42 protein-coding genes and 5 tRNA genes (1 of these 47 cut by a window edge) are annotated in these 51,111 nt (G+C 56.8%); 24 read left to right on the forward strand and 23 right to left on the reverse strand.

Annotated features, from left to right (window positions below; all coding sequences use genetic code 11):
- Positions 1-75, reverse strand: partial view of an L-threonylcarbamoyladenylate synthase gene (locus ACSSVV_RS16925; RefSeq protein ID WP_286895813.1) — the 5' end (the start) only. Its footprint begins 549 nt before the window's first position; only the first 75 of its 624 coding nucleotides appear in the window; its start codon is at positions 73-75; the stop codon falls past the left edge of the window.
- Complete coding sequence (locus ACSSVV_RS16930) at positions 72-428, reverse strand: BolA family protein (protein WP_014421985.1); 357 nt, start codon at positions 426-428, stop codon at positions 72-74. The genes ACSSVV_RS16925 and ACSSVV_RS16930 overlap by 4 nt, the downstream gene beginning before the upstream one ends.
- A gap of 146 nt (positions 429-574) precedes the next feature.
- Between ACSSVV_RS16930 and ACSSVV_RS16935 the strand changes: the two genes are divergently transcribed.
- The 4 genes from ACSSVV_RS16935 to ACSSVV_RS16950 all read left to right on the forward strand — a co-directional run bounded on the left by ACSSVV_RS16935 (position 575) and on the right by ACSSVV_RS16950 (position 7,797).
- Positions 575-2,743, forward strand: coding sequence for a DNA topoisomerase III (locus ACSSVV_RS16935; RefSeq protein ID WP_454106614.1), 2,169 nt, complete (start codon positions 575-577; stop codon positions 2,741-2,743).
- Positions 2,744-2,855: 112 nt separating this feature from the next.
- Positions 2,856-3,584: a response regulator transcription factor gene (locus ACSSVV_RS16940; RefSeq protein WP_369611821.1), complete on the forward strand. Its 729-nt coding sequence runs from the start codon at positions 2,856-2,858 to the stop codon at positions 3,582-3,584.
- A complete protein-coding gene (locus tag ACSSVV_RS16945; protein WP_454106615.1) occupies positions 3,577-5,211 on the forward strand; it encodes a FecR domain-containing protein in 1,635 nt (544 codons plus the stop codon). Before ACSSVV_RS16940 ends, ACSSVV_RS16945 begins: the two co-directional genes overlap by 8 nt.
- A gap of 21 nt (positions 5,212-5,232) precedes the next feature.
- Positions 5,233-7,797 carry a CHASE2 domain-containing protein gene (locus ACSSVV_RS16950; RefSeq protein ID WP_454106616.1) on the forward strand — a complete coding sequence of 855 codons (2,565 nt, stop codon included), beginning with the start codon at positions 5,233-5,235 and terminating at the stop codon, positions 7,795-7,797.
- 14 nt (positions 7,798-7,811) lie between these two features.
- Here the strand turns inward: ACSSVV_RS16950 and ACSSVV_RS16955 are convergent, their stop codons facing one another.
- The 3 genes from ACSSVV_RS16955 to ACSSVV_RS16965 form a co-directional block, all read right to left on the reverse strand.
- Complete coding sequence (locus ACSSVV_RS16955; protein ID WP_454106617.1) at positions 7,812-8,255, reverse strand: fibronectin type III domain-containing protein; 444 nt, start codon at positions 8,253-8,255, stop codon at positions 7,812-7,814.
- Positions 8,256-8,538: 283 nt separating this feature from the next.
- Positions 8,539-8,615: transfer RNA gene (locus tag ACSSVV_RS16960), tRNA-Met, on the reverse strand.
- A 108-nt stretch (positions 8,616-8,723) separates the two neighbouring features.
- A complete protein-coding gene (locus ACSSVV_RS16965; RefSeq protein WP_023009846.1) occupies positions 8,724-10,040 on the reverse strand; it encodes an acetyl-CoA C-acetyltransferase in 1,317 nt (438 codons plus the stop codon).
- A gap of 191 nt (positions 10,041-10,231) precedes the next feature.
- Between ACSSVV_RS16965 and ACSSVV_RS16970 the strand changes: the two genes are divergently transcribed.
- Entirely contained in the window at positions 10,232-11,638 is a 1,407-nt protein-coding gene (locus ACSSVV_RS16970) for a 3-oxoacyl-ACP reductase (RefSeq protein ID WP_022991640.1), read from the forward strand.
- A gap of 131 nt (positions 11,639-11,769) precedes the next feature.
- Here ACSSVV_RS16970 and ACSSVV_RS16975 read toward each other — a convergent pair.
- From ACSSVV_RS16975 to ACSSVV_RS17000, 6 genes are all read right to left on the reverse strand, one after another.
- Positions 11,770-11,845 (reverse strand) — tRNA-Val (locus ACSSVV_RS16975).
- 9 nt (positions 11,846-11,854) lie between these two features.
- Positions 11,855-11,931, reverse strand: a tRNA-Asp gene (locus ACSSVV_RS16980).
- A 42-nt stretch (positions 11,932-11,973) separates the two neighbouring features.
- Positions 11,974-12,049 (reverse strand) — tRNA-Val (locus ACSSVV_RS16985).
- Positions 12,050-12,228: 179 nt separating this feature from the next.
- Entirely contained in the window at positions 12,229-12,498 is a 270-nt protein-coding gene (locus ACSSVV_RS16990; protein ID WP_454106618.1) for a hypothetical protein, read from the reverse strand.
- 44 nt (positions 12,499-12,542) lie between these two features.
- On the reverse strand, positions 12,543-13,400 hold the full coding sequence (locus ACSSVV_RS16995) for a DUF2846 domain-containing protein (RefSeq protein ID WP_454106619.1): 858 nt from the start codon (positions 13,398-13,400) through the stop codon (positions 12,543-12,545).
- Between the two features lie 117 nt (positions 13,401-13,517).
- On the reverse strand, positions 13,518-14,477 hold the full coding sequence (locus tag ACSSVV_RS17000; protein ID WP_454106620.1) for a hypothetical protein: 960 nt from the start codon (positions 14,475-14,477) through the stop codon (positions 13,518-13,520).
- A 186-nt stretch (positions 14,478-14,663) separates the two neighbouring features.
- Between ACSSVV_RS17000 and purE the strand changes: the two genes are divergently transcribed.
- From purE to ACSSVV_RS17030, 6 genes are all read left to right on the forward strand, one after another.
- On the forward strand, positions 14,664-15,155 hold the full coding sequence (gene purE, locus ACSSVV_RS17005) for a 5-(carboxyamino)imidazole ribonucleotide mutase (protein ID WP_454106621.1): 492 nt from the start codon (positions 14,664-14,666) through the stop codon (positions 15,153-15,155).
- A gap of 167 nt (positions 15,156-15,322) precedes the next feature.
- Entirely contained in the window at positions 15,323-16,441 is a 1,119-nt protein-coding gene (locus ACSSVV_RS17010; RefSeq protein WP_454106622.1) for a 5-(carboxyamino)imidazole ribonucleotide synthase, read from the forward strand.
- Positions 16,442-16,514: 73 nt separating this feature from the next.
- A complete protein-coding gene (gene sodB / locus ACSSVV_RS17015) occupies positions 16,515-17,093 on the forward strand; it encodes a superoxide dismutase [Fe] (protein WP_011785497.1) in 579 nt (192 codons plus the stop codon).
- 256 nt (positions 17,094-17,349) lie between these two features.
- Entirely contained in the window at positions 17,350-19,410 is a 2,061-nt protein-coding gene (locus tag ACSSVV_RS17020) for a putative bifunctional diguanylate cyclase/phosphodiesterase (protein ID WP_454106623.1), read from the forward strand.
- A 23-nt stretch (positions 19,411-19,433) separates the two neighbouring features.
- A complete protein-coding gene (locus ACSSVV_RS17025) occupies positions 19,434-20,021 on the forward strand; it encodes a LemA family protein (RefSeq protein WP_226597131.1) in 588 nt (195 codons plus the stop codon).
- Positions 20,022-20,031: 10 nt separating this feature from the next.
- Positions 20,032-22,011, forward strand: coding sequence for a M48 family metallopeptidase (locus tag ACSSVV_RS17030; protein WP_454106624.1), 1,980 nt, complete (start codon positions 20,032-20,034; stop codon positions 22,009-22,011).
- A gap of 87 nt (positions 22,012-22,098) precedes the next feature.
- Here the strand turns inward: ACSSVV_RS17030 and gspD are convergent, their stop codons facing one another.
- From gspD to ACSSVV_RS17060, 6 genes are all read right to left on the reverse strand, one after another.
- The gene (gspD, locus tag ACSSVV_RS17035) at positions 22,099-24,048 is read right to left on the reverse strand and encodes a type II secretion system secretin GspD (RefSeq protein ID WP_454106625.1); all 1,950 of its coding nucleotides are present in this window, start codon (positions 24,046-24,048) and stop codon (positions 22,099-22,101) included.
- Between the two features lie 34 nt (positions 24,049-24,082).
- The gene (locus ACSSVV_RS17040) at positions 24,083-24,931 is read right to left on the reverse strand and encodes a type II secretion system protein N (RefSeq protein WP_454106626.1); all 849 of its coding nucleotides are present in this window, start codon (positions 24,929-24,931) and stop codon (positions 24,083-24,085) included.
- 1 nt (position 24,932) lies between these two features.
- The gene (gspN, locus tag ACSSVV_RS17045; RefSeq protein ID WP_114433394.1) at positions 24,933-25,724 is read right to left on the reverse strand and encodes a type II secretion system protein N; all 792 of its coding nucleotides are present in this window, start codon (positions 25,722-25,724) and stop codon (positions 24,933-24,935) included.
- A 167-nt stretch (positions 25,725-25,891) separates the two neighbouring features.
- A complete protein-coding gene (groL, locus tag ACSSVV_RS17050; RefSeq protein ID WP_014421008.1) occupies positions 25,892-27,544 on the reverse strand; it encodes a chaperonin GroEL in 1,653 nt (550 codons plus the stop codon).
- A gap of 76 nt (positions 27,545-27,620) precedes the next feature.
- On the reverse strand, positions 27,621-27,908 hold the full coding sequence (gene groES / locus ACSSVV_RS17055) for a co-chaperone GroES (RefSeq protein ID WP_011785505.1): 288 nt from the start codon (positions 27,906-27,908) through the stop codon (positions 27,621-27,623).
- A gap of 196 nt (positions 27,909-28,104) precedes the next feature.
- The gene (locus ACSSVV_RS17060; RefSeq protein WP_022991653.1) at positions 28,105-28,662 is read right to left on the reverse strand and encodes an FxsA family protein; all 558 of its coding nucleotides are present in this window, start codon (positions 28,660-28,662) and stop codon (positions 28,105-28,107) included.
- A 72-nt stretch (positions 28,663-28,734) separates the two neighbouring features.
- On the opposite strand from ACSSVV_RS17060, the gene ACSSVV_RS17065 reads away from it, so the two are divergent.
- Positions 28,735-29,496 carry an SDR family oxidoreductase gene (locus tag ACSSVV_RS17065; protein WP_454106627.1) on the forward strand — a complete coding sequence of 254 codons (762 nt, stop codon included), beginning with the start codon at positions 28,735-28,737 and terminating at the stop codon, positions 29,494-29,496.
- Between the two features lie 23 nt (positions 29,497-29,519).
- Positions 29,520-29,843, forward strand: coding sequence for an MGMT family protein (locus tag ACSSVV_RS17070; RefSeq protein ID WP_023010611.1), 324 nt, complete (start codon positions 29,520-29,522; stop codon positions 29,841-29,843).
- A 43-nt stretch (positions 29,844-29,886) separates the two neighbouring features.
- On the opposite strand, the gene ACSSVV_RS17075 is transcribed toward ACSSVV_RS17070, so the two are convergent.
- On the reverse strand, positions 29,887-31,401 hold the full coding sequence (locus tag ACSSVV_RS17075) for a fumarate hydratase (protein WP_222197309.1): 1,515 nt from the start codon (positions 31,399-31,401) through the stop codon (positions 29,887-29,889).
- A gap of 476 nt (positions 31,402-31,877) precedes the next feature.
- Here ACSSVV_RS17075 and ACSSVV_RS17080 point away from each other — a divergent pair, with 476 nt between their 5' ends.
- From ACSSVV_RS17080 to ACSSVV_RS17090, 3 genes are all read left to right on the forward strand, one after another.
- Positions 31,878-35,018, forward strand: coding sequence for a hypothetical protein (locus ACSSVV_RS17080; RefSeq protein WP_454106628.1), 3,141 nt, complete (start codon positions 31,878-31,880; stop codon positions 35,016-35,018).
- A 182-nt stretch (positions 35,019-35,200) separates the two neighbouring features.
- Positions 35,201-35,341 (forward strand): hypothetical protein, encoded by a 141-nt coding sequence (locus tag ACSSVV_RS17085; protein WP_454106629.1) that lies wholly within the window; start codon positions 35,201-35,203, stop codon positions 35,339-35,341.
- Between the two features lie 9 nt (positions 35,342-35,350).
- The gene (locus ACSSVV_RS17090) at positions 35,351-36,430 is read left to right on the forward strand and encodes an outer membrane protein assembly factor BamB family protein (RefSeq protein WP_454106630.1); all 1,080 of its coding nucleotides are present in this window, start codon (positions 35,351-35,353) and stop codon (positions 36,428-36,430) included.
- A gap of 7 nt (positions 36,431-36,437) precedes the next feature.
- Here ACSSVV_RS17090 and ACSSVV_RS17095 read toward each other — a convergent pair whose 3' ends face one another.
- Positions 36,438-37,496, reverse strand: coding sequence for a CaiB/BaiF CoA transferase family protein (locus ACSSVV_RS17095; protein ID WP_454106631.1), 1,059 nt, complete (start codon positions 37,494-37,496; stop codon positions 36,438-36,440).
- Between the two features lie 186 nt (positions 37,497-37,682).
- Between ACSSVV_RS17095 and ACSSVV_RS17100 the strand changes: the two genes are divergently transcribed.
- Entirely contained in the window at positions 37,683-38,699 is a 1,017-nt protein-coding gene (locus ACSSVV_RS17100; protein ID WP_454106632.1) for an AraC family transcriptional regulator, read from the forward strand.
- Positions 38,700-38,709: 10 nt separating this feature from the next.
- Here the strand turns inward: ACSSVV_RS17100 and ACSSVV_RS17105 are convergent, their stop codons facing one another.
- The gene (locus ACSSVV_RS17105; RefSeq protein ID WP_454106633.1) at positions 38,710-39,585 is read right to left on the reverse strand and encodes a hypothetical protein; all 876 of its coding nucleotides are present in this window, start codon (positions 39,583-39,585) and stop codon (positions 38,710-38,712) included.
- Between the two features lie 4 nt (positions 39,586-39,589).
- A complete protein-coding gene (gene rmuC, locus ACSSVV_RS17110; protein ID WP_454106634.1) occupies positions 39,590-41,236 on the reverse strand; it encodes a DNA recombination protein RmuC in 1,647 nt (548 codons plus the stop codon).
- 252 nt (positions 41,237-41,488) lie between these two features.
- Here rmuC and ACSSVV_RS17115 point away from each other — a divergent pair, with 252 nt between their 5' ends.
- From ACSSVV_RS17115 to ACSSVV_RS17130, 4 genes are all read left to right on the forward strand, one after another.
- Positions 41,489-41,872 (forward strand): hypothetical protein, encoded by a 384-nt coding sequence (locus ACSSVV_RS17115; RefSeq protein ID WP_303292411.1) that lies wholly within the window; start codon positions 41,489-41,491, stop codon positions 41,870-41,872.
- 132 nt (positions 41,873-42,004) lie between these two features.
- Positions 42,005-42,811: an ATP-dependent zinc protease family protein gene (locus ACSSVV_RS17120; RefSeq protein WP_303292410.1), complete on the forward strand. Its 807-nt coding sequence runs from the start codon at positions 42,005-42,007 to the stop codon at positions 42,809-42,811.
- Positions 42,808-44,325: an inactive transglutaminase family protein gene (locus ACSSVV_RS17125; protein WP_224849231.1), complete on the forward strand. Its 1,518-nt coding sequence runs from the start codon at positions 42,808-42,810 to the stop codon at positions 44,323-44,325. The genes ACSSVV_RS17120 and ACSSVV_RS17125 overlap by 4 nt, the downstream gene beginning before the upstream one ends.
- 1 nt (position 44,326) lies before the next feature.
- The gene (locus tag ACSSVV_RS17130) at positions 44,327-45,274 is read left to right on the forward strand and encodes an alpha-L-glutamate ligase-like protein (RefSeq protein WP_454106635.1); all 948 of its coding nucleotides are present in this window, start codon (positions 44,327-44,329) and stop codon (positions 45,272-45,274) included.
- 70 nt (positions 45,275-45,344) lie between these two features.
- On the opposite strand, the gene ACSSVV_RS17135 is transcribed toward ACSSVV_RS17130, so the two are convergent.
- Positions 45,345-46,940: a BCCT family transporter gene (locus ACSSVV_RS17135; protein ID WP_454106636.1), complete on the reverse strand. Its 1,596-nt coding sequence runs from the start codon at positions 46,938-46,940 to the stop codon at positions 45,345-45,347.
- A 272-nt stretch (positions 46,941-47,212) separates the two neighbouring features.
- On the opposite strand from ACSSVV_RS17135, the gene ACSSVV_RS17140 reads away from it, so the two are divergent.
- The 3 genes from ACSSVV_RS17140 (at position 47,213) to ACSSVV_RS17150 (ending at position 50,381) form a co-directional block, all read left to right on the forward strand.
- Positions 47,213-48,856, forward strand: coding sequence for an FMN-binding glutamate synthase family protein (locus ACSSVV_RS17140; protein WP_454106637.1), 1,644 nt, complete (start codon positions 47,213-47,215; stop codon positions 48,854-48,856).
- Between the two features lie 110 nt (positions 48,857-48,966).
- Positions 48,967-49,043, forward strand: a tRNA-Pro gene (locus tag ACSSVV_RS17145).
- A 465-nt stretch (positions 49,044-49,508) separates the two neighbouring features.
- Positions 49,509-50,381, forward strand: coding sequence for a diacylglycerol/lipid kinase family protein (locus tag ACSSVV_RS17150; RefSeq protein ID WP_022992328.1), 873 nt, complete (start codon positions 49,509-49,511; stop codon positions 50,379-50,381).
- Positions 50,382-50,443: 62 nt separating this feature from the next.
- On the opposite strand, the gene ACSSVV_RS17155 is transcribed toward ACSSVV_RS17150, so the two are convergent.
- Positions 50,444-51,111, reverse strand: a 668-nt coding sequence (locus ACSSVV_RS17155; RefSeq protein WP_454106638.1) for a sodium:calcium antiporter, incomplete at its 5' end; no start/stop codon positions are given.

Below are 51,111 nucleotides of genomic sequence, written 5' to 3' on the forward strand. Positions count from 1 at the left end.
GCGCAAAATCTCCACCGCCTGCTTGATCAGACGCTTTTGCGGTGTTTCCGGGTGAATCTGAAAAAACTGGCTCATCCATTAGCTCCTTGTTGAAGCTTCTTGTCCATTGCTGCATCACCTTTCGACCCGCCCATACAGTTGGGCGAAACCGGAGACGCCTGACCACTGGCCGTCCACTCTTCCGGCGTATACAGATGCAATGCCAGAGCATGCACCGGCCCCGCCAGTTCATCCGCCAGAACCTTGTAAATTGCCTGGTGGCGCCGCACCTTCATCTGCCCTTCAAAATCCGCTGACACCAGCGTTACCTTGAAATGGGTTTCAGAGTTGGGTGGCACCGAATGCATATGGCTTTCGTTCTCCACAGAAATCACGCTGGCGTTAAAGCCCGCGACCAGCTTTTCCTCTATGCTTTCCTGTACTTTCATAAAACACCTACTTCGGACTTTAAGCATCAATGTCCCGACCTGCTGTGTAAACAGTCTACTACAGTACGCCGCGGAACCCCGAAGCCCTTGACACAAAAGCCTCAAAGCGACACATTCCCCTGCCAGCAACCAATCCCCAGATACCCATGCACCTGTACATCGCCGAAAAGCCAAGTCTGGCCAGGGCCATTGCCGCCGCACTGCCCGGCCCCCACGAGAAAGGCCAGGGCTGGATACGCTGCGGTAAAGGACCAGATGCTGCCACGGTAAGCTGGTGTATAGGCCACCTGCTGGAGCCCGCCGAGCCTGCGCGCTATAACCCGGCCTGGAAAAAATGGCGCATTGAAGACCTGCCCATGTTCCCGGAACCCTGGCAACTGGTGCCCAAGGACAGCGTGCGCCTGCAATTCAAAGTTCTTGAAGCCCTGGTTCGCAAGGCCGACCTGATTACCCACGCCGGCGATCCCGACCGTGAAGGCCAACTACTGGTCGACGAAGTCCTGCGCTATCTCGGCACCAAGGCACCGGTAAAACGGATACTGATCAACGACCTTACCCCCAAGGCGGTAGCCCGCGCCATACAGAACCCCCGAGACAACCGGGAGTTCCGCCCACTCTCCCATTCTGCGCTGGCGAGACAGCGGGCCGACTGGCTCTATGGCATCAATCTCACCCGGTTTTATACCCTCAGCTATCAAACCCGGGGCGAACAGGGCGTCTTCTCCGTGGGTCGGGTGCAAACTCCGGTGTTGGGGCTGGTGGTGGATCGAGACAACACCATCGAGCACTTCCAGCCCAAGCCCTGGTACCGGGTCGAAGCCACCTTCCAGGCCAGCGAGCCGGAGGCCGACCAGCGACCGTTCATTGCTCGCTGGTTACCCGGTGACGAATTTCAGGATCATCTGGATGAAGAAAACCGGCTGCTGGACAAGTCGGTAGCCGAGCAGATTGTCGCCGCCATCAGCGGTCGACCCGGCAGAATTGATGAAGCCCGGTTTCGCGATCGCCCGGAGCCGCCGCCGTTACCTCTGTCGTTGTCTGCACTCCAGATAGAGGCTGGACGACTATACCGGATGGGCGCGAAAGACGTGCTCGACACCGCCCAAAACCTGTACGAACGCCATCAACTGATTACCTACCCAAGGTCAGACAGCCGCTACCTGCCAGAGGAGCATTTCAGCCAACGGGAGGCGGTGATTCGTGCCATCGCCCGTGTCGCCCCGGATTTGTCCGGATTCTGCGAGAAAACCGGTACAGAACGCCGCTCTGCCGCCTGGAATGACCAAAAAGTGGATGCCCACCACGCAATCATTCCCACAGTGCGGCCCGCACCAAACGGCAAGCTGTCTTCGGCCGAACAGAAAATCTACGATCTGATCAGTCGATTCTATCTGATGCAGTTTGCACCTGACGCCGTGCATCGGGAAGGCCGGCTGACGGTCGCGATTCAGGACTATCGCTTTCGCGCCACCGAGACAGCCGTGATCGAGCCAGGCTGGAAAACGCTGGAAATCCGCAAGCGGGAACCCGGGCAGGAGCCTGAAAAAGCACCATTGCCCAGACTGGACAAAGATGAACCGGTGCTTTGCAGTGGGGCCCTGGCCAGCGAGCGCAAAACCCAGCCTCCGCAACACTTCACCGATGCCACGCTGCTATCGGCCATGACCAATATTGCCCGCTTTGTCGCCGACAACGAGCTGAGAAAAACACTGCGTGAAACCGATGGCCTTGGCACCGAAGCGACTCGTGCAGCCATTATCGATACGCTGTTCCGGCGCGATTACCTTTTCCGGGAAAAACGCTTCATCCGCGCCACCGACAAGGGGAAAACCTTGATCGCTGCGCTACCGGAATCCATTCGTACGCCGGATCGCACCGCTGTCTGGGAGGCCACTCTCGAAGGCGTTCGACGTGGCGAAGAGGACCCCAGAGTCTTTCTTGAGACCCTCAAGAATGAAATCCGCGGATTCATGGCGAAAGCGCCCGCTGCGGGTTTGGTGAATACAGAGACACCAGGCGCCGCCATCCACTGCCCGAAATGCCGGGCGCCGATGGTTGAACGGGAGGGCAAGTTCGGGGCATTTTTTGCCTGCACCCGATACCCCGCCTGCAAGGGAACCCGGCCCCTGGAGGAACATCAACCCGAGGACGGCACCAGCCAGAAACCGGTGCCCTGCCCGCACTGTTTCTCACCCCTGGTAAGGCGAAAAAGCAAAAAAGGCTGGTTCTGGGGCTGCAGCAATTTCCCCGGCTGCCGACAAACAGTTGATGATCACAACGGCCGGCCAGCGGTGGACTTACGGAATTCTACATAACGATACTGAACGGGAACTCATTTTTTGGGATAATCCTCGACACTGCAGGGTCTGACCAAGGGCTCTGCGCTACGGTATATAAACCAGGCAACACGATCGAGGGCCAGGCTTAATGCGCATTGCTCTGCTGGAAGACGAACACGAACAGGCGCAGCACATCCAGTCCATCCTTTCAGAGAAAGGACATCACTGTGACAGCTTTCCGACCGGCCAATCGTTTCTCGGTGCCGTTTTGCACCGCAGTTATGATCTGATCATTCTGGACTGGCAGATTCCGGACATGACCGGAATCGAGGTACTGGAGAACATCCGGGCACAGCTTAACTGGCCCGTACCCGCTATTTTCCTGACCCAGCGTGACAGTGAAACCGACATCGTTCGCGCCCTGGATGCCGGTGCCGACGACTATATCGCCAAACCGGCACGGGCGGCTGAGCTGGTCGCCCGCATCAATGCACTGGCCCGGCGCAGCAATCCGGAAATCGAAAAGGAGGTTCTGGTCTACGGGCCCTTCGAGATCAACACCAACCAACGCATAATTCTCCTGCACGGGGAGCCACTAACGCTCACCGACAAGGACTTCGACCTGACCCTGTTCCTGTTCCAGAACCAGGGCCGCCTGCTCACCCGCGAAATGCTGCTGGAGCGGGTGTGGGGATTGACCAGGGACATCAATACCCGCACGGTGGATACGCATATGAGCCGCCTTCGCAGAAGGCTCGGGCTCAACCCTGAAAACGGATTTCGCATCAAGACCATCTACCAGCGAGGCTATCGGCTCGAAGCCATCAAGCCCGGTGACGCAAACGAAATTCGGAACGATGACACTGCAAATGCCTGACGCTCTGAGCAAGCACCTGAAAACCCTGGCCTTCCTTGCACTGGCGTTCATGTTACCAGCGACCACTGTCGCGGAGCTGTCAATCGCACGGGGTTCTGCGGTATCCGGCAGCCAACAACGGGACAATGCCCCGGAGTGGGTTTATACCTTACGCCAGGGTGATACGGTTGCGAGCATAACCCAGACGCTGCTTTCCCAGCAGACCACACAGCAACGACTGCTGGAGCATAATGGCCTGGCCAGCAACGCCAAACTCGGCGCCGGGGATACCCTGCGCATTCCCGTAAACTGGCTGAAACGTCAGCCCGAACCGGCCCGGGTGATTGCGGTCACCGGCAACGTGCAACAGATCTCCGGAATGGATGGGCGAAAACTCCCTCTGTCCGAAGATTCGATTGTCCGGGTTGGCGACGAAATTCTCTCCGGTGCCGGATCGGCAACCATTGAACTGGCCGACGGCTCGGAACTCCGGATCTCCCCGAACTCCCGCCTCATGTTCAATCGCCTGACCCAGTTTGGCAAATCGGGCATGGTCGACACCCGGCTTCGCCTGCAACGGGGCGAGGTTCACACCCGTGTTCGCCCGGTCATTGAGGGCGGAGCCCGCTTCGAAATCGAAACACCATCCGCTGTCGCCGCGGTCCGGGGTACGGTATTTGCCATTCAAGCCACCACCAACGGCAGCAGCGTGCAGGTTACCGAAGGTGTGGTGGACTTCGGCCAGCCAGGCAACACCCGCCGCATTCCAGCCGGCTATGGCGCGAGTGTTTCCACCGCCAACGGAGGCGCCCTGAATATTCGGCAACTTCCGCCAGCGCCAACCATGAATCCCTTGCCATCGGTGCTTACTCAGCTTCCGGCCGAACTGTCCTGGCAGGCAGGCGGTTACCCGGCCTATCGGCTGGACATTTTCGACCAGGCATCAGGCACCTGGGTGCAGAGTCGTGATGTGGCTGGTACCCGTTTCGACATCGCCCAACTTGACAATGGCCGCTACGAAATCCAGCTCGCCGCGATTGATCAGCGCGGTATTGCCGGAATGCCCGGTACCGCGGAACTTGAGGTAGACCTTCAGGCAAAAAAGCCGGACCTCACCGCACCGGCTGATGGCGAGAGCGTGAACGACGACATGCCGGAATTCCGCTGGCAACTTAATGGCGCCAACGAAGTTGCCCGGGTGGAGATCGCCGAGGATGACAGCTTCCGGCAGTTGGTGACAACCAGCGAGTGGGCGCCGGAAAGCCAGGCGCTTCCGTCGCGCCCCCTGAGCCCCGGCCAGTATTACTGGCGCGTGGTTACGGAGGCGGGAGGCAGCTCTGTTGCCACCTCCGAACCGCGCAAGATCGTTGTTAACGGCACTCTGCCGCCAGTCCGGATTATCAGCGTGAACTATCTGGACAGCCAGGTTCGGGTGTTCTGGGAAAACATCGACACCGCCACGGATTACCGTCTGCAACTGGCTGAAGAGCCGGCGTTTCGCAATATCATCAAGGAAGCCGATATCGCCGATACCACTGCGGCCTTGCGCCTGATTCCCGGAAGAAGGTATTTTGTCCGCGTCAAAGCGCTTTCTGACGGCCCTCTTGCCAGTCGCTGGGGCCCGGGCAGGGAGCTGTATCTCGACTAACCTTCTACGACAAAAAGGCCGATGCGAAGGGACTGGTTACCGATAACAACAACACCGTGGTCCTTGGGCCTGCTACTCGTCACCACCCTGCTACTGATTCAGGCGACTGAGCTGCCGAGTCGAATCAATGACTGGATGTATGACAGGGCGATCACAACCTGGCCAGCGCCCATGGATGATTCGGTGGCCATCATTGCCATTGATGAGTTCAGCCTGGAACAGGTTGGCCGATGGCCCTGGGACCGAAGTCTGCATGCCTCGCTGATCGACACCTTGCGGCAAGCGGGCGCAGAAACCATTGTACTCGACATCCTGTTTCCGGAAGCCGGGCCGGGCGATGAGGAACTGGCTAGCGCCATGGCCCGCCATAGCAACGTTGTTCTGCCAGCCTATCTTACCGCTCCAACCCGGGAACGGCTGATCAGTGAACAACTCCCCACACCCAGCCTGGCAGGTGCCGCAGGGGCAATCGGGCATGCCCATATCGAGCTGGACACAGATGGCGTCGCCCGCGGGCTCTATCTGTACAACGGCCTTGCCGGCCGATTATGGCCGACCCTGTCACTCGCCGCTCACCTGCCAATATCGAATCAGATGCAGGCGCAATTGCCGAACTACATCAACGTCCGGGAGGATTATCGGCTGGTGCCCCTGGCAGGCGGGGCCGGCACCTTACCCACCTACTCCTACGCGAGCGTGCTGAGCCACCCGCCCTCACCGCAGGAGTTTGCCGGCAAAACCGTTCTGGTCGGCGCTACCGCTGCGGGGTTTGGCGACATACTGCCAACGCCGTTTTCCGGTCTGAGCCGACCAATGTCCGGGGTGGAATTCCATGCCAATGTCTATTCCGCGAGTAAGCAGAATATACTGATCGTGCCGGCGGAGCCCTGGGTAGCACCCGCACTGAACCTGCTCGTGCTGTTGTTGTTAGCTCTGCTTCTTCCTCGCCTGCGCCCTGCTGCCACCTTGCTGGCATGTGCAACCATTGCCGCAGGACTGGTAGCTGGTTATGTATTGCTGCTAATTGGGGCCCGGGTTCAGCTGTCCGTAGCCAACGCCCTGATTCTGCCGATGGCCGCGATGCCCATTGCCAGTGCACTCCGGCTTGCCATGACCAATCGCTTTCTCAACCGGCAACTGGACGAGATGACCAGAACGCCGCGGCTATCCCTCCCTGAACCTTCGAACCGGCATCCTCACCAACTACTGATGCACTTGCGTGCGCTGTTCCACCCACCCGGATGGCTGCTGGCAGCAGAGGATGACCTGTTGGAAGTACAGGAAATGACCCTTGCCCAGGCCCCACCCACCGAAACGCCAGGACGGTGGGAACACCAGCAGAACCAAAGCTGGATAACGCTGATTCGTGGCGGCACCAGCTACCTGCTCGGCCTGACACTGCCGAACGACCTCAGTCGGGAGGTCATCCAGCGCTATCTGAACCAGCTGGAGCTGGAGCCCCATGCAGACAGTGAACGCCAGAAGGGGCCCCGGGAAAACATTTCGGCCCGGATCGAGAAAGTGCGCATTGCCACCCAGAAGCTGGCAGAAATGCAGGCGTTTATTCGCCACAGCTTCGAGCACATGCCCGATGGCATCATCGTGACCGATGAATTAGGCGTTATACGGTTTACCAACCGTCACATTGAAGACTGGTTTTGCGAGCCTATGCCAAGCCTCAGCGGCATGCCCCTGGCCACCCTCCTTGATGGCCACGACCCCCGGGACTTGCCGCCCTGGTTCGAAACCATTTCAGAGGCGCTGACCCTGAGACAAAGCCGAACCGTAGACCTGACATTGAACGGTAAAGATTTTCTCATCCACCTGGCACCTTTTGCCCTGCAAAACAGTCGCCAGTTTGGCATTATTGCCAACATCTCAGACATCTCCGAACTCCGGGAGCAGCAACGGCAGCATCGTGAGGCGATCGACTTCATCTCACACGATGTTCGCTCACCTCTGGTCTCTCAGCTGGCCCTGATTGAACAACTGAAACGGGATCCCAGCCATATTGACGCCAACCAACTCGACCAGTTGGGGCGGCTGGCGCGGCGTAGCTATCATCTGGCCGAAGAGTTTGTGCAGCTGGCTCGCGCCGAGCAACTGACCGAAACCCGGTTCTACGAATGCGAATTTCTGGCGATTGTTGAGAACGCTCGGGACAGTGTGTGCGAGCAGGCCCAGGAAAAAGGCATTTCGATCGTGCTGAACGGTACCGAAGACCTCTGGCTGAAAGGCAACGCCGAACTTCTGGAACGGGCCGTCATCAACCTTTTGACCAACGCCGTGCAATATAGCCCCCCGGACTCTGCAGTCAGCGTTCACGTCTATCAGGCAGCGCATCTGGCCTGTCTGGCCATATCAGACGAGGGCTATGGCATTGATCCGGAGGAACTGCCTTTACTGTTCGACCGCTATCATCGACAGAAGCGCAGCGAGATAGCCGGAGCGCATGGCACCGGCCTGGGGCTTTCGTTCGTTAAAACGGTGGTGGAAAAACACCGAGGGGAGATCAACGTCGACTCACGGCCGAGCGAAGGCACCACTTTCACTCTGAAGCTACCAATCGCAGACCCGATGTTCTGAACCGGTATGCCTGCTCAGGACTGGATGGTCTTGCTGACCGTCTCAGAAGGCTCACTCAGAAGACCGGCAGTGTCCTGAACCTGGATGGTGAAATACCAGGTACCCGCATCAAGATTATCGACCACATAGGACATCTCTGCCTCACCACTGGCACCATCTACGGTGATCTCTCTGGACAGATCATTAGCATCCTGCCCGTAACGAATCACGTATCTGTCCAGCTCTCCCATTGCGATCGACTCACCGTTTACACGAGTCATAGGCGCAGACCAGCTCAATACAGCAGAGCGCTCTGCAACCGGCTGAGCACTGCCAACACTACTTCCGGTATTGGGTAGGCTGCCAGATTGAGTCGCGGATTCACTACCCCCGGAACCACCGCCGCCGCACCCCGCGAGCACCATCCCTACCAACAACGCGGCAATCCATGCCCTTGACATATAAATGACGCGTTTCACGGTTATTCACCACCATATTTCCGTCGATTTTGTGAAATTCTATAAAATCGACGCCGATGATGATGCGATAAATGTCATTTTTATAGATAAAAAATCGTCATTTTTCCGTCACCATAATGCAAGACGGAAATCGAAAGGAATTGAGGGGACACCGGCACATCGCAGAGAAGCGGAAACAAAAAAGGCAGACCAGTAAAACTGGCCTGCCTTGCAAGAATCAGGGCCAGAATAAAACACTGGCCCCGGAAACGAGAAAAGCCAGCAAAAGCTGGCTTTTCTGGATTGGTAGCGGGGGCTGGATTCGAACCAACGACCTTCGGGTTATGAGCCCGACGAGCTACCAGACTGCTCCATCCCGCATCAAACTTTTCATCAATCAGGTAGAGGCCCGATCAACGTGGCGCGAATACTATAGCTCTGGCCGCCAGCTGTCAAAGAGGATTTCGGTTATTACCTATCCCGCCCGGATCAGCGCTCCAGAATTGCCGTCACGCCCTGGCCGCCAGCGGCGCAGATTGAGATCAGGCCACGACCACTACCTTTCTGCTCCAGCAGCTTGGCCAGCGTGGCGACAATACGGCCTCCGGTCGCGGCAAACGGATGCCCCGTGGCCAGACTCGAACCCTTCACGTTCAGCTTGTCGCGATCAATGGTGCCCAATGGTTTTTCCAGCCCGAGGCGCTCCCTGCAGAATCCCGGATCTTCCCAGGCTTTCAGGGTAGATAAAACCTGTGCCGCAAATGCCTCGTGAATCTCATAGAAGTCGAAATCCTGAAGGGTCAGGCCGGCCCTTTCCAGCATCCGGGGTACGGCATAGGCTGGCGCCATCAGCAGGCCCTCTTTCTTGTCGACGAAATCCACAGCAGCCACTTCGGAGAAGGTCAGCCAGGCTTTGACATCCATGTTATGGGCCTTTGCCCACTCTTCGCTGGCCAACAGCACTGCCGACGCGCCATCGGTCAGCGCCGTGCTGTTGGCTGCAGTCATGGTGCCGTTTTCCCGATCAAAACAGGGCTTGAGGGTGGCCAGTTTTTCCAGCGTGGTGTCCGGACGCAGGATATTATCTTTATCGAGACCGGCCATGGGAGTCATCAGATCGTCGAAAAAGCCCTCCTCGTAGGCCTTTGCCAGCTTCTGATGACTCTCCCAGGCCAGGCGATCCTGATCTTCACGGGCGATACTCCATTCTTTGGCAGTCACCTGGCAGTGGTCCCCCATGGACATGCCTGTACGGGGCTCGCCGTTCTCCGGAATCTCCGGCACCAGATGGCTCGGCCGGAAACGGCCAAGAATTTTCAGGCGCTCCTTGGTGGTCTTGGCACGGTTGAGGTCCAGCAGGATTTCCCGGAGCCCTTCGCCCACCCCGATCGGCGCATCAGACGTGGTATCGGTGCCGCCGGCAATGCCGCACTCGATCTGCCCCAACGCGATTTTGTTCGCCACCAGAATCGCGGCTTCCAGGCCGGTTCCGCAGGCTTGCTGGATATCGTAGGCCGGTGTTTCAGGTGCCAGACCACAGCTGAGAACCGATTCACGAGTCAGGTTGAAGTCCCTGGAATGCTTGATCACGGCGCCCGCGACCACTTCGCCCATTTTCATGCCGTCCAGATTAAAGCGATCCACCAGCCCACGAAGCGCCGAAGTCAACAATTCCTGGTTACTGATCTTGCTGTAGGCAGTATTGGAGCGGGCAAACGGAATACGGTTACCGCCAATAACGGCAACCCGTCGAATGCCCTGGCTTGCCCCTTTCACGGGTGATGAGGTTTTCTTTGCCTGTGCCATCGCTGTGTTTCCTTGTGAGTCAGATGATTCTGTTTCGGTTCACCGATACTGTTGATGAGTCTAGCGCCTGACGGCAGTCTCTCATTGGCAACTCTGACAACGCACAACCTGCGTTCAGTCAATACAATAGCTGGAAGATTCCTTACCCTTTAGGCTAATTTGCAATCAACCAGATGCACAAGGAAGAAAACATGTCTGACCTCTACCTCAAACTCGTGAATACCCCGGTGGGAAAAACCGCCGCCCAGTCTCTTGGCTTGCCGTCACCGGCCCCGCTGAAACGCCTCAAGCGAGTGGATCAGCCTTTTATTGAGGGCGACGTCCTCATTGGAGCCGGCAATGGTGCCCGCGCCATCGCCACCCTTGGCAGCATTGTTGGCGCCAGCCCGGCCACCCTGCACCACGCCACCGGGCCGGAAACCCTGGCCGAATCGGCCAAGACAAGCAACAAGGCTCAGGCACTGGATATCACCGGCGAGGTCTCCGGCAAGTTCTCGGCACTGATTTTCGATGCGTCCGGCCTGCAGAAACCGGATGAATTGCGCGCCCTGTATGACTTTTTCCACCCCACTATCCGGAAACTGGCGACGAATGGCCGGGTTCTGGTGATTGGCCAGGACCCGCACACTTGCCGCAAGGCGCCCCAGGCCGCTGCACAACAGGCACTGGAAGGCTTCGTACGAGCCGTTGGCAAAGAGATCGGCAAAAAGGGCGCTACCGCGAACCTGGTCTGGATAGCACCCAATGCTGAAAACCAGCTGGATTCCTCGGTTCGGTTCTTCCTGTCGCCACGCTCAGCCTACGTCTCCGGGCAGGTGGTTCGCATCGGCAAAGCCGACGAAGCCAAAGCCACCAATCCGGTCGCACCATTGGCAGGCAAAGTGGCCCTGGTGACCGGCGCGTCCCGAGGCATTGGCGCCGCTATCGCTGCAACCCTCGCCAGAGATGGGGCAACCGTCATCGGGCTCGACATTCCGCCGGCACTCGAGGAATTGCAGAAAGTAACCGGCGCTCTGAAAGGCAAGGCGCTCGCCTGCGACATCACCGACGAAAAGGCGCCAAAGCTGATCGCAGACTTTATCGAAAAGGAAACCGGCGGTGTCGACTTCGTCATCCACAACGCCGGCATCACCAGAGACAAAACCCTAGGCAACATGCCCGAACATTTCTGGGATATGACCATTGCCGTCAACCTGACCGCAGAAGAGCTGATTGACGAGGAACTGGCTGAGCGCAAACTGATACGGGAAAACGGCCGCATCGTCTGCATTTCTTCGATCAGCGGCATCGCAGGCAATTTCGGCCAGACCAACTACTCCTGCGCCAAAAGCGGCGTGATCGGCTATGTCGAAGCCATGGCCCGTCATCTGAAGAACGGCATCACCATCAATGCCATTGCCCCGGGCTTTATTGAGACCCAGATGACCGCCGCCATGCCGTTTACCATCCGTGAGGCCGGTCGACGCATGAACAGCCTGTCTCAGGGAGGGCAACCGGTTGATGTGGCCGAGGCTATCGCCTGGTACTGCAACCCTGCGTCTGCGGGCGTGAACGGGAACGTGGTTCGGGTATGTGGCCAGTCCCTGATCGGCAAGTAATTCAGAAAAGACACTTCAGGAAGAGGCCGGTCAGGGTAACCCAGACCGGCTTTTTTGCGGCTCGCCAAACGAGCTTGACGTTTTCGAAGGGCATAAAAAAAGCAGACCAAATTGGTCTGCTTTTTAGAATCTGGTGGGTGGTGCAGGGATCGAACCTGCGACCCTCGCCTTGTAAGGGCGATGCTCTCCCAGCTGAGCTAACCACCCAGGGTAAGGTGGCGGAGCGGACGGGACTCGAACCCGCGACCCCCGGCGTGACAGGCCGGTATTCTAACCAACTGAACTACCGCTCCGCATCGATTCAGCTTTGCCGAATCTGAACTCTGTTTTGAAAGTGGTGGGTGGTGCAGGGATCGAACCTGCGACCCTCGCCTTGTAAGGGCGATGCTCTCCCAGCTGAGCTAACCACCCACTTTCGCTGCCTTACTTTACTTCAGGCTCAAAACAGTCACTTGCCGCGCTTAGCGCCTGCTGAGTCAGCGTTGCTGTCTCAACCAAGTGAGACGCGCATTTTAAGCATTTCGCTCACTGTGTCAAATGTTTTTCCGAAAAATACTGAACTTTTTTCCGAGACGCTCTCAGGCGAACATTTATTGATCAAAATCAGAACGTTGTACTGCTTTACCCTGTTCAGGGAAGGGCCGTATTTCCGCAGACTTCTGGCCTGCCTGCTGCCCCTTTCGCTTCAGAGCCAGCTCACTCACTCGCGCCCGGCGCTCGCCAGGCACCGCCTGACTGGCAAGCGCCTGGTTAAGGTCATCCAGGCGTTGCCGAGCCTCCCGCCAGGATTCCTCAAGCAACGGACCAACCTGTCCGGCCAGCCTGCCAATACGTAGCCGGAACGTATCTTTGAAGGACATTGTTTTATCTCTCTTCACTACACCAACCCCAGTGTAGACATAGCCTAGAAGATCCACCAGCCTCCCGATTCTGCCTCTTCCCTGCGCTCGCGCTCAAGTTCCAGTTGGGCATAGTCCTGCTCCAGCGCCTTCAGCTTGCGATCGGCTTCCAGCGGTACCGTTGGCCCACCCCCGAATGGCCAGAACCAGGAGGTCTCCTCATATTTACCCTGCTGCTGCAGGCGCTCAATCTCCAGCTCGCGCTCCTGCTCAAGAGCCAGCTTCCGCTTCTCGTAGTCGGTATCTTCGTTAACTTCGACAATCGACGTTGCGGCATGGTTCGGCGCCAGTAGATCGCTGTTCAGGAACAGGGTGGACACAATTTCGTCCGACTGCATGGCGTATTCACGGGTAACCAGCTGCAGCTCGCCGGAGGCCAGCGGGTGCTCCGGGTCCAGGTCCGGATGAGGACGCGAGGGCTCCTCCAGTTCGTTGTATCTCAGGTAGTAGATCTTGCCAGACTCCACCTTCAGAGTGGCATCCGCAATCAGGCTCAAACTGAAGGAGTTCAGGCCTTCAAGCCCAAGCAAAGGCCGACGCATGGCGATGTGCCGTTCACCGGGGCTCACTTCCAGCCAGGTAAAGCTGTTATTGCGGATGTTGAAATAGTGCTTGTCGTCAATATAGACGCTGGGAGACTCGATCTCATCCGCCGCCCATTGGGAGTGGGTACGGTAGAAATACAACAAGGCATTGCTCTGGTCCCACTGATCGGTGTCGATATGCACGAAATCATGGCCCGACACCGGATGCAGAAAGCCACCCACACTCTTGCCGATAGACTGATAAACGGTGCAGCCAGACAACACCAGAAAGCATGCCACAACGGCGGCACTTTTAACGAAAGGCACTCGGATTTTCATTGTTATGCACTCTTCATCCCTTATCGAGTAGGGACGATCATAACAACTGGCCACCACAAGAAATGAGAGCTACCGCAAGGGATGAATACAAACCGTTACATTCACCCCCGGCAACCGTTACTGCCCTGAGTTCGACGTCCTGAGCTGATTGACCTCCTCCGACAGGCGCACGAGGCGCGAGGTAAGTTGGGCACGGGAAGCATCGATGGATTCCACGGTCCGGGCCAGTTCTACCAGTCGATTCCGCAGCGCCTGAACATCACCGGCTCCTGCGAGGCCGTCCGTTCGACCCTCGACGGAGGACAGCCGGCCTTCAATACCATCGATACTCAGTTTCTGCTCCTGCTCAAACCGGCGGATACGGCTCTCTACCACCTGATCGATATCACCGATCTGCTGACTCAGCCTGGTCAGTTGCGACGTCGCCTCACTATTTGCCTGCTCCAGCGCAGCCACAGATGTCTCCAGCTTCTGGCTCAGTTGGGCGATATCTCCAGCAAACGTGGTACGAACCTGCTCGAGCGTGGTTTCCAGATCTGACACCGATTTGCCGGTCTCCGCCAGATTCTGATCCAGCACCGAGAGCCGCTGACCATGCTCCTCAAGCTGTTTCCGGTTGCGCTCATTGGCAACCACCCAGAGCTTGCGGATTTCACTGTTGGCGGTCTCAACCTTTTCCGCATTGGCCGCTATCTTTTCCTCCAGAGAGGCACCCCGCTCCTGCAAGGATTCCCCGGTTTCGGAAAGCTCGCCCTCAAAACGGGCCAGTGCCAGCTTACTTTGCCGCGCCCAGTAATCCGCCTCTTCCAGTTGACTCTCCAGCGCCGCGATGCGCTGACTCTGGCTATACCACCCTGCGCCAGCAGCCACCGCAAGCCCGAAAATCGCTCCCCAGACAAGAACTCGTCCACCACGACCACCGCCTCCGCCAGAGCCCGCAACTGCACCTGGCGGCCTGGCTTTGGGAGCCCCACGCCCGGCCTCACGCTCTTTACCGGCACGAGGGGTTCGCGCTTCCCCGGCGCCGATCGGGGGTTCTGCTCTCAGCTCATCTTCGTCCGGGCGGATGGGTTCCATTACAGCTCCTGGAAATGGATGGTTTAATTGTATAACCGACGATAATACCTGCAGTTACGGACAGGTTAAAATGAAGGCTTTTAAAGAAAGCGCTCCGGCACCCGGACGCCCGGGCTTGCCGTGTTGCACGGCAACTGGCCAGAACATACAATGGCCGGCTTTCCAATTATCACAGGACTGTTGCTTATGCAGCCGCTTGTTGGACTCATCATGGGCTCCAAATCTGACTGGCCCACCATGGAACACGCTGCCGATATGCTCGACAAACTCGGCGTGCCCTACGAAACCCGGGTTGTCTCCGCCCATCGCACACCGGATCTGCTTTTTGATTACGCCAAGACCGCGGCCGATCGCGGACTGAAGGTCATCATCGGTGGCGCCGGCGGCGCGGCGCACCTGCCGGGCATGGTTGCCTCACAAACGTCTTTGCCGGTGCTGGGCGTGCCCGTACAATCAAAAGCACTGAATGGCCTGGATTCGCTGCTTTCCATCGTGCAGATGCCAGGCGGCATTGCTGTTGGCACATTGGCGATTGGCAAGGCTGGCGCCACCAACGCAGGCCTGCTGGCAGCACAGATCGTTGGCACGTTCGACGACAAGGTTCGCCGGGCGGTGGAAGACTTCAGGAAAAACCAGACCCAGACGATTCTTGATACCCCTGATCCCAGGGATCAGTAGCACCAAGCCAAAGCCAGGTGAGCGGGCCGGGGAAGACTTTCCAAAACTGTTGAGGGCCAAGGACGGCCCGAAACAAGCGCACAGGGATGTGCCCGTAGCGTGTTTTGGAAAGTCTTCCCCGGCCCGCTCAGGCACCGAAGCAGCTTTCTTTTTATCAGGAGAACCAGATGAGAATCGGTGTACTAGGAGCCGGCCAACTCGGGCGCATGCTGGCCCTTGCCGGATACCCCCTCGCAAAGGAATTTGTGTTCTACGACATGTCCGGCAGCCCCAGCGCTGGTCTGGGGGAAGTCATTGTGGATCGCGACGGCAGCTACCTGGACGACTTCCTCTCCCGCGTCGACCGCGTAACCTACGAATTCGAGCACCTGCCTGTTGAAGTGGCGGAGAAGCTGGCCCAAAACAAGCCGGTTCACCCCTGCCCCCGGGCGCTTCAGGTTTGCCAGAACCGGGAGGCAGAGAAAACCCTGTTCGGCCAGCTTGGCATTCCAACGCCGGAATGGAAAATCGCTGATAGCGCCGCTTCCCTGAAAGCCGCTGCCGAGGCACTTGGCTGCCCGGTGGTAGCCAAATCCATCACTGAGGGCTACGACGGCAAAGGCCAGGCCGTCCTGAGAGATCCGGAACAGGCAGAAGAAGCCTGGACCGCCATCGGCCACCCCAGGGTAATCGTGGAGAAGTTCGTTAACTTCAAACGCGAAGTGTCCATCATCGCTGTTCGCGGTGAGGATGGCGATGTGGCCTTTTACCCCATTGCCGAGAACACCCACCACGAGGGCATTCTGCGCTACTCCATTGCCCCGGCACCCGGACTGCAACCCCACATCCAGCAAGATGCTGAAAAGTACATCAAGGCACTATTGAACGAATTGAACTATGTGGGCGTACTGACTCTGGAACTGTTTGAGACCGAGGACGGCCTGGTAGCAAACGAGATGGCTCCACGGGTCCACAATTCCGGGCACTGGACCATTGAGGGTTCCATGACCAGCCAGTTCGAGAATCACATTCGCGCGGTCAGCGGACACGCTCTGGGCAATGTTCAGGCACGCGGCCTGAGCTGCATGATTAATATCATCGGCGAGCACGGCGACATTGAACGGATACTGGAACTGCCCTACGCTCACCTTCACCTCTACAATAAAGGGGAGCGCCCCGGCCGCAAGCTAGGGCACGTGAACATTCTGGCAGACAGTTATGAAGAGCTGGTCTGGCGGGTCCGGAACTGCGCACAGTTTCTGCCCGGCAGCCCCGAGTTTAAAAGCTCTCTCACAACAAGGGGTTGATTTAACTCAAACCGCCCTTATATTGCGAGAGTGTCAACTCACATAAACAGAGAGAACCAGGGAGAACGACCTCATGGCATTTGAACTTCCCGCACTGCCTTACGAAAAAAACGCACTGGAACCGCATATCTCTCAGGAAACCCTGGAGTACCATTACGGCAAGCATCACAACACCTATGTAACCAAGCTGAACGGCCTGGTTGAAGGTACTGAGAATGCCAACAAGTCTCTGGAAGACATCATCAAGAGCGCCAGTGGCCCGCTGTTCAACAACGCAGCCCAGGTATGGAACCACACCTTCTACTGGCACTGCCTGAGCCCGAACGGTGGTGGTGAGCCCACCGGCGCCGCCAAAGAAGCCATCGAGAAGGCCTTTGGCTCCTTCGAAGACTTCAAGAAAGAATTCAACGACAAGGCCGCCAACAACTTTGGTTCCGGCTGGACCTGGCTGGTGAAAAAAGCTGACGGCAGTGTTGCCATCGCCAACACCAGCAACGCCGAAACCCCACTGACCGGCGCCGACAAGCCGGTTCTGACCGTTGATGTCTGGGAGCACGCCTACTACATCGACTACCGGAACAGCCGTCCGAATTACCTGGAAGCGTTCTGGAACCTGGTCAACTGGGATTTCGTGAACGAAAACCTGGCCTGATCCAGCCGGAACAACGGTAGGCAGCAACAGCCTGACCGTTGACCAAACGCCCGCACGGGAACCCCTGCGGGCGTTTCTGTATCTGAATGCGACGAAACCGAAACAAATCGACACACGCATCCACAAGAAACTCTGAAAAAATCGTCCATACTCCATGAAGTTGAAAGGAATCTGAACCATACTGTCATGTGCCGCGTGATAGATCCTGTCGCAGAGTCCGACAGAACCAATCAGACAGATGAGCCAAGAACAGCGGATGCAAAAAACCTTTGAAGTAGAGAACCACCTCGGATACCGCATTCTCCGATGGGTACTGCTCGTCGCGTTGCTGAGCGGTATTCTGATGAGCGCGGTACAGGTGGTGCTGGATGCAAAGAGGGTATCCGCTGAACTGGAGCGTGATGCGGCCCAGACCCTGGCCATGGTGGAAGACTCCGCCACCCAGGCCGTTTTCAGCATTGATGACACGCTCGCGCAACAGGTGGTGGATGGACTGTTCGCCCTGGAACCCATTCACATGGCCAAAATCACCCATCCCGATGGTGATGAACTGGGTGATCGGCTACGGCCTCTGCAAGACTCCCCGTTTCGCCCTTTAACTGATCCGATATTCGGCCAGGTTCGCGAATACCGCGAAAGTCTCACGCGAGGCAGCAATCCGGATCTTGTCTACGGCTATCTTGAGGTTCACTACGACACCGCCCCCTATGCTCGAACCTGGCTCGGCCGAGCACTGGTGACGTTTGCCTCAGGCATCGCCCTGGCACTTATTCTTGGCATCGTACTGTTCGTGGTGTTCCATCTGCTGCTGACCCGCCCGCTGCTGCGCATTGTGCAGTCGGTCAAAAAGGTAGACCCGGCACACCCGGACGATCGTCTGGTGTCAATTCCGGAAGGACACCGGGCCGATGAGCTTGGCCTTTGGGTTAACGCCACCAATAATCTGCTTGTGGCTATCGGCGACACCCAGAAAAAGCATCGTGAAGCAGAAGACCGGGTCACCCGCCTTGCCCGCTACGACACACTGACCGGCCTGCCCAGCCGGGATGCCTTTATGGAAGATCTGCAGGGCGCTATCGAACGGGCCAGAGAAGGACACAGCTCGATCGCGCTCATGGTCTGTGGCATTGATGACTTCAAATCCGTCAACGAACAGTGCGGTTTCCGCACCGGCGATACCATCCTGCAAACCGTCGCCGGTCGCCTGACCGCCAATCTTTCCTCCGACAGATTCAATGTCGCCCGGCTGGGCAGTGACCAGTTTGTCATCGTTGAAAAACATCTGCGCGATGGCTTCCAGGCAGCAGAAACCGCCGAGAAGGTCCTGGCCACCATCGGGTCGCCGATCAATTCCGGTAACCACCGGATTTCCATGACCGCCACGCTGGGGATTTCCCTGTTCCCGTCAGATGCCGACCAGGCAGACCGCCTGCTCCAGAGTGCCGAGCAAACCATGGCTCTGGCGAAACAAACCGGACACAACCACTTCCAGTTCTATGTAGCCAGCATCGACCAGGAAATCCGCGAACGCAAACAGATGGAAAAGGACCTGGCCCAGGCCCTCGCAAACCACGAGTTCCACCTGGTCTACCAGCCACAGATCAATCTGGAGACCCGGCGCGTTATTGGCGCAGAAGCACTGCTGCGGTGGGAACACCCTGAACACGGCATGATTCCCCCGGACCACTTCATTCCGGTGGCCGAAGCGAACGGTTCCATCGTCGAAATTGGCCAATGGGTACTGGATCAGGCTTGCTGGCAGGCCGCTCGCTGGGCATCCGAAGGTACGCACCTCAGAATCGCCGTGAACCTTTCCGCCGTTCAGCTACGCCAGGAATCCATTGTTGACGATATTCTCAACACCCTGAAACGTCATAATATTCCGGCGGGACGCCTGGAACTGGAAGTGACCGAAACCAGCTTCATGACCAACCTCACCGATGCGGTCGCCAAGCTGCATCGACTGCATCGGGCCGGCATCAGTATTGCGGTTGATGATTTCGGCACGGGCTATTCATCGCTGACCTATCTGAAGCAGATGCCGGTACAGCATCTGAAGATCGACAAGCAGTTCATTCGGGACCTGCTGATCAACGAGGAAGATACCCGAATTGCCAACACCATCATCGACCTTGGCAAGAGCCTGAATCTGACCGTCGTCGCAGAAGGTGTGGAAACAGCAGAGCAGGAGTATTACCTCAGCCAGCGTGGCTGTGCGCTTGCTCAGGGGTATTTCTTCTCCAAGCCCCTGTTACCCAGAGATTTTGAGAATTTCGTACAGACTTTCCACGCCCGGATCGTGGAAAATAACGCCTGAACCTTTAGCCCTTAGGAGTAGTCATGGGAACGACTGTCATCGGTCTTGTAGTAATTGCCGTTGTCATCCTCTATCTGGTGTTTATCTACAACCAGCTTGTTTCTTTGCGCAACCAGTTCAAGAATGGCTTCGCCCAGATTGATGTCCAGCTTCAGCGCCGCCACGATCTGATCCCCAACCTGGTGGAGTCCGCCAAAGCCTATCTGGACCATGAAAAGTCCACCCTCACCCAGGTGATGGAAGCACGTAATAACGCGGTCAGTGCTCAGAAGGATGCCGCCCGTGACCCAGGCGACAGCACCAAGATCCAACGCCTTGGCAGCGCCGAGAACCTGCTGACCAAAGCCCTCGCCAATTTCTACGCCGTGGCCGAGAACTACCCTGAGCTGAAAGCCAACGAGACCATCCAGCAACTGATGGAAGAACTCTCCAGCACCGAGAACCGTGTCGCGTTCGCGCGCCAGGCGTATAACGATGGCGTGATGAACTACAACATCTTCCGCGAGAAGTTCCCTAACAATATCGTGGCCGGCCTGTTTGCGTTCAAGGAAACCGCCCAGCTGCAGCTCGAATCTCCAGAGGCCCGCCAGGCTCCGAAAGTCAGTTTCTGAGGCCTGATTCATGGCGAGCCCCGGTTTCTTCCAGCGCCAGGCCAGTGCCCGGCGCAACACTGGCTTGTTGGTTGTGCTGTTTCTCACCGCAGTCACCCTGATTACTCTGGCGGTCTGTCTGGTGGGTTACATGGTGACCCGCAGCCAGACCTCGGCCCTGCCATTTCATTACTGGCTGCTGTCCAGCCATGGCCTGACAACCGCCGGTGCAGTGGTCGCGCTGATTGGCATCGGCTCTCTGGTACGCTGGGTGGACCTCGCCGGAGGCGGCACGCGCGTGGCGCGAATGGTTGGTGCCAGGGCTATTGATCCGGACACCCGCGACCCGGAAGAACGCAAACTGCGCAATATCGTCGAGGAAATGTCAATTGCCAGTGGTGTTCCGGTACCGGAGCTCTACGTGATGGACCATGAAACCGGCATCAACGCCTTTGTGGCCGGTTACACCCCAGGTGAAGCGGTGATGGTGGTTACCCACGGAGCCCTGACCCAATTGAACCGGGACGAACTCCAGGGCGTAGTAGGCCACGAATTCAGCCACATCCTCAACGGCGATATGCGCATCAATGTCAGGTTGATCGCCCTGCTGGCCGGTATACTGATGATCGGCCAGATTGGCCAGTTTCTCCTGAGGGCTGGCTTCTACAGCAGCGGTCGTAGCCGAAACCGGGACGGCCGGGCACAGGCTGCCATGGGGCTGATCGGGCTGGCCTTGATGGTGATCGGTTATGTCGGCGTGTTCTTTGGCCGGCTCATTCAGTCGGCCGTCTCACGTCAGCGGGAGATGCTGGCCGACGCGTCATCCGTTCAGTTCACTCGTAACCCCGAAGGCATTGGCGCCGCCCTGTTCAAAATCGGGATGAAAGGCGGGTATCTGGACACTACCAGCCATGCCAGCGACATGAACCACGTGTGTTTCGGCGAGGCAGCAAGGATGAAATTCACCTCCCTGCTGGCATCCCACCCTCCCATTGACGAACGAATCAACGCCATCCAGCCAGGGCTGATGGCCCGCCTGCGCAGCAGGCTACGGGATACCGAACCTGGCTCACGCTTGCAGGGACAAGGCCGCAGTCCGGATAAGGCAGCCATTGGCGACCTGGTGAGCCAGGTAGTCGAACCCGCTCAAGGCACCCGAAAGTACAGCCTATCGCCTCTGGCGAGCTCCCTGACCAACGAGTCTCCGACGGCAGCCCCTGCGCTGTCCAGCCGCGTTGGCACGGTTTCCGCGGACAGCGAGCGCTTCGCCAGCAGTCTCCTGAAGAAACTGCCATCGACCTTTCGCAACCTGTTATATACCCGGGCTGGGGCCGTTCAGCTTTGCTATGGCCTGGTGATTTACGAACTGACGGACGCCGAGCGAACCGAGAGGCTTGCTCTCATCCCAGAGCACTCCGTGCTGGGCGCCCAACCCGAGTTGCTTGGCAAACTACTGCCATCCCTAAAAGAACTTGGCGAACGCGCACGTTTTCCAATGCTTGAACTGGCCATGCCGGCGTTGCGAAAGCTCGATCCGGAGGAGCGGGACACCCTTCTCGCGAACATTCAGACGCTGGTTCAGGCGGACAACCGGGTGACCCTGTTCGAGCTCGCACTCACCACCTTCCTGTGGCGGCATCTAGGCCGTGGCTCCGGGCAGGTGGTGCCCGTGAAATACCGAAGCTTCCGGCAAGTCAAACCCGCCATTGAACAGGTACTGAGCCTGTTCGCCCGGGCCGGCACCGAAGCACCGGAAAAGGCTCAAGCGCTCTATCAGGAAGCTATTTCCGGGTTTGGCAACGGAAACGACGAAACCATGCACAGCAAGATCACCATGCAGAACCTGAGAGCTGCTCTGAATGTTCTCAGCAAGCTCTCACCACTGCTGAAGCCTGCCATTATTGATGCCTGCGGACATTGCATCAGTCACGACGGAAAGGTGGAAGTTAAGGAATACGAATTAATGAGGCTGGTGGCGGATCAGCTGGACTGCCCGATGCCGCCACTCTGAGAGCACTCGAAGCACCGCCCCGGTTCTGCTCGCCAGGGCGATGATCAGACAGCGCAGTTATCCACGCTGTCTCGTCAGCACAACTCCCTACTGCCGGCGCCCTTCAAACAGCATATCGACCGACGGATCGGATTCTTCCTGGGGCAAGCCAAGCTTTTCCCGCACTTCCAGGTTCACATCCCAGAGGCGGTTGAACTTTTCAGTGGTCGCCGCCACAGCATCTGCTTTACCCAGCATAATCGTGGGACGCAGGAAAACCAGCAGGTTGCGCTTAACGCGGGTCTCGGATTCAGAAGAGAACAAGCGACCAAGCACCGGGATATCGCCCAGCAGCGGCACCTTGCTCTTGCTGACCTGGTAATCGTCCTTGATCAGACCGCCCAGTACCACGGTCTCACCGTCATCCGCCAGCACGGTGGTTTTGATCTCACGTTTGTTGGTGATCAGATCGGATGCACCATCAACGCTGGTTGTGGAAATGTCCTCGGTCGTTTGCTCAACCACCAGACGCACCAGGCCATCTGCACTGATCGTAGGCGTGACTTTCAGCGACAACCCCACATCGCGCCGCTCGATGGTGGTAAACGGGTTGGTGGTCCCGTCTCCGGTCACGGTAGACTGGCCAGTACGGAACGGTACGTTCTGGCCAACGATGATTTCAGATTCCTGATTGTCGAGTGTAATAATGCTGGGCGTAGACAACAGGTTCGCCGCAGAAGAAGAGGACAGTGCCTGAATCAGTAAGCCCCAGGTGACACCATCCTCATCACGCTGCCCGGCACCGACGGTCAACCCGCCGGCAAGCTGCGGAATAGTGTCACCCACCAGAGCTCCGATCACGGAGTTCAGGCCAACCATACCCTGGCCACTGGTCAGGTTTGTACCCAGCACCGGAAACGAACCCGCAGACTCATCGCCAGCCGCCAGTTGCACCCCGAGCTGATCGCCCAGCTCATCACTGATTTCCACAATAGCCGCTTCAATCATCACCTGGGCACGGCGCACATCCAACTGTGCCACAATCTGCTCGGCTTCCTGCATCAGGGAGGGATCCCCCCGGACGACGAGAGCATTCAGCCCTTCATCAGCAAAGACTGAAAAGCTACTGCCCGGATTCCCGGTAGAGCCACCCGAGCTGCCGCCCGCACTGCCCTCTTTCACCACCTCACCCATCACACCTTTGAGTATTTCGGTCAGGGTCTTGGCGTCAGCATGACGAAGACGAATTACTTTGGTGGTCCCGCCACTGGCAGACGGTTGGTCCAGCTGGCGAATCAAACCGCGCATCTTGTCCCGAAAGGTCTCGTCGCCCCGCAGAATCAACCGATTGCTGCGCTCGTCGGCCGTCACGCTGTATTTGCGTGCGGCATTCTCACCGCCCGCGCGGCCAAGCTCTTCTGGTGCCAGCTCCTGCAGCAGGGTCACCATGTCACCGACCCAGGCTTCCTGCAGCTGAATGACTTCCACTTCGTACTTTGAGGGGCTGTCCAGCTCCCGAACGATCTGCTCAATGCGTGCGATGTTAGAGGCGTGATCACTGACAATCAGGGCGTTAGCCGCCGCCACGCCGGCCAGATGACCGTATTTGGCAACCAGGGGCCGCAGAATTGGAACCAGTTCCAGGGCGTTGGCATTATCAATCTGGATAACACGGGTGATCAGTTGCTCGGAAGGCGTTTGCGGGAATCGGTCCAGATTCTCAGCGGACTGTTTGGCATCGACCTGCTGGACAATCTTGACCACTTCTTCCCCGGGAATCGCAGTAAAACCGTGCACATTAAGCACTGCCAGGAAAAGATCGTAGATTTCGTCCTTGTTCATGGGGGCACTGGACAACACCGTAACCTTCCCTTTAACCCGGGGATCCACCACAAAGCTGTAGCCGGTTATGTCAGCCACCTGAGTGACGAAGGCCCGAATGTCCGCATCCTTGAGGTTCAGCCGCCAGGTTTCTTCCTGCGCCTGCGCCAGCGAGGCCAGCGGCAGTAGAAGCGCAAACATAATTGCCTGGAGGAGGTTGATCTTGTGGTTATACATCTGGCGATATCGTCCTGTTATTTTGAGTACCCTGTCAGCGCCATTGTTCGGGTATGGCGTAACTGACCGTCAGCAGGGTTCCGTCACGTTCAATTTCTATATCCAGCTGCGGCTGGCTGCGCCAACTGTCCAGCAACTGCTTGTCCTGCTCGATGTCGCCCAGAGGCTGACCGTTCACCGAGGTAATGATATCTCCCGGGCGCAGATTCACGGCGTTCAGCATCGCGTTCGAGCCATCATACACATACCCGCCGCGATCCTCTGCAGGCTGCAGACCGTAGGTTGCCAGTGCGGCTACGCCTTCACTGTCCAGCCGTGCTCTGGCGTCTTCCAGGTAGGCATCCGGCGATTCTGCCGCCTGCACAGGTTCTTCCGCAACCAGAGCTCCGGTGTCCATCTGTTCCTCAAACGCCAGGGATTCGTACCTTCCTCCCCGGCGTAGCAGAATTCTTCCAGCTTCGACTTCCGCCAGCTCAGCATTGCCCGGCAACTGGTCGCCAACCCGATAGTATTCGGTTTCGCCGTTACTTCCGGCAACTATAGCACCGGAGTCCTCAGGACGCTGCCCGACTAAAACACCCTCCAGCCTCAGGCGCAACCCGGTTTCCGGTGCCGAACGACGCACCACATCGGCCACACCTGCCTGATTTTCCGGTCGCCCGAAGAATTCATAACCGGCGATCGGAGCCTCTGACACTCGGCTACGGACCTCAGCGCCGGCAGCCGTCTGCCCGAAGATTTCCGGTACAGGCCGGTCGTTCCAGGCAATCAACCAGGTTAGTTTCGCCAGCTCTACCGCAAGGTAAAGCACCAGCGCAAGCAACAGCAGATTCGCCAATGTACGCGAGAACCGCTCCTGACGCCCCACCGACAGCTTCATCATATTACAGGCCTCCGGGCAGCAATGGCTGCCGGACCCGGAACACTACGTCACCCGGCCTTGCAGAATCTGGCCAGGGCTGTTGCGCCAGATCGACCATGCGCTTGTACACCCGCAGTTCCATCATGCCATCCCAGAGTATGCTGGCATCAGCCGCCGGCCCGCTTGCACCCTGCTCTGCCACTACCAGTGAAACGCCTCCGTCCACGGTGTCCAGATCTGCCTGCATGGGAGGAAACACGGCCTGGCCCACCTGATTGCCCATCGGCCAGGTAACCCTGCCACCATCCCAGCGCCCGAGCCCGTCTGCTGACTTCAGGCGACCGTCTGCCCAGGACATCTCGAAGCGATCCACAGACACGGTTCCCTCAATCATGGCGCCACCGCTCTGGCGTATCAGTTGCTCGAACTCGGCAACCGCTATCAGCCCATTGGCGCTGACCTCAAAATTACCCTGCCAACCGGCACGGGCAACCCCTTCCACGCGGGATTGTGATGAAGACACGGAAAATTGCAGCGGTAATGTCACCCCGGACAGCGATGGCCAGCCAAATTGCCATTCCAAGCGTGCCGGGAAACCAGCCACAACAACCCCTGCGGCCCCATCCCAGAGACGCCCGGATACCTGCTGCACCCGAACCTGCTCTGGCAGCTGCACCTGGGCCGAGGCCTGCTGCCAGAGCCAGCCAGCCGGAACCAGAACAATCAGCGTGATCCCGTAAACCAGCAGACCGAGCAACAGCAGCAGAACCACTTTGCCAGGGCCGAGAAAGGATTTTGATCGGGATTCAGTCATTGCAATTGGCACATTTAAAAACCGGTAGCCGAGTCTAACAAAGCCATTGGGCAAGTTCATGACAAAAAAACGAAAAACCCCGCGCCAGTGTGAACCAGCGCGGGGTTTTTCAGGGGTAGATCGGGCCAGGCCTCAGAAACTGAGACCTGTTCGGGATCTGGTCGGCATTACATCATGCCGCCCATGCCTCCCATTCCGCCCATGCCACCCATATCCGGCATGCCACCGCCGGCTTTCTCGTCTTCCGGCTCGTCTGCAACCATCGCCTCGGTGGTGATGATCAGAGACGCTACGGAAGCCGCTGCCTGCAGGGAAGAACGGGTTACCTTGGCAGGATCCAGGATACCCATTTCCAGCATGTCGCCGTACTGCTCGGTTGCCGCGTTGAAACCGAAGGAGCCTTCGCCTTCTTTGACCTTGGCAACCACCACAGAAGACTCACCGCCTGCGTTGAATACGATCTGACGCAGCGGAGCTTCCATGGCGCGACGCAGAATGTTCACACCGGCTTTCTGCTCGTCGTTGATGGCGTCTACCTTGTCCAGAGCCGCAATAGCGCGGATGAGGGTAACACCACCACCAGCTACGATGCCTTCTTCAACGGCAGCGCGGGTGGAGTGCAGAGCGTCTTCAACGCGGGCCTTCTTCTCTTTCATTTCAACTTCAGAGCCGGCGCCCACTTTGATGACGGCGACACCGCCAGCCAGCTTGGCGACGCGCTCTTGCAGCTTCTCTTTGTCGTAATCAGAGCTGCTGTCTTCGATCTGCTTGCGAATCTGCTCAACGCGAGCGCTGATATCAGCCTCGGCACCAGCACCACCGATGATCGTGGTGTTTTCCTTGGTCACGTTGACACGCTTGGCAGTACCCAAGTCATCCAGAGTGGTGTTTTCCAGGGTCAGGCCGACTTCTTCGGAAATCACAGTACCGCCAGTCAGAATGGCGATGTCCTGCAGCATTTCCTTGCGACGGTCACCAAAGCCAGGCGCCTTCACAGCGTTGACCTTCACAATGCCGCGCATGTTGTTGACCACCAGAGTAGCCAGGGCTTCGCCTTCGATGTCTTCAGCGATGATCTGAAGCGGCTTGCCAGCCTTGGCAACGGCTTCCAGCACCGGCAGCAGTTCGCGGATGTTGGAGATCTTCTTGTCGACCAGCAGGATGTACGGGTCTTCCAGCTCGGCAGACATGTTGTCCTGGTTGTTGATGAAGTACGGGCTCAGGAAACCGCGGTCAAACTGCATACCTTCAACCACGTCCAGCTCGTCTTCCAGGCCACGGCCTTCCTCAACGGTAATGACGCCTTCTTTACCCACTTTTTCCATCGCGTCTGCGATGATCTTGCCGATGGTTTCGTCACCGTTGGCGGAGATAGTACCGACCTGGGCGATCATGCGGCTGTCGTCGCAGGGCTTGGCCATTTCACGGATGGCTTTAACAGCTTCGGCGGTACCTTTGTCGATACCACGCTTCAGGTCCATCGGGTTCATGCCGGCAGTCACGGCCTTGATACCCTCATTTACGATGGACTGGGCCAGTACGGTCGCAGTCGTGGTACCGTCACCAGCAGTTTCGTTGGCCTGGGAAGCGACTTCCTTCACCATCTGCGCGCCCATGTTCTCGAACTTGTCTTTCAGCTCGATTTCCTTGGCCACAGATACGCCGTCCTTGGTCACAGTCGGAGCGCCGAAAGACTTCTCCAGAACCACGTTACGACCTTTGGGGCCCAGTGTTACCTTGACCGCGTCCGCCAGGATGTTAACACCTGCTACCATGCGCTTACGGGCGCTATCACCGAATTTAACGTCTTTTGCTGCCATGTCTTCTATTCCTGTTCGTTAAACCGAAAATTGAACCAATCGGATTAATGAGCGTTCGTGCCTATCGCTGTTGCGATCACTCAAGCACGCCGTAAATATCGTTCTCACTCATGATGAGCAGCTCTTCACCGTCAACCTTTACGGTGTTACCGGCGTACTGGCCGAAGACCACGGTGTCACCCACCTTGACCGCCAGTGCACGGGTTTCGCCGTTATCAAGAATGCGACCATTACCCACAGCGATCACTTCGCCCTGGGAAGGCTTTTCTTTGGCATTACCCGGCAGCACGATGCCACCCGCAGTTTTCTCTTCTTCTTCCTTACGGCGTACGACAACACGATCGTGTAGCGGACGAATTTTCATTGCTCTGTTTCTCCAATAGTCAGATTAATGTGGCAATGACAATTGCATGTTAAAAATGTCTGGCCGGAGATCCGGACCCGACAAATTGCCTCGGCATCCAAGCCACTGATAGACAGTGATTTTCAGCCTGAGACGAATCTGTGCTGTGTTAATGGGGTTGAGCGAAAGGTTTTCAACACCCGCAACGAAAAAAATTTCACTTTTTTTCCTGCTCATCCTGATCCGGCTGACCGTGCTGGATCTGGCCCCGATCATTCCGTGTCTGATCCTGATATTCGCCTTCAATGATGTCGCCATTGGCATCACGGTCGAACGGTCGCTGCGGACCAAAAGGGCCATGCCCAAAGGGTCCTGCACCGCCGCCCGCCCTGAAAAAGAAACTCCGGCTTTGATTCTGCCCCGCCACCGTCATCCGCTTCAGCGCCTGCGATGCCAGCCAATGGCGAGAGCCCGGCAACAGACACAAAAAGCCGAAGGTGTCGGTGATAAACCCCGGCGTGAGCAACATAGCGCCGCCGACCGCCAGAATCAGCCCCTCCGCCACTTCCTTGGCCGGTAACTCGCCGCTGTTGAGGCGCTCATTCGCCCGCAACAAGGTCGCCAAGCCCTGCTGGCGCAGCAACCAGGCCCCGATTACAGCGGTCAGAAACACCAGCCCGACCGTGTTCAACACGCCGATAACGCTACCGACCTGAATCAGTACCGCCAGCTCGGCAATGGGCATAACGATGAAAAGAAAAAAGAAAACGGGCAAAATGCCTCCCCATAAAAACGATGCAGACACACAGAGAACGTAAAACACCTCTGAATTTAATTAGGGCAAACCATGAAACTTCAAGATTCTGTTATCGCAATCACCGGCGGCGGCCAGGGCCTCGGCCGCGCCATGGCCGAATATCTGGCAGCCAAAGGCGCCAGGCTCGCGCTCATCGACCTGATGGAAGATAAACTGGCCGAGGCAGCCGAAGCCTGCAAACAGGCCGGCGGCGACGCCAAAACCTATGTCTGTAACGTCGCCAAAGAAGAAGACGTTGAGGCAACCTTTCAGGCAATCATCAATGACTTCGGCCACCTCAACGGCCTGGTGAACAACGCCGGCATCCTGCGCGACGGCCTGATGGTGAAATTCAAGGACGGCAAGCTCGAGAAGCGCATGGAACTGGCCCAGTGGCAGTCCGTGATCGACGTTAACCTCACCGGCGTTTTCCTGTGCGGCCGGGAAGCGGCCACCCGCATGATCGAAAACGGCGACCAGGGCGCGATCATCAACATCGCCTCCATCTCCCGCGCCGGAAACATGGGCCAGAGCAACTACTCCGCCGCCAAAGCCGGCGTATCTGCCCTGGTGCCAGTGTGGGCCAAAGAACTCGCCCGCTACGGCATCCGCTGCATGGGCATCGCCCCAGGGTTTATCGAAACGGAAATGACGGCCTCCATGAAGCCCGAAGCCCTGGAGAAAATGACCGCCGGCATCCCCCTGAAACGCATGGGCAAGCCAGAGGAAATCGCCTCAGCGGTAGCGTTTATCTTCGAGAACGACTACGTTTCTGGCCGCATGATCGAGGTGGACGGCGCCCTGCGCCTGTAACCCGGCCAATACCGGAGCTCTGAATGAACGAGTCCGAAAAGGAACCGACAAAGGAGCAGAAAATCTGGCAGGTAGTGGCCGCGATTCCGAAAGGGAAAGTGGCCAGCTACGGTCAGGTAGCCGCCATGGCCGGCCTCGGACGCCAGGCGCGTTTCGTTGGCCGGGCCCTGGGCAAACTGCCCGCCGGCCACTGCATTCCCTGGTATCGGGTTATCCGGAGCAACGGCCAGATCGCCTTTCCTGAAGGCACAGAAACCTGCCAGCTTCAAACCGAGAAACTGAGACTGGAAGGGGTGGAAGTGTATAAAGGAAGGGTAAAGATGAAGGACTTTCAGTGGCAGCCTTGAGCCGAACGCCCAAGGCTGCTACCGGGACTAACAAAGACTCAGATCAAACCGCCTTGGCAGCAATGATCTTGTCGTGCCACTCCACCGGGCCGGTCTGGTGCACGGAACTCCCACGGGAATCCACCGCTACGGTTACCGGCATATCCTGCACTTCAAACTCGTAAATGGCTTCCATACCCAGCTCTTCAAAGGCCACCACCTTGGCGCCCTTGATGGCCTTGGAGACCAGGTAGGCCGCACCGCCCACCGCCATCAGATACACCGCGCCGTGCTTCTTGATGGCGTCGATGGCAACCTGACCACGCTCGGCTTTACCGATCATGCCGGTCAGTCCGGTTTTCTCCAGCATGGTGTCGGTGAACTTGTCCATACGGGTCGCGGTGGTGGGGCCCGCGGGGCCAACCACTTCTTCACGCACCGGATCCACCGGGCCCACGTAATAGATGAAGCGACCTTTCAGATCTACCGGCAGCTCTTCGCCGCGCTCGATCATATCCACCATCTTCTTGTGGGCCGCATCACGGCCGGTCAGCATCTTGCCAGACAGCAGAACGGTTTCACCCGGCTGCCAGTCTTTCACGTCTTCCGGAGTTACAGTATCCAGATTCACACGGCGAACGTTCTCGCCCACTTCCCAGGTAATTTCCGGCCAGTCGTCCAGGCTCGGTGGTGTCTGCAGGGACGGGCCAGTACCATCCAGCACAAAGTGCGCGTGGCGGGTAGCGGCACAGTTCGGAATAATCGCCACCGGCTTGTTGGCCGCGTGGGTGGGGTAATCCTTTACTTTCACATCCAGAACGGTGGTCAGGCCACCCAGCCCCTGGGCGCCAATGCCCAGCTCGTTAACCTTTTCGAACAGCTCCAGACGCAGTTCTTCAGCACGATTGGAGGCACCGCGGGCCTGCAGATCGTGAATATCGATCGGGTCCAACAGAGCTTCTTTCGCCAGCTCCATCGCCTTCTCGGCGGTACCACCAATACCAATACCCAGCATGCCAGGCGGACACCAGCCGGCACCCATCTGCGGCACCATCTTCAACACCCAGTCCACGACCGAGTCGGACGGGTTCAGCATGGCAAACTTGGATTTGGCTTCCGAGCCACCGCCCTTGGCCGCCACGTGTACTTCCACGGTGTTACCCGGTACCATCTTGTAGTGAATGATGGCCGGGGTGTTGTCTTTGGTGTTCTGGCGCTTGCCGTCCGGATCTGCCAGTACAGAGGCCCGGAGCACGTTGTCCGGATGGGTGTAGGCACGGCGCACACCTTCGTTAATCACGTCGTCCAGCGCCATATCGCACTCAAACTTCACATCCATACCGATGTTCACGAACACGGTGACGATGCCAGTGTCCTGACAGATCGGGCGATGGCCCTGGGCACACATGCGGGAGTTAATCAGGATCTGGGCCATGGCATCCTTGGCCGCCTGGGACTCTTCCTTCTGGTAGGCCTCATACACGGCCTGAATGAAATCCTTCGGGTGATAATAGGAAATGAACTGCAGCGCATCGGCTACGCTTTCGATCAGGTCGTCCTGGCGGATCACGGTGGTCATAGTCGCCTCATCAGCTTTCTGATTATCGGAAGTGTGCGGAGCCACCAAGGCAGCCCCTGCTTATATATGGAAGCGAGAGTTTACCAGAAATTCGCCACAGCGGTTGATGCGACAGAAGGCGCAAATGCTATGCCCGCTAACGAAATTAGCTATGGCCGCAAAACCAATTCGCAACAATTTGTTAAAACAGGCATTACCCGGCCACTGGAACTCGACAAACCGCGGAGCGGCCACTATTTTTGATTGAGGGCCACTCCAATGGTGCGAGGAGGGTTTCCAGACGCAGAATCACACTTTTGGCTGATCAACACTTGCTACTCTGTCGCTATAGTCGAAGCTACAGAAATTGGCTTTTAAGTGCTGGCTACAATTTCAGACAACCAACAAATCAGAAAAGGCAATGCGCGGAATCCTGGGGCCGACCGGTTCCGTCTACGCCGGATATAACGACACAACAACAGGAAAAGGTTCCACCCATGTTCAAGAAAACTCTAATAAGTCTTGCCGTGGCTTCTTCCCTTGGGTTGACGGGCTGTTTTGACAGTGGGTCCTCCGGGAAAAATGCGAATCCGGATTATCAAATTACCCAAGATAGGAATAGAGCGGAGTTCCTTGCCCAATTTGAGGGTAAGACTTGGCCAGTGTTTGACCCTTTCCCGGCAGTGTCTGACTTGCCGATCCCTAATGATCTAATTTTCAACTCAGCTGCAGGCGACGGTTCCTTTTTGGTTCCAGACCGACAACCTCCCGTAACTACAGCCCTAAACGGACTGAGCGGCGCATCAACCGTTGCCCCGATTGATATCAAGTTCTCGGGTGAAATTCAAAATGTAAGGGGGCCGTCCACAAACCCTGCGGAACTCATACAGCAGAACGTTTTCTTAATTGAATTGGATTATGCCAGCGGGGATCCGCTGCGAGGACTAAGTGCCTCCGAGTTGCCATCAGACGGTGCCCCATTCAACAACTTCATTGCTGAAGCTAAGAATTTTAATGGCGAGACAATTCTACGTATTACACCTGTTGAACCACTCAAGCCAAACAAGCGTTACGTTGTAATCCTAACAAACGAAATCCAAGATAGTTCTGGCGAACCTGTAGTTTCATCACCTGCTTATACTGAGCTAAAAGACGAAACTATGGTTATTGGGCCTAGCGTAGATCGAGTCCGCACACTCATCAATAGTTTCTGGGAAAAGGTAGCCGAAGATGCCATCTCTACTCCCATACCTGGAATCGGCGTCTCCCTGAACGAAGCTCGCAGTAACAATGGACTGCCCGAGCTTTCTCGGGACAACGTTGCTTTGTCCTACAGTTTCACGACCTCAAATGACAAAAAGGTTCTTCAGTACATTGCAAACCCAGCCCAATGGATTGAGGACCAACTCAGGCTGTCAGTTACCACTACAGCAGCTAAAAAATCACGCGGCGCACACTTTTTACTGTTGAACGAGGCAGGAGTGGAAAGTGCACCACTGATGCCCGTAGCGACATGGGATATGAATGACGACGAAAGCGTAACAAAAGACGATTTCCAGCCTTTCTACGACATGTATAAAGCCCAAATGCCGACAATATTGTCCACTTTTGGCAGCGACGAAATCGTTGCTGCGGTGAACGCGGCTCTGGCAAGCTTTGAACCAAGCAGCTTAGATGCGAACCTCGTATCCTGTGATGAAGAACCTTTTGTGGTTAACCCCAACCCAGTCTTAGCGGTTGACGACAAGTTCGAGTGCGCAGGTGTTCTGCTTAAGGGCGGACTTGCCCAGGAAGGCATTACTTTCCCCGAACCCAAAAAGTCCGACATTACAATCGATTTCGAAACGGCAGCACCAGCACCCGCAGTATCAGCTGTTCTTAGCAGTATTCCCGGCGCCACTAATGTCAAGGTTGCGCAAGGCACTATCAAACTTCCTTATTTCCTTGGGACTCCAACCGACAAGGACGGAACCCCGATCAAAACAGGGTATTGGAAAGCCGACACTCAACTTGCCAGCAAACTGAATACCCAATTTAAAGAAGCCGGATTGGTTATTCCCCAAGGCGCAGGCAAAAGTGACGTTCTCAACACAACCTTTCCCTTCCCGGAAAAACATGCCGACTTGAATGTGCCAATGTTGGTGATGTACCCGGCTACAGTTAACGACGGATCTGTGCTAGTTGATCCGACATCAGATGCTTTTAACCTGCCTGTCGTCATGTTCCAGCACGGCATCACCACCGATCGCAGTGCAGCGCTGGCATTTGGTAGCGTCCTGGCTGCTCAAGGTGTAGCAGTTATAGCAATTGACCAGCCACTACATGGTGTCGGCCCCGCCTCAACTTCAGACAAACAAGAGCTCGCGGAGACTCTAGTACGTGCTGCAGTGGTGGAAGCGATTGCGGCAACACCTGAAGGAGCAGGACTTACCGAAGAACAGCTTGAAGCTGCTGCGCAGCCAACTGTGGATCAACTTTCGCCGTTAGTGGTCGAAGGAGATATACCCACTATTATGGCCGCAATTGATCAGGCCGGGTACAGCGCAGCGGTTACTGAACAACAAGTGAGCGTTTTGGTTGGGACAGTAGCCAATGCAGGTAGCACGATCCCCGGATTGGCACCTGTATCAACTTCACAAGGCATAGCCGCTACAGGAGCTACAGAACGCCACTTCGGGTACGCGACGAACGATTTCAACGAAATCATCAAAATGAACTTTAGTTCAGACGCAGCGGCCGGAGATTCAGGAGATCTTTTCATAAATCTTGAAAACTTTCTGGTATCTCGCGACAACCTTCGTCAGGGCACAGTGGATCTGATGACCGTTCGTGCCTCAATCGCTGATATCGCTCCTGCATTTGATGAAAACAACGTTTACTTCGTCGGCCACTCACTCGGCACCATAAACGGGGGTGCGTTTGTTGCCTCTACAAATGCTGCTGCGGAAGGTAACGCAGGCAGAAAGGATCTTAAAATCAAAGCCGCGAACCTTCTCACGCCTGTGGGCGGCGTTGTACGGATGCTTGAGAACTCCCCTGCATTCGGCCCAACAATTGTTGCTGGTCTGACAGCGCAAACCGGGCTGACCCAGAAAGACTCTGGGCTGCAAACCTACTTCAACGTGCTTCAGCACGCCATCGACTCTGTGGACCCTGTAAACTTTACGGATGATCTGCGGAACGTTGTGTTTTCACAGATTAACAATGACAACACGACGATCAACGACGGTATGGATAACCTGGACGGTGTAACCCTCCCGGGAACACTGGGCGGCCAAGTGGTTCAGGTAGAGATGTTCTCCTCGATAGCACCTCTGTCAGGATCAGAGCCACTGGACATGCTTACCTCAGCAACGGATGTGCTGCCGTCGGCTACTATACCTATCCCACTGCCAGCCTTCGTTCGTTATAACGAACTGGCACAGCACTCTACTCCAGTACTTCCCAGGGCGCGTGTCGATAAGAACGGAGACGTTGTCCCGATGTCTGAAGAAATTGCACAAGCAACTTTTGGGCAAATGGCTGCGCAAACGCTTAGCTTGATAGAGACATCTGGATCAGCCGTTGTGGTTGATAAAGGGGATGCTTCGGCTACACCTCCACGCCCAGACACGTCAGTGTCAATTGACGCACCTTAAACCTAAGGATTATCTATAGAAACTAAATGCCCCGGTCCTGCCGGGGCATTTTTCGTTACGCCGATCTGCGCTCGCAACCTAGTGTGCTTTACCTAATCCCTCCCCCTACCATAACCGCACGTTTGTACCACTTTCCCAAAACCGCTTGTCCCCATGGACGTTAAACGATCAGGAGCGATCTCATGCGTGCAGTACCCTCCCCAAAAACCTTTGGCCTGTTGGCTTTTGTTGCAATACTGGCGGCATGTACCGCTGCCGTCACCCCGGAATGGGTGGCCACGTACAATCACGGCGCTACATCCAGCGATAACCGCATAACCTAGCTGAACGATATGGTTGTCGACAGCTACGGTGATGTGCTCGTTGCTGGCACAGCCAACCAAACCGGCCTGGCCGAACGCCAGGAAGAAGCCGTGTTCGTCAAGTTCTCCCCAACCAGTGATCGGCTGTGGGTAGGCACTGCCTCGCTGCAACGCACTGACGACAACGGTTCATCACGGTTTTTCGATGATACCCGAGCGCTGGCAGCCGACAATCAGGGCAACCTCTACAGCATTGCCATCACCCAACGCACAACCGATGACAGCACCAGCTTCAGCTCTCACCTGGTTAGCTTCGACCGTAACGGTGAACAGCGCTGGACCCGCAAGCTGAGCGATCAGGAAGACATGCGTGCGCTGGCCCTGAACGACGATCAGGTTGTCGTTGCCGGGCTTTCAACCCAGCGTTTCAGTCTTACCGGAAACAAGCTGTCCCACGTTGACCACCCTGAACACTCCGCCTGGCACATCGCATTCAACAGCGACGGCAGCTATGCCCTTACGGGTGGCTGGAAAATCAGCCTGTTCTCACCTGCAGGTGAACCCCTGTGGCAGGCAGATGCCGACCAGGAAGGCACGGCACTCGGAGAATCGCTCTTTACCATGGACGGCGACTTGATCACCACGCAATCCGTGGAGCCTCGCGGTGCCGGTCTGGTTACCCGCTGGAACCAGAGTGGCCAGAAAATCTGGCAGAAGACGCTGGCGGCTCCTGCCTCCAGTTATGGCTTGATGGGGCCTGTATTGGTAGAGGAAGACTATCGTGGTGACCTTTACTTTGTCACATCAAATGCCGATGGTCGGCGCATTGCCAAACTGGATGGCCTCGGAGGCTTCTACTGGAACAAAACCAGCCGCAGCGGCATCGTTCAGGATATGGCGTTGATCAATGGTGAAGTGTTTGTGGTCGGTGACGGCCGCAACGAGAAATACGACACCAACGGCCAGCTTGTGGCAGAAAGCAAGACTGGCCGCTCCGTGCAGATCACCCAGGGCCGAGTAGCAGTAGATGGCGACCTCATCTACGCGGGTTATGCCGCCACGATGGACGGCGGTATGGGGCTGCACATTTCGCAGTTCAAGAACCGATAAGCCCGGGTTAACGAAACAGAATGGGACGGCCCAGCTGATTCTGGCTGCGGCCATCCCCCCGATCCCCCTCAACAACCATCCCTCTGGCCTTCAATTGCGGATGCTCCGCCGCCTCTTCAATCGTCAACACCGGCTCCACACAGGCATCCACTTCGGCAAACACCTCCTGCCACTCAGCCAGTGAGCGCGCCGCGATCTTTTGTTTGATAGCGGCTTTCAGCTCCTGCTGATGTTCAGGCTTCTGGCTCAGGGCATAGCTTTTCAGTTCGCCCAACCCAAGGGTGTCGCACAGGCGCGAAGAGAATTGTGGTTCCAGGCTCCCGACAGACAACCAGCGGCCATCCCTGGTCTGGTAATAGTCATAGAATGTCCCACCATTGAGCATGCCGCTTTCGGGCTTCTGAGCCTGTCCGCCTGCCAGGGCAGCAGCACCCGCCATGGCATTCAGGGCAAAGGCGGCATCGGTCATGCTGATGTCGATAAAGGCGCCCTCTCCGGTTTCCTGGCGTTTGATGACAGCAGCGAGGATGCCCATCACGGCGTGATGGGAGCCTCCGGCCACGTCGGCAATCTGAATGCCCATGGGTGGTGGGCCGCTGTCGGCACGGCCGCAGTGGCTGGCAACACCGGAAATAGCCAGGTAGTTGATGTCATGGCCGGCTCTGTCTTTATAGGGGCCGGTCTGACCATAACCGGTAATGGCGCAGTAAATCAGTCCTGGATTGATGGCTTTGAGTACCTCATAGCCTATCCCGAGGCGATCCATGACGCCCGGGCGAAACTGCTCCACCACGATGTCGTAGTCCTGAACCAGCTGCTTGACCTTTTCAACACTCTCGGGCTGCTTCAGGTTCAGTTGCAAGGTTTGCTTGCCGCGACCGAGGTAGGAAAAAGTCGTGCTGAATTTACCATCAAAAGGTGGCATTACCTTGGCCAGATCCACGCGATCCGGAGCTTCAATTCTGAGCACTTCCGCGCCCATATCGGCGAGCATCATGGTGGCGTAGGGTCCGGGCAGCAAGGTACTGAAATCCAGAATTTTCAGGTTGGCGAGCGGGGCTGCCATAAAGTGTCTCCTTGTTTGTGATCGGCGGCAATGACTCTGGCTCATGCTGCCGGGTTTTGCAGGCCGGGCCAACTGCCGGTTCCTTCATTCCTATTGACCGTTTCTTCCATCTTCCGGCAAATCATAGGCTTGCATTGTCGTGCCGGGTACTTATGATGAAGTTCGTTCTCTCTTCTGGCTGCCTCTATGTCAACACTGACAGTCTCACGACATTTTGTTGAAGCTTCCCTGTCCGGCGCTGAACGCCTGGGCCTGGACGGCCGCGCACTGCTTCAGGAGGCCGGGATCTCGCCAGATCTGCTGCGTATTGAAATGGCAAGGGTAAGCAGTGACCAATTCAGCAAGCTGATGCAGGTGATCTGGCAGCGCACCGGCGATGAGTTTATGGGCATGGGGCCGCGCCGGGCCCGCTCCGGCACGTTCGCCACCATGTGTGCTCTGGTGGTCGGTTGCCAGACGCTGGAAGAGGTGTATCAACAGGCCTACCGGTTCTCGCGGCTGTTCGAGCCTATGGTGTCCATGGAGCTTGAAGTCCTGGATGACTGCGCGCGCCTGGTTACGCGAATTGAAGGAAGCATCCACGATCCGGACTATTTTCTGCGAGAGAGCATCCTGGTCATCTGGCACCGACTTGGCAGCTGGCTCATCGGCCAGCCAGTGGAACTGGAGAAAGCCGAGTTCGATTACCCGAGACCAGACCATGGCGACGAATACCGGCACATTTTTCATTGTCCGCTGGCGTTCGAATCCGACTGTACGGCATTGACCTTCAGCAAACGCTTCCTCTCTGCCCCGGTGATCCGGGACAAACCGGAAATGCGACAATTCCTGAAAACCTCCCCGGCAGATCTGCTGTCACGACCGGATGAGAGCAACACCTGGACCGGCCGCATTCGGGGCCTGATTGGCCGTGACTTCTCCAAGCCCATGCCGGATTTCGACTGGATAGCGCAAGAGTTGCACACCAGTCCGCAAACCCTCAGGCGCCGACTGAAGCAGGAAAACACGTCGTTTCAGGAGATCAAGGATCTATTGCGGCGGGATATGGCCATCTACTATCTGGCCCATCCGGAGATGCCCATTAACGATATTGCCGAACGGGTCGGCTTTACCGAACCGTCCACCTTCCATCGGGCCTTCAAGAAGTGGACAGGGGTCACCCCGGGCGCCTGGCGGGAAGGCGAACGGGGCGATCTGGTCTGAACGCCCAGCCTTACGAGCTTCCCTGCTGCAGGTTCCGGATCAACCTCCCCAGAGTTCGGGCAATGTCCCGGGCCTGATCGCGATTCTCGGCCAACTGGAAAAGCCGGGAGCCATCCCGCGGATCATAAACCCAGCAGGCTCCGACCACCGGTTCACAATCCCAACGTAACTGAGGGTTCACACCAAATACTGACAGCGACAGGGTTCTACGAACGGTGGTGCCGTCGGGATTGCGCTCGATGTCCTGAATACTGATATTGCCATCATCCAGAGCCACCTGGTACTGGCGGTCTGCAGGCCTGTCCAGACGCACCACCGTTTTATCACGCCGCCAGCCCGCGCTCTCGAGCAGGGTATTCAGGTGGATGACCAGAGCCTCCCTGTCTGAGTTAGCCAGATACAGCTGACGCAGGGTCTTCACGTCCTGCTCATTCGCTGGCTCAATCACGGCAACGGGTTCATTGGTATTGGCCTGCCCTTCAGCCAGAGCACGGACACTGGCACGGCTGGCCTTCTCTATGTCGGTAATCAGCTTCAGGCTTTGCTGGTAATGCGTGCCCTCTGCCCCGGCCCGGGTAATGTATTGCTCCAGTGCTGAACGTGCCTCATTCAGATGATTGGCCTGCAACATGGCCCGGCCGCGATAGTAGTAATACTCGGCGGGCTTCTCTCCCTCCATGGCCTGAAGGCGGTTCAGGTACTCCCCTGCCTCACTCCAGTTCTCTGCTGCAACGGCTTCTTCCGTCGCCAGCATCAAGCGGCGAATCTCGTGTTCCGGAGCCAATGCCTGGGCGAACCCCGCCTGCAGGGCAAGAACAGAAGACAACACCAGGCCCGCAAATACCCTGTGACCAGGCAAACGCCTTTTTTTCATGGATGACAACATACCGCTACTCCTGTTGGTCCTCTGCACGGGCTTCCCCGGCGTCCGTAGGCTCCCTGTCGATGGCAGGCGTATCTCCCGGCTCATCGGCGTCTTCAGAATCGACCTCGGCCTGATCCACAATCGACTTGGGCAACTCTTTTTTAACCCTGACCCCCAGCTCCACAAACCGATTGGCCTGGGAAATCAGATTACCACGGCCCCGGGTCAGGGTATTCATGGCATTATCGTAGGTGCCCTGGGCCGTGTGTAACTGGCTTCCCAGCTTTTCCATGGCCTCTACAAACACCCGGAGCTTGTCATAGACCGCACCGGCGCGATCTGCAATGCGGCGGGCGTTCTGGCTCTGGCGTTCATAACGCCAGATATTCTCAATCGTTCTCAGTGTCGCCAGCAGGGTGGTGGGCGTCACCACAATAATCTTGCGTTCGAACGCTTCTGCGAACAGGTTCTCGTCCTGCTGGAATGCTGCCACAAATGCCGGCTCAATGGGCATGAACAGCAGCACGAAATCGGGAGAATGCAGCCCGTTAAGCTGACTGTAATCTTTCTCGCTCAATGTACGGATGTGATTGCGAACCGCCTCAACATGCTGCTTCAGCGCCGCAGCGCGCTCTTCCTCCTGATCTGCGGTCACCCACTGCTGATAGGCCACCAGGGATACTTTGGAATCAATCACCAGATTTCGCTGGTCCGGCAAATGCACGATGACATCGGGCCTCAACAACTGGTTATCTTCGTCCCGGTAACTCCCCTGGGTTTCGTACTCGACCCCTTTGCGCAGGCCCGACCGTTCCAGCACCCGCTCCAGGATCAACTCACCCCAGTTGCCCTGAATTTTCTTGTCGCCTTTGAGCGCGCGGGTCAGATTGGCGGCTTCTTCGGTAATTTGCCGGTTCAGCTCCTGCAACGATTTTATTTCGCTGCGAAGTGCCTGGCGATCCCGGGTTTCCGTGGTGTAGACATCCTCTACGCGTTTACGGAAGTCCTGCAACTGGTCACGGAAGGGGTTGAGCAAGGAGTCCAGGCTGGTTTTAGATTGCTGACTGAAGCGCTCACTTTTCTGGTCGAAAATCCGGTTCGCCAGGTTTTCGAATTCCTGTTTCAGCGCATCTCGATTCTTTTCCAGCAACTCGAGTTTTTCCGAGGCATTGCGGCGCTCTTTATCCAGTGTCACCTGCTGCTCGCGTAACTCGACCTTCAACTGGCCTAACTGTTCGGAGAGTGTTTCAGCCCGCTGCTGGTATTGACCGCTTTCATTTACCAGTTGCGCAACCCGGTCCTGTTTTGCCGCCAGCTCCGATTCCAGAGCCGCCAATCGGTTTTCCAGGTTGGCAGACTGCTGTCGCCAGTGCTCGATGCCCTGCTCCAGCTGCCCAGAGCGGGCTTTCTGCTCCTCCAGTGCGGTCTGCAGATGTTCAACTTCCTGTTCATGCAACGCCTGCACCTGCTCGCTATCTCTCAGTTGCCTGTCTCGGGTGTCCAGTTCCTCGCGCAAGGCAGACTCGGTGACTCTATCCAGGCTTCGACGCCACAGCAGCCAGACAACCCCCACCAGTAACAAGGCGGCGCCAGCCACCAGCGCAAGGAACCAACCTGCCAGCCATTCCGGACGTTCAGCCATGGTGAGGGTAAGCGCATCTAGCACCAGCAAGTTCTCCTTGAGTCTTGATTGGTAGAATCAGGGCATGGCCCCGGGATCAAAGCCTGACAGTCTACCGCAATGCTCACCCTTTTTTCTCGTTGGCGGAACGGGGCCACCAGGCCGGCATCGACTGTTTGGCATTTATCAACATTGCGCCAATCCGCCTATGGACGCCGAGCGTAAATTCCTCTACAACGGTTAAAAAGCACCCAATCGGAGTGCTAAAGCCGTAATATGGAAAGCTGACTGGCAGGCCGGAGCATGTTCAAGGAATTGTGGAGAAAATTCGGGTCCGACTTCCTGCAGGCTACCTGTGTGGAAGACGAGCAGGCATTGTCTTCGGAAGATCAACGCTCGGCGGGCAAGCATGTGCGGGTTTTGCCTCACATCACCCATACCGGCGAGTTTCACCTTGAACGACTGACCCAGTTGCTGAAAAGCCGTTATGGAAAGAGCTTCACGGTGCCGACCGACACCACCTCCAGCGATCGCGCGCTCAAAGATGTCATTTCCTTTGCCGCCCGCATTCAGGACCAGGATATCCAGCGGGAGCTGCTGCTGTTCTACCTGAATTGTTCCCCGGTCATACAGGAGTACCTGAGATCCGAGACGCCACTGGGCCAGGGACCTTTTCTGGGCCAGTAAATATGCGCCTTAACCATCTGTAAAGTCACCACACAGGTCCGTTGTAGTATACTCTCCCGCCTGATTGACAACACATCCAATGGCTGTGGCATCCATTGCCAATAATTCTCACGGCCGGTTCAGGGGATATTCATGGGGTCCAGGTTTTCGCAAACCCGCTCATTGTTCGCAGTTGCCTTAACAGGGCTGGCAGTCGCACTTTCCGGTTGCGCTTCCGATCGCTATTTCATGGTGCCGAAAGAAAATATTGAAGAGGTTCGTGCCTCGGTCCAAAGCCAGCGTGCGACCCTTGTTACCATGGAGCAAAATGCCGGGGTAAGGCATGAAAAGCTGCTGCAGCAGAACCAGGATTCTACCCAGACCATTCTTCAGGCCATCGCCACACAGGTTGAAAAACCATCTTGCCCACCACCGAAAGCAGCACCTACGTGCCCCGCTCCTCGCGAAGACACAGGGCGGGCAGATCGCCTGAAAGGCAAAGTGGTTGTGGGCGAAGTAGAAAAGTTTTTCCTGGCTGGCCCCGGCCATGTCTATACCGCCCGTATCGACAGTGGCGCTGAAACCTCCTCCATACACGCCCGCAACGTTCAACGTTTCGAGCGCGACGGCAGCAACTGGGTGCGCTTTGAAGTTCCGGTTCCTGGCACCAAGGAGGCCGAATGGGTTGCCATGGAGAAAGAAATCTCCCGGCGCGTGAAAATTATCCAGTCCAGTGCCGATGAGTCTGAACGACGTGTAGTGGTGGAGCTTCAGTTTGCCATTGGCGACCACCAGCAAGTGGCCGAGTTCACTCTGGCAGACCGTACAAACCTGACGTACGAAGTCCTGATTGGCCGAAACGTTTTACGCGACGTCATGCTGATTGATGTCGGCAAGGAATTCGCAACAGAGCTCCCCGAATCCTACCTTGAACAAGCGGCAAACGGAGACGAAGAATGACGGTACGCTCCCGGGTTCCGTTTTACGTGTTTGTTTTCCTGCTGATTGCAGCAGGGATTGCCATTGCCACCTGGCGTCATTTGGAACTGGGCATTCCCTGGATGACCGGAGAACAGCGCCCGGTATGGATGATTGAGGCGCGGGTCGATTTCCAGGGCCAGAACAGCCCGGCTGAAGTGAGTCTGCACATACCGGAGCAGCCGCCCGGCTTTCGCATTCTGACGGAGCAGGCCGCGTCACCCGGCTACGGCTTCTCAATTCTGGACAGCAACAGCGGGCGCAGGGCACAGTGGACAAAACGAGATGTCGCCGGCCCCCAGACTCTCTATTTCAAGGCACAGTTTGTACCGGATGAAGACGCGATTCATGCTCCGCCAGCGCGTAAACCCCGAGCATTGACGGTTTTCTGGGAAGAACCCCAGGCCACCGCCGTAAGAGAACTCCTGAGCCAGGCTTCCGAGCGCTCCAGCTCCCCCGAGAGCATGACTCGCGAGCTCATCCGCCTGATGCAGCCGGACAACCGCACCCAGAACACAACACTGCTGGTATCCGACGACAACTACCTGCAACTGCTGGTAAAAATGCTGAATCACGCCGGCATTGCTGCGCGCACCGCCGACGCCCTGAAGCTTGAGGATGCCCGGCGCCGCCAACAACTGGTGCCATTCCTGCAGATATACAACGGCAAGCGCTGGCTTACCTTCGACCCGCGCACCGCAGAACAGGGCGTACCGGAAAACCTGCTGCTCTGGCGACAGGGGTCCGATTCCCTGCTCGATGTGGTGGGTGGCGACGACTCCCAGGTGAGCTTTTCCATGCTGCGGCAGACCGTACCGGCGCTGCAGCTGGCCACGCTGGAGTCCAATGCCAACGGACTGAGCGTGCTCGGTTTCTACCAGCTGCCAATAGAAGAACAGAGCATGTTCCGGATGTTGCTGTTGCTCCCCATCGGCGCGCTGATTGTTGCCTTCATGCGGATTGTCATCGGCATCCGAACGTCGGGCACCTTTATGCCAGTCCTGATTGCCGTGGCGTTTGTCCAGACCACCCTGGTGCCGGGGCTGATCGCATTTTTGTCCGTCGTAGCCATTGGCCTGCTGTTGCGCGGTTATCTTTCCAGCCTGAACCTGCTGCTGGTATCCCGCATATCGGCCTTGATCATCCTGGTGATCTTCATCACTGCGGGGCTCAGCATTATTGGCTACCAGATGGGCTTTAACACCGGCATGACTGTCACCTTCTTCCCCATGGTGATCATCGCCTGGACCATCGAGCGTATGTCCATCCTCTGGGAGGAAGAAGGCGCCCGCGAAGTGCTGGTGCAAGGTTCAGGCAGCCTGTTTGTGGCCATCTGCGCCTACCTGGCCATGAGCACTCCGCTGGCGGGTCATCTCACCTTCAACTTCCCGGAGTTACATCTGGTTATTCTCGGGCTGATCCTGCTGATGGGTCAGTACACCGGCTACAAGCTCAGCGAGCTCAAGCGGTTTACCCCGATGAAGGCCTACGACTGATATGGACTGGATTTCTCCACGCAGGCTGAAGAAACTCGGGATGCTGAACATGAACCGGCGCAATGTGGACTACATTGCCCGGTATAATGATCGCTCCTCCTATCCGCTGGTGGACAACAAGCTGAAAACCAAACTGGCGGTGAGCGAATACGGTGTAAAAACCCCCAAGCTGCTGCAGGTGGTTCGCCAGCAGCACGAAATCTCCCATTTCCGGGAAATGGCGGAGGATCTGGCCGGTTTTGCCATCAAGCCGGCAAAAGGCTCCGGCGGCAAGGGCATTACCGTCATTACCGGGCGAGACGGCGACGACTTTATCAAGGCCTCCAGCGCCCACATTTCCGTCGCCATGCTGGAGCGTCACCTCACCAACATTCTGGCTGGCCTTTATTCCCTGGCCGGCACCCCGGATGTTGCCATTGTTGAAAACCTGGTTCAGTCCTCCCCGGCGCTCGCCAGGTACTCCTTCCAGGGCGTACCCGACATCCGGATTGTGGTATTTCAGGGATATCCCGTCATGGCTATGCTCCGGCTGGCAACCACCGCTTCGGACGGTAAAGCCAACCTGCACCAGGGTGCTGTTGGCGTCGGGCTGGATATAGGCTCTGGCCAGAGTCTGAACGCAGTTCAGTTCAATCGGCCGATCACCCTGCACCCGGACACCGGACTGGCGCTGGAAAATATCCGGATTGAAGACTGGGAAAACATGCTGGAAATGGCGGCCCGATGCTATGAGGCCACTGGCCTGGGTTATATGGGCGTAGACCTGGTGGTCGATGCCAACGAAGGCCCGCTGCTGCTGGAACTGAATGCCCGGCCCGGACTGGCCATTCAGATGGCCAACGGCTGCGGCCTGCTGCCCAGGCTCAACGCGATCGAGAGCCTCAAGCGCCCGCATTTCAGCCCCAGAGAGCGAGCGCTGTTTGCCATGGAAAGCTTTTCCCGGCGCTGACGATCAGTATTTGGGCATAAAAAAACCGGAGCTGCTGTGGCTCCGGTTTTTTTTTATTCAGACCCGCTGATCAGGAGGTCAGCTCACCCCTTTGCAGAAGCAACTTCCTCTCATGGGTCAGACCTTTCAACAAGCCCCAGGTCATCAGCAGAAGTATTACAGTAAAGGGCAACCCGGCACTGATGGCAACCGCTTGGATCGCACCCAGAGCGTCTTCGCCACCGCCGAAGATCAACGCCGCCGCAATGGCACCTTCCATGACCACCCAGAATACACGCTGAGCCGTCGGGGCATCGGTTTTGCCGCCAGCGGTGATGCTGTCGATCACCAGCGAGCCGGAATCCGACGAGGTTACGAAGAACACCAGCACCAGGATAATACCGACGAATGACACAATGCCGGTCCAAGGCAGCTGCTCAAACATCTGGAAGGTCGCCAGAGAAACCTCGGTCAGCCCTTTGTCTGCGAGCACGCCAACGCCTTGCTGTATCTGTTCCAGTGCCGTGCCACCGAAACCACTCATCCATACGGTGGTGATCAAGGTCGGGATAATCAGAACCGCAGTGACAAACTCACGCACTGTCCGGCCTTTTGAAACCCGCGCGATAAACATACCTACGAACGGTGACCAGGAAATCCACCAGGCCCAGTAGAATACAGTCCAGCCCTGGAACCAGGCTTCATCTTCACGACCAAACGGATTACTCAGCGGCACAATGTTGGCCACGTAGGTGGAAGAGGTTACCCAGATGGTCTCCAGAATGGTCATGGTCGGACCAGCGAAGATCACGAAGAACAACACGATGCCCGCAGTCGCCATGTTGATGTTACTGAGCACCTTCACGCCGCCATCCAGGCCACGCAACACGGAAATGAGCGCCAAGGCCGTAACGCCAACAATGATAGCCATCTGCACATTGGTGCCAGAACCTACCTGAAACAGGTAATCCAGGCCGGAGGCAGCCTGCTGGGCACCAAAACCAAGTGACGTGGCCAGACCAAAGATGGTAGCCACAACCGCGAGGACATCAATGATGTGCCCCGGCCAGCCCCACACCTTGTCTTTCAGCAGTGGGAAAAACGCGGAACGGATGGTCAGTGGCATGTTCTTGTTGAACGCAAAGAACGCCAGAGACAGGGCCACGATGGCGTAGATTGCCCAGGGGTGCAGCCCCCAGTGATAAAGGGTCGCCCCCATTGCCAGATCACGCGCTTCGGGAGAGTTGGCAGCCACATTGAAGGGAGTTTCATACCAGCCTGTATAGTAGGCCACCGGCTCGGCCACGGCCCAGAACATCAGGCCGATCCCCATCCCGGCTGCGAACAGCATGGCAAACCAGGACATGGTTGAGAATTCGGGCGTTGCATTCTGTCCGCCCAGCCGGATCTTGCCTACCGGCATGAAGATCAGCGCAAGGCTGACAACCACAAAAAGGTTGGCGCTGAGCAGGAAGAACCAGTCAAAACTGGCAATAATGTCCCACTTGGCCCCATCAAGAGTCTCCTTCGCCGCGGCCGGAAACATCAGGGTTCCGATAACAAACAGAACCACAATGATGGCCGCTACCGGGAAAACCCAGTTATGAAGATCCAGGCCGAACGGATTGATATTATCCTGGCCTGCGACGTAATCCGTCTGATATTCGTCTTTCACTACCTCGCCCACGCTGGCGCCTCCTGGTCTGGTGTGATCACTGAATATGCTGAGTGAATGGATAACGCAATGAACAATCATTCATACGTTACAAGCCGGTCATTTTATTACTTTGAACTCAAAACATCAAAAGCAAGAAAAATGCCTTTTTTATCTACATCAGCATAGCCCAGATTTTGCAGAGGCAAAGATTGTTCCCTGAAACAGGTCTACTACCCGGACAGGTGACGTAGTTATACTGCAAGGTTTCGCCGACACCCGCCCGACAGCAATCAGAGGTATTCATGGAAAAAACCACCACCTTCCCTTTGCGCTATTCTGCTTATGTCCTCAGCATCGCCGGGCTGCTGGTGTCGTTACCGGTAACGCTTTGGCTTGGAGCAGGCTATCTGTTTCCGGTGATTTTTGGTGCGCTCACAGCCCTCGGCACCTGGGATTTACTGCAGCGAAAACACACTGTTAGCCGAAACTATCCCATCATGGCCAACTTCCGGTATCTGTTTGAGTCGATCGGCCCGGAGATCAGGCAGTACTTTATCCAGTCCGATACGGAGGAGCGGCCCTTCTCGCGGGAACAGCGCACTATTATCTACCAGCGGGCGAAGAACGTGCTCGACAAGCGACCATTCGGCTCACAGTTAGGCATGTACGACGAAGGCTTTGAATGGATGAACCACTCGCTCACCCCAACCCGACTCGACAGCAGTAACTTCCGGATTCTGATCGGCAAAAACTGCGAGAAACCTTACAGTGCAAGCGTTTTCAATATCTCCGCCATGAGCTTTGGCTCACTTTCCGCCAACGCCATTCTGAGCCTGAATACCGGCGCAAAAAAAGGAGGCTTCTACCACGACACAGGGGAAGGATCGATCTCCCGCTACCACCGGGAACCCGGCGGAGATCTGGTCTGGGAAATCGGTTCCGGCTATTTCGGTTGCCGGCATCCCGACGGCTCCTTCAATGCCGAGATGTTCGAAAGGAATGCCACCCTGGACCAGGTCAAAATGATAGAGGTCAAACTATCTCAAGGGGCAAAACCAGGCCACGGTGGCATTTTGCCCGGTGCAAAAGTGACCCCCGAAATTGCCGAAGCCAGAGGCGTTCAGGTTGGCGAAGATTGCATCTCCCCCGCCAGCCATTCCGCCTTCTCCACCCCGATTGAATTGCTGGAATTCCTGGAACAGCTGCGAACGCTCTCCGGCGGCAAACCGGTCGGCTTCAAACTGGCCATTGGCCACCCCTGGGAATGGTTCGCCATCGTTAAGGCCATGCTGAAGACTGGCAAAAAACCCGATTTCATCGTGGTTGATGGCGGTGAAGGCGGCACCGGTGCGGCGCCACTGGAGTTCATCAATCGTCTTGGCATGCCGATGACTGAAGCCCTGCTTCTGGTTCATAACACACTGGTGGGTACCCACCTGCGCGAAGACATCGCCATTGGCGCCGCAGGCAAGATTACGTCCGCTTTCAATATTGCCCGTACCCTTGCTCTGGGAGCGGACTGGTGTAATTCCGCCAGGGGCTACATGTTTTCCCTGGGCTGCATCCAGGCATTGAATTGTCATACCGGCCGCTGTCCCAGCGGGGTCGCAACGCAAGATCCCCGTCGTGGCAATAAACTGGACGTCCCCTTGAAAAGCGAGCGGGTATTCAACTTCCATAAGAACACCCTGGATGCCCTCCAGAATCTGCTTGAGGCCTCGGGGCTCCGGCATCCCTCTGAGCTTGGCCCGGAGCACATCGTCCGTCGCGTCTCCAAAACCGAAGTGCATAGCTATCTGGACCTGTTTCCGTTCCTCGAACCGGGAGCACTGCTTGAGGGCAAAACCGGCCTGAGGGTCTTCGACAAGTACTGGGAAAGCGCTCAACCGGATACCTTCGAACCGCCGGAATTCATCCTGGCACTGAGGGAGACCAAGTTACGTTGATTTCGAGAGAAATTCGCCAGCCCGGTGTTTATTTTTAGCCTGGGCTGGTGTAGACTTCGCTCCCGCTAAGCCACTGAGATAAACCTTGTTTCTCGGCGGCTTGCAGTTTACGGGGCGTAGCGCAGCTTGGTAGCGCACTTGCATGGGGTGCAAGGGGTCGTAGGTTCAAATCCTACCGTCCCGACCAGATTTATCAAACACTTAGCCCGGCCTCGAAAGAGCCGGGCTTAGTTTTTTTTGGAAAACAGCCTTTCTCGTCACCGTTTGGTCACCGTTTCTCAAACCCTTAAAAATCTCGTCACCACTCGGTCACCGCTCTGCGTGCTTCGTCACCATTCCCTTTGGCAGGAAGGCCTCCATCAGCCGACCAAAATCTTCAGCGCCAATCTTTTTGAAAGTCTCGCTCTTGTTTCCTGCAGCTAAAACGTGGTGTCAGCAACAAAGTCTGTCCGGATTTTCTAACCGTGCTTTGGACGCTCCTCAAAAGCGGGACTAATCGGACTCCGTGACTCTAATGAGTAGAGCACGCTGAGGTCGCAAAGCGAACATTCGGATCAGAGTCCAATTTCCATAAATCTTTTTACGAGTCCGCCGAATCTATGGGATGGTTGCAGGACAAGGTAGTCGTGACAAATCGGAGTTCAATCACCCAATGCAGTATTGGCTGGCCGTTAACAAGAAAGCCGGGAAAGAAAATAATGATGGCGACGTCTATTGGTGCGAAAAGTTAACCGCGGCAGGCGTTGATCCAATCATCCCTTGCGGTTTCGATGATCTTGGTTGGACTCAATCCGTGACGGTGGGCGATTGCATTATCGCTGCGGGTGGCGATGGCTCGGTCAATCGGGCGGCGGCCATCTGCCGAGAACGCGATGCCATTCTTGCGATTTTACCCACTGGAACCGCCAATGATTTTGCGCGCAATCTGTGGTTGCCCTCTGACCCGGATCAAATCGCCCGTCTCATTGCGAGCATGCAATGGCGATGGGTAGATGTGGCAGAGCTCAATGGCTTGATCTTCCTTAACGTGGCGCATATCGGCCTGGCCACGCTGCCCGCTCGATACGTTGCACCAAGCAGCAAGCAATGGCTGGGACGATTCAGCTACGCAGCCACCCTGCTCAAGCGCCTGGGAGCACAGCGCGGGTTTCATGCCAGCATTCAGTGTGACACCGGCTACCTGAAAGGTCGCTGGCTCTCAATCTCTGTCGCCACCGGTGCATTTTACGGAGGTGGACAGCAGATTCCTCAGGCCAGTGCCAACGACGGACAGCTCGACATTGTCGCCGTTCGACCCCGTTCGTTGCTCTCGCTGGTGACTACGTTTGCAATCATGCGATTACTCCGCCGCGCCCCACGAAAACACTCAACCGTGGTTCATCTCAAAAGCAGCCATTGTCATATCCAGACCAGTAACCCAAAAACAGTCACTGCCGATGGGGAGGTGTTCGCGAAAACGCCGATAAACGTGACTTGCCTTCCCGGGTCACTTGCTGTTGTATGTGAAAAGATTGTCGAGACCTGACGAAAGTCACGCAGCAGGTATTTTTCATTTCAATCCCGGACCGACCTTCCCCTTGCGAACCATCACTGACTTGGCGGGAAATTGACAATGAAATTGGTCAAATTAAACGACTCCAGTCCCATACAAACGACAAAAATGCCGTACATGATCAGGAGGCTCCAGGATTCCTTACGGCTTAAGATCAGGTCAGTGCGCATCATCAGAAAAAGGGCCAATGTTGCGACCGTCAAAATGGCCATCATCGGCGCTGCGACCGAATAGTTGATGACAGCACTTCCGGCGATCAATACCCCAATAGGAATGCAGCAGAGTAAATCAAAAATGTTGCTTCCCAGTACATTAGCCGTGCTGGTGATGCCTTTACCACGACGGGCAGCGCGAACTGACACAAAGGCATCCGGAATTGACGTGCCAGCGGCGACGATGGTTATGCCCCAGAGGAAGCTTGGCGTATCCAGAATAGCGCCAAAGTTTATGGCGGCCCGAACCAGCCCTTCGACACCGATCAGAATCAGGATCAGCCCAGCTGCAAGTCTTGCCCACTCTTTTGCGGGTTGAACGTGTGAAACGTCTTCGTCGGATTGGTAGTCCATTGTGTCCTGGTATTGGACAAACACATAAATGGCGTAGAGGACCAGGGGTAAGATGGCGAGGCCGCGGGTGAGCTCGCCCATTAGAACGTCGTTGCCGGACTCCACCGGGTTGTAGATAACGGCGAACGAGAAAGTCA

This window comes from Marinobacter sp. MBR-105 (assembly GCF_053628895.1).

Bases quoted from the DNA above. Each gene is read 5' to 3' on its own strand.
- ACSSVV_RS16930 (WP_014421985.1), bottom strand. From the start codon at position 428: ATGAAAGTACAGGAAAGCATAGAGGAAAAGCTGGTCGCGGGCTTTAAC.
- ACSSVV_RS16935 (WP_454106614.1), top strand. From the start codon at position 575: ATGCACCTGTACATCGCCGAAAAGCCAAGTCTGGCCAGGGCCATTGCC.
- ACSSVV_RS16940 (WP_369611821.1), top strand. From the start codon at position 2,856: ATGCGCATTGCTCTGCTGGAAGACGAACACGAACAGGCGCAGCACATC.
- ACSSVV_RS16945 (WP_454106615.1), top strand. From the start codon at position 3,577: ATGCCTGACGCTCTGAGCAAGCACCTGAAAACCCTGGCCTTCCTTGCA.
- ACSSVV_RS16950 (WP_454106616.1), top strand. From the start codon at position 5,233: ATGCGAAGGGACTGGTTACCGATAACAACAACACCGTGGTCCTTGGGC.
- ACSSVV_RS16965 (WP_023009846.1), bottom strand. From the start codon at position 10,040: ATGGCACAGGCAAAGAAAACCTCATCACCCGTGAAAGGGGCAAGCCAG.
- ACSSVV_RS16970 (WP_022991640.1), top strand. From the start codon at position 10,232: ATGTCTGACCTCTACCTCAAACTCGTGAATACCCCGGTGGGAAAAACC.
- ACSSVV_RS16990 (WP_454106618.1), bottom strand. From the start codon at position 12,498: ATGTCCTTCAAAGATACGTTCCGGCTACGTATTGGCAGGCTGGCCGGA.
- ACSSVV_RS16995 (WP_454106619.1), bottom strand. From the start codon at position 13,400: ATGAAAATCCGAGTGCCTTTCGTTAAAAGTGCCGCCGTTGTGGCATGC.
- ACSSVV_RS17000 (WP_454106620.1), bottom strand. From the start codon at position 14,477: ATGGAACCCATCCGCCCGGACGAAGATGAGCTGAGAGCAGAACCCCCG.
- purE (WP_454106621.1), top strand. From the start codon at position 14,664: ATGCAGCCGCTTGTTGGACTCATCATGGGCTCCAAATCTGACTGGCCC.
- ACSSVV_RS17010 (WP_454106622.1), top strand. From the start codon at position 15,323: ATGAGAATCGGTGTACTAGGAGCCGGCCAACTCGGGCGCATGCTGGCC.
- sodB (WP_011785497.1), top strand. From the start codon at position 16,515: ATGGCATTTGAACTTCCCGCACTGCCTTACGAAAAAAACGCACTGGAA.
- ACSSVV_RS17020 (WP_454106623.1), top strand. From the start codon at position 17,350: ATGCAAAAAACCTTTGAAGTAGAGAACCACCTCGGATACCGCATTCTC.
- ACSSVV_RS17025 (WP_226597131.1), top strand. From the start codon at position 19,434: ATGGGAACGACTGTCATCGGTCTTGTAGTAATTGCCGTTGTCATCCTC.
- ACSSVV_RS17030 (WP_454106624.1), top strand. From the start codon at position 20,032: ATGGCGAGCCCCGGTTTCTTCCAGCGCCAGGCCAGTGCCCGGCGCAAC.
- gspD (WP_454106625.1), bottom strand. From the start codon at position 24,048: ATGTATAACCACAAGATCAACCTCCTCCAGGCAATTATGTTTGCGCTT.
- ACSSVV_RS17040 (WP_454106626.1), bottom strand. From the start codon at position 24,931: ATGATGAAGCTGTCGGTGGGGCGTCAGGAGCGGTTCTCGCGTACATTG.
- gspN (WP_114433394.1), bottom strand. From the start codon at position 25,724: ATGACTGAATCCCGATCAAAATCCTTTCTCGGCCCTGGCAAAGTGGTT.
- groL (WP_014421008.1), bottom strand. From the start codon at position 27,544: ATGGCAGCAAAAGACGTTAAATTCGGTGATAGCGCCCGTAAGCGCATG.
- groES (WP_011785505.1), bottom strand. From the start codon at position 27,908: ATGAAAATTCGTCCGCTACACGATCGTGTTGTCGTACGCCGTAAGGAA.
- ACSSVV_RS17065 (WP_454106627.1), top strand. From the start codon at position 28,735: ATGAAACTTCAAGATTCTGTTATCGCAATCACCGGCGGCGGCCAGGGC.
- ACSSVV_RS17070 (WP_023010611.1), top strand. From the start codon at position 29,520: ATGAACGAGTCCGAAAAGGAACCGACAAAGGAGCAGAAAATCTGGCAG.
- ACSSVV_RS17075 (WP_222197309.1), bottom strand. From the start codon at position 31,401: ATGACCACCGTGATCCGCCAGGACGACCTGATCGAAAGCGTAGCCGAT.
- ACSSVV_RS17080 (WP_454106628.1), top strand. From the start codon at position 31,878: ATGTTCAAGAAAACTCTAATAAGTCTTGCCGTGGCTTCTTCCCTTGGG.
- ACSSVV_RS17085 (WP_454106629.1), top strand. From the start codon at position 35,201: ATGCGTGCAGTACCCTCCCCAAAAACCTTTGGCCTGTTGGCTTTTGTT.
- ACSSVV_RS17090 (WP_454106630.1), top strand. From the start codon at position 35,351: ATGGTTGTCGACAGCTACGGTGATGTGCTCGTTGCTGGCACAGCCAAC.
- ACSSVV_RS17095 (WP_454106631.1), bottom strand. From the start codon at position 37,496: ATGGCAGCCCCGCTCGCCAACCTGAAAATTCTGGATTTCAGTACCTTG.
- ACSSVV_RS17100 (WP_454106632.1), top strand. From the start codon at position 37,683: ATGTCAACACTGACAGTCTCACGACATTTTGTTGAAGCTTCCCTGTCC.
- ACSSVV_RS17105 (WP_454106633.1), bottom strand. From the start codon at position 39,585: ATGTTGTCATCCATGAAAAAAAGGCGTTTGCCTGGTCACAGGGTATTT.
- ACSSVV_RS17115 (WP_303292411.1), top strand. From the start codon at position 41,489: ATGTTCAAGGAATTGTGGAGAAAATTCGGGTCCGACTTCCTGCAGGCT.
- ACSSVV_RS17120 (WP_303292410.1), top strand. From the start codon at position 42,005: ATGGGGTCCAGGTTTTCGCAAACCCGCTCATTGTTCGCAGTTGCCTTA.
- ACSSVV_RS17125 (WP_224849231.1), top strand. From the start codon at position 42,808: ATGACGGTACGCTCCCGGGTTCCGTTTTACGTGTTTGTTTTCCTGCTG.
- ACSSVV_RS17130 (WP_454106635.1), top strand. From the start codon at position 44,327: ATGGACTGGATTTCTCCACGCAGGCTGAAGAAACTCGGGATGCTGAAC.
- ACSSVV_RS17140 (WP_454106637.1), top strand. From the start codon at position 47,213: ATGGAAAAAACCACCACCTTCCCTTTGCGCTATTCTGCTTATGTCCTC.
- ACSSVV_RS17150 (WP_022992328.1), top strand. From the start codon at position 49,509: ATGCAGTATTGGCTGGCCGTTAACAAGAAAGCCGGGAAAGAAAATAAT.